Consider the following 56,054-nt stretch of genomic DNA (forward strand, 5'->3'; position numbering starts at 1 on the left):
CACTTCTGCCACTCATCACCGCCGGCAACGTTGCCCGTCGCCGGCAGCGGATGCGTACTTTACGGATTTCCCCGATGCCCCGCAAGGCCTTTTCGAGAAAAACCTCGAGGCCATAACAGAAGACCCGCTAAGGCTGGTGAAAGTTCGCCCACAGGGGGCTGCGGTGGCAGAGGTTGTGGATAAGCCGCCGTCCACCAGACAGCACAACGTCCGCACAGGGCGGGCGCTGGCATTGAGGGAGTAGGGAGAGCCAAGGAGCAACTGACTTGTAATCAGTTGCTCTACGTCAGCGCACGGTCACCCGGGCAACGCGCTTCTTGCCGGCCTGGATGACGTAGCTCTTGCCGCTGTCGAGCATATGGTCGCGCTCGACCACTTCGCCATCCACCTTGACCCGCCCGTTACCGAGCATGTCCTTGGCCTGGGCACTGTTGTTGGCCAGCCCCGACCGGTTGAGCACCGCGGCGATGGGCGCCCGGGCACTGCCCGCGAAGTCGACCTCGACCTCGGGCAGGTCTTCCGGCAGCTCACCCTCGGCCAGCAGGTTGCCGGCGGACCGGTGGGCACTGGCCGCGGCTTCTTCGCCGTGATAGCGACCGATCAGTTCGCGGGCGAGGAGCATCTTGATGTCGCGGGGGTTGGCCCCCTTCTCCACATCGCGCTTGAGCGCCTCGATCTCCTCGTTGGGCTTGAGCGAGAGCAGCTCGAAGTAGCGCCACATCAGGCTGTCGGGCATGGAGACCAACTTGTTGAACATGGCGCCCGGCGCCTCGTCGACGCCCACATAGTTGCCCAGCGACTTGGACATCTTCTGCACGCCATCGAGACCTTCCAGCAGCGGCATGGTGATCACCACCTGGGGCTCCATGTCGAAGTGCTTCTGGATCTCTCGGCCCATCAGCAGGTTGAACTTCTGGTCGGTGCCGCCGAGCTCCACGTCCGCCTTCAGTGCCACGGAGTCGTAGCCCTGCACCAGGGGGTAGAGGAACTCGTGGATGGAGATGGACTGTCCGGACTGGTAGCGCTTCTCGAAGTCGTCGCGCTCGAGCATGCGCGCCACGGTGCTCTGGCCTGCCAGCTCGATCATGTCGGCCGCGCTCATGGCGGAGAACCACTCGGCGTTGAAACGCACCTCGGTCTTCTCGGGGTCGAGAATCTTGAACACCTGCTCCTTGTAGGTCTCGGCATTGACCCTGACCTCCTCCGCGGTGAGCGGCTTGCGCGTCACGTTCTTGCCGGAGGGGTCACCGATACGGCCGGTGAAGTCACCGATCAGGAAGATCACCTCATGGCCGAGCTCCTGGAACTGGCGCATCTTGGTCAACAGCACGCTGTGGCCCAGGTGCAGATCGGGGGCCGTCGGGTCGAAGCCCGCCTTGATGCGCAGCTTGCGCCCGGACTCGAGCTTCTTGACCAGCTCCTCCTCCAGCAGAATTTCCTGGGTGCCTCGTTTCAGAAGCGCCAGCGCGCTCGCCACCTCGGTCATCATCTCCCACTCCACGGAATCACGGTTGATCACCCCTGCGCACAGGGCCCATCGAATGGGGCAGAATGGTAGCATGACTCGGTGGCGTGCGGTTACGCCGCATCGACTCGGGAGAAATGCATGTCACTGTTCATCGGCCTGATGTCCGGCACCAGCCTCGACGGTATCGACGCCGCCCTGGTGGAGATAGCGGAAAACGACGCCGAGGGTCGCCCGCGCCTGGTGGCGACCCACGCCGAGCCGATGCCCGAACCGCTACGCCAACGGCTCTGGCAGCTGTGCCATGCCGACCGGGTGAGCTTCGCCGAGCTGGCCGCCACCGAGGAGGCCTTCTGCCGCCTCCAGGCCGGCACCATCGAGGCACTCCTGGCCACCAGTAACACGCCGCGCGCGGCGATCACCGCCGTGGGCAGCCATGGCCAGACCATCGAACATGCCCCCGGAGGCCATGGCGACGGCCCCGCCTACACCCTGCAACTCGACAACCCCAGCCTGCTCGCCGAACTCACCGGCTGCCCGGTGGTGGCCGACTTCCGCCGCCGCGACCTCGCCGCCGGCGGCCAGGCCGCCCCCCTCGCCCCGGCCTTCCACGAGGCGCTGCTGCGTGCCCCGGGCCAGTGGCGACTGGTGCTGAACCTGGGCGGTTTCGCCAACCTGACGCTGCTGCCACCAACGGAGGACCAGCGCGAGCCGCTCGGTTTCGACACCGGCCCGGCCAATGCCCTGCTGGATGCCTGGCATGCCCGCCACCGCGGCGGCCGCTTCGACGAGGGAGGGGAGTGGGCAGCCTCGGGCCGAGTCGATGACGCCCTGCTGGAACGCTTGCTGGCGGAGCCGTTCTTCCACCAGCCGCCGCCACGCAGCACGGGGCGCGAGCTGTTCCACCTCGACTGGCTGGAACGACAACTGACGGGGGAGGAGGCACCGGAAGATGTGCAGGCAACACTCGCCGAGCTGACCGCCACCAGCGTCGCCCTCGGCATCGGGATGGCGCAGGAGCGGCTGGCGGCCCCCACCGCCGCGGCCCTGATCCCCTGCGGCGGTGGGGCCCACAATCCGGATCTGCTGGCCCGCCTGGGCCGCCACCTGCCCGAGACGCCGCTGGTGGCAAGCGCCGACTGGGGCTGGCCTGCCGACTGGCTGGAGGCCGGCGCCTTCGCCTGGCTCGCCTGGCGAAGGCTCCAGGGGCTGTCCGGCAACCTGCCCTCGGTCACCGGAGCCTCGGGCCGCCGGATACTCGGCGGCGTCTACGCCCCCTGACTTCAGCAGAACGCTCTAGAAATCGTCCTCGCTGCGCAGCGACAGGTTCGACGCCGCCTCCCTGGACCGGGAAAGCCCTTCGCTGTTCTGGTCGGCGTACTTGATCATCATGCGCAGATCGTTGGCGGAGTCGGCGTGCACCAGCGCCACCTCCTCGGTGATCTTGCCCGCCCTGAAGAGGTCATAGAGCGCCTGGTCGAAGGTCTGCATGCCCAGATCCCGTGAACGCGCCATGGCATTCTTGATCTCGGTCACCGCCCCCTTGCGCACCAGGTCGCCGACAAGCGGCGACTTGAGCAGAATCTCGATGGCCGGGCAACGACCACCGTCCATTGTCGGCAACAGCTGCTGCGCCACGATGGCTTGCAGGTTGAGCGACAGGTCGAGCCAGATCTGCTCGTGCCGCTCGTGGGGGAAGAAGTGGATGATGCGATCCAGCGCCTGGTTGGCATTGTTGGCGTGCAGGGTGGCCAGGCAGAGGTGGCCGGTCTCGGCGAAGGTCAGCGCATGCTCCATGGTCTCCCGGGTGCGCACCTCGCCGATCAGGATCACGTCGGGCGCCTGGCGCAGGGTGTTCTTCAGGGCCACCTCGAAGGAGTCGGTATCGATGCCCACCTCCCGCTGGTTGATGATCGCCTTCTTGTGCGGGTGAACGTACTCGATGGGGTCCTCGACGCTGATGATGTGGCCGCCGATGGTCTCGTTGCGCTGCTGGATCATCGACGCCAGGGTGGTCGACTTGCCGGTGCCGGTACCCCCGACCACGAACACCAGGCCGCGCTTGATGTTGGCCAGCTCGCCCAGCACCGGGGGCAGCGACAGCTCCTCCAGGTGGGGAATCTCGAAGGCGATGCGGCGGATCACCATCGCCAGCTGGTTGCGCTGCTGGAAGGCGCTGACGCGGAAGCGCCCACGCCCCGTGAGACTGAGCGCGAAATTGGCCTCCCGTTCGGTCTGGAAGCGCTCGCGCAGCCCCTCGGGCACCGAGGCATTGACCAGTTCATTGACCTGCTCGGCGCTGAGCACCTGGTCGCCCAGCGGCGTGAGCTGGCCTGCCATCTTCAGGGTCGGTGGGGCATTCACCGAGATCAGCAGATCCGACGCCTCCTGTTGCACCATGATGTCCAGCAGCTGGTGAAGCCACTCTGTTGCCGTCATGTCCCTGCTCCTTGTCGTTGTGTCTTCCTCAGCTCGCCAGCACGCTCTTGGCCTTGGCCTGGGCCTCGTCACGAGCCACCACGTTGTCGGCCACCAGCCTGGACAGCGAGGCGTCCAGGGTCTGCATGCCCAGGTTGCCACCGGTCTGGATCGCCGAGTAGATCTGCGCCACCTTGTCCTCGCGAATCAGGTTGCGCACCGCCGCCGTGGCGATGAGTATCTCGTGGGCCGCCACCCGACCGCCCCCCTGGCGCTTGACCAGGGCCTGCGAAACCACCGCCTGCAGCGACTCGGAGAGCATCGAGCGCACCATGGACTTCTCGTCGCCGGGGAAGACGTCGATGATGCGGTCGATGGTCTTGGCCGCCGAGGTGGTGTGCAGGGTGCCGAACACCAGGTGCCCGGTCTCGGCCGCGGTCAATGCCAGGCGAATGGTCTCCAGGTCACGCATCTCGCCGACCAGGATGATGTCCGGGTCCTCGCGCAGGGCGCTGCGCAGGGCCGGGGCAAAGCCATGGGTATCACGGTGCACCTCACGCTGGTTGACCAGGCAGCGCTTGCTGCGATGGACGAATTCCACCGGGTCCTCGATGGTGAGGATATGCTCGTAGCGGTTGTCGTTGATGTAGTCGATCATCGCCGCGAGGGTCGTGCTCTTGCCCGAGCCGGTGGGACCGGTCACCAGCACCAGGCCACGGGGCAACATGGCCAGCCGGCGAAAGACGTCCCCCATTCCAAGGTCATCCAGGGTCAACACTTCCGAGGGAATGGTGCGAAACACCGCCCCGGCCCCGCGCGCCTGGTTGAAGACGTTGACACGGAAGCGCGAGACCCCCGGGACCTCGAAGGAGAAGTCGGTCTCGAAGAACTCCTCGTAGTCGCGACGCTGGCGATCCGCCATGATGTCGTAGATCAGCTTGCGGACCTCCCGATCCTCCATGGCCGGCACATTGAGCCGGCGGATGTCGCCATCGACGCGTATCATCGGCGGCAGGCCTGCCGACAGATGGAGGTCCGAAGCGTTCTGCTTTGCCGAGAACGCCAGCAATTCGGTAATATCCATGCGTTTCCCCTGCTCCCGGGATAAGGTTCCCTTCAGTTATGACCAGTATGATAGACCTTTCGTGATGAAGGCTTTGGTACTTTCCGAGTCGCTGGCCGCTGCCCGCGCCCGCCTGGCCGAGGCCCTGCAGGCCGCCGGGCGCCCCGCCACGGATGCCCGCCTGCTCGCCGTCAGCAAGACCAGGCCGGCGGCGATGATCCGCGAGGCCTGGCATCTCGGCCAGCGCGACTTCGGCGAGAATTATGTCCAGGAAGCCCTCGACAAGCAGGCCGAGCTGGCGGACCTCGACGACATCGTCTGGCATTTCATCGGGCCGTTGCAATCCAACAAGACGCGAGCCGTGGCCGAGCACTTCGCCTGGGTACACAGCCTAGACCGGGAGAAGATCGCCCGGCGTCTGAACGATCAACGCCCCGAGGGCCTCGGGCCGCTGAACGTCTGCCTGCAGGTCAACATCAGCGATGAGCCCAGCAAGTCCGGCGTCATGCTCGCCGAGCTGCCGGCCCTGGCCGGGGCGGTGCTGGCGATGCCGGCCCTGCGCCTGCGCGGGCTGATGGCGATTCCCGCGCCGGCCGAGAGCCGCGAGGCCCAGCGCGAGCCCTTCGCCCGGTTGCGCGAGGCCCTGGCAGCGTTGCAGGAACGCTTTCCGGACGCGCCGCTGGACACCCTGTCGATGGGCATGACCGCCGACCTGGAGGCCGCCGTAGAGGAAGGCGCCACCCTGGTCCGGCTGGGCACCGCCATCTTCGGCGAACGGGCAGCATCACAGTAGCGACAACACGCGTGCCGGTACCGCAAGCCGGCCGAACATTCGTCGACCGACACAGGACAGATCGCATGGCCAGCAGAGTCACCTTCATCGGCGCCGGCAACATGGCCAGCGCCATCATCGGCGGCATGATCGACAACGGCTTCTCGCCCGCCGCCATCACCGCCACCTCGCCCAGCGACGAGATGCTCGCCCCGGTACGCAGCCGACTGGGCATCCACACCGCGACCGACAACGCCGCCGCGACCGACCAGGCCGACGTGGTGGTGCTGGCGGTGAAGCCACAGGTGATGCGCGACGTCTGCGCGGGACTGCGTGACGTGGTCCAGCGCCGCCGTCCGCTGATCATCTCGGTGGCCGCCGGCCTGCCCGCCGAGACGCTCGAGCACTGGCTGGGCGGCGACCTGGCGGTGGTACGCTGCATGCCCAACACGCCTTCGCTGGTCGGCGCCGGCGCCGCCGGCCTCTTCGCCAATGCCAACGTCAGCGATGCGCAGCGCCAGCTCGCCACCGAGATGCTGGAGGCGGTGGGCCTGGTCGAGTGGGTCGAGCAGGAAGCCCTGCTCGATGCCGTAACCGCGGTTTCCGGCAGTGGCCCCGCCTACTTCTTCCTGATGTTCGAGGCGATGGAGGAAGCCGGCGTAGCCCTCGGCCTGCCCGCCGAGACCGCCCGCCGGCTGGCGATACAGACGGCCCTGGGCGCGGCGAAGATGGCCCAGCAGAGCGACAAGCTTCCCGCCGAGCTCAAGCGCAACGTGATGTCCCCCGGCGGCACCACCGAGCGTGCCATCGAGCACCTGGAGAGCGCCGGCCTGCGCCGGACCCTGGGGGAAGCGCTCGAGGCCTGCGCCGCCCGAGCCCGCGAAATGGCCGACGAGCTCGGCAAGCGCTGACCCGGCAAGCTTTCACGAACAAGGAGGAGCCCTGATGGGCAGTCAACTGGGAAGTGCCGGCCTGCTGCTGGTCAACACCCTCATCAATATCTACCTGTTCCTGCTGATGCTGCGCTTCCTGCTGCAGGCATCACGGGCCGACTACTACAATCCCATCAGCCAGTCGGTGGTGAAGATCACCCAGCCGGTGGTGCGTCCCTTCCAGGGCTTCCTCGGGCCGGTGATGAACCGCTTCGACCTGGCCACCCTCGCGGCCGGCTTCGTGATCAAGGCGGTGAGCATCGTGGTCATCCTGCAGGTGGCCGGCTTCGGCATGGCGCCGCTGCTCGGCGTGGCCATCGGGTCGGTCGCGGCGCTGGCCAACGCCATCCTGAAGATCTATTTCTTCGCGCTGATCGTGATGATCATCCTCAGCTGGGTCGCCCCCAATGCCAGCCACCCCGGCGCGCTCCTGGTGATGCAACTGGTGGAGCCGATCATGGCGCCGTTGCGCCGCGTGATCCCGCCGCTGGGCATGATCGACATCTCGCCCATCGTGGCCTTCATCGCCATCAGCATCATCGATGGTATCGTGGTGGGCTCGCTGACCCGTGCGGCCGGCATCTCCGGCGCCCTGGTCGGCCTCTGAGCCAGGTCCCCATGACAACAGGCACCACGCAACGACTGGACACCGAACGACTGATGCCCGAGCTTCCGCGTGACTCGGTCGGCCTGGTGACGCCGCAGACGGCGCACTTCGACGACCCCCTGGCCCTGGCCTGCGGCAAGACGCTGCCGGCCTACGACCTCGTCTATGAAACCTACGGCACGCTCAACGCCGCGCGCTCCAATGCGGTGCTGGTCTGCCACGCCCTCTCCGGTCACCACCATGCCGCGGGCTTCCACGCCCCCGACGAACGCAAGCCGGGCTGGTGGGACGCCCATATCGGCCCCGGCAAGTCCATCGACACCGAGCGCTTCTTCGTGGTCTCGTTGAACAACCTGGGCGGCTGCCACGGCAGCACCGGCCCGAACAGCGAGAACCCGGAGACCGGCCGCCAGTGGGGACCGGACTTCCCGATGATGATGGTGGGTGACTGGGTCCACAGCCAGGCGCGGCTGGCCGACCGGCTCGGCATCGAGCGCTTCGCCGCGGTGATCGGCGGCAGCCTCGGTGGCATGCAGGTGGTCCAGTGGACCCTCTCCTATCCCGAGCGGGTGGCCAATGCAGCGGTGATCGCCGCCACGCCGAAGCTGTCGGCCCAGAACATCGCCTTCAACGAGGTCGCTCGCCAGGCGATCCGCTCCGACCCCGACTATCACGACGGCTGGTATGCCGAGCAGGGCAAGGTGCCCCGACGCGGCCTCAAGCTCGCCCGCATGGTGGGACACATCACCTACCTGTCGGAAGACGCCATGGGCAGCAAGTTCGGCCGCGACCTGCGCACCGACGACCTCAACTTCGGCTACGACGTCGAGTTCCAGGTGGAGTCCTACCTGCGCTACCAGGGGGACACCTTCTCCACCTCCTTCGACGCCAACACCTACCTGCTGATGACCAAGGCGCTGGACTACTTCGACCCGGCCGCGGCCCATGGTGGCGACCTGGCCCGGGCCCTGGCGCCGGCGGCCTGCCCCTTTCTGGTGGTCAGCTTCACCACCGACTGGCGCTTCCCGCCGTCACGCTCGCGGGAGCTGGTCAACGCCCTGATCCGCGCCGGCAAGGCGGTCAGCTACGCCAACATCGACTCCCCCCACGGTCACGACGCCTTCCTGATGCCCGAGCCCCGCTACCAGGCGGTGTTCTCCGCCTTCATGGCCCGCGTGGCCCGGGACCTCGGCCTGGAGGACCACCCATGATGCGTGCCGACTTCAAGCTGATCCATGACTGGGTGCCCGCGGGGGCCCACATCCTCGATCTGGCCTGCGGCGACGGTACCCTGCTGGCGGCCCTGGCCCGGGACAAGAACGTCACCGGCTACGGCCTGGAGATCGACCCGGAGGGCATCACCGCCTGCATCGCCCGGGGCGTCAACGTCATCGAGCAGAACCTCGACGAAGGGCTGGCCAACTTCGAGGACGACGCCTGCGACCTGGTGATCATGACCCAGGCGCTGCAGGCCCTGCGCCGCCCCGACCGCATGCTCGACGAGATGCTGCGGGTAGCGGAAGAGTGCATCATCACCTTCCCCAACTTCGCCTACTGGCGCCACCGGGCCTATCTCGGCCTCAAGGGCTACATGCCGGTCTCGAAGTCGCTGCCCCACGCCTGGTACGACACCCCCAACATCCACCTGTCGACCTTCAACGACTTTGAACAACTCTGCCGCGACAAGGGTCTGATCATCGTCGACCGGGCGGTGGGCATCGGCGACCATGAGGGCCACTGGACCTCACGCTGGTGGCCCAACCTGTTCGGCGAGATCGCCATCTTCCGCGTCACCCGCCGGAGTGATTGACTCGAACAGAGAAAGAACGCAAACCGAAGCGCAAGACCAGGGGCACACCATGATCCAGCGATTCCTGACCGGCCTGGCCCTGGGGTGGCTACTGCTGCTTGCCCTGCCGCTGCAGGCCCAGCAGTTCGAACAGATCGGCGACTACCAGATCCACTACAGTGCGGTGAACACCAGCTTCCTGCCCCGGGAGGTGGCCGAGGAACACCGCATCCAGCGCAACCAGGTGATGGCACTGCTCAATGTCAGCGTGCTCGAGGAGCGGGAGGACGGCACGACCCGGGTCGTGCCGGCCACCGTCAACGGCCGGGTCAGCGAGCTGGGCAGCAGCGACGGCGAGCCGCTCGCCTTCCGTACCCTGCGCAGCGGCGACAGCGTGTCGCAGATCGCGGTCTTCCGCATCCACGAGGACGCCCCCATGCGCTTCGACCTCGAGGTGCGTTACGACCGCAACAGCGAGCCCGCGGAAGTCAGCTTCATTCAACGATTCTACATAGACAGGTAACCCTTCGGATGCATGGTCGTCTGCCGGAGAGCCCGGCCCCCCTGACGCAGGCCCTGGACGCTTGCCGCCGCCGGGACCCCGAGGGGTTTCACCGGCTTCGGCAAATCGTCGCTCCCCCGATGCTGGCCACCGCCGACCACTTCCTGGAGGCCCCCCGACAGGCCGAGGATGTCGTGCACGACGCCCTCCTGCTGGCCTGGCTCAATGCCGGGCGCTTCGCTGCCGATGAGGACCACCCCGGCTCCTGGCTCTTCACCATCCTCGGCAGCCGGCTGCACAATCAGCTCGAGGCCTTGACCACCGCCACACCCTCGGCCACGCGGAGGATCCCCGCCAGGCTCCAGGGGCAGGCACTCTGGACGCTATCCCGCGACCTGGAGCCGAGGCCACCCAGTCCGTCGCTGAGCGATCGCCTGGGCGACTCCCTGTCGGCTCGGCTGGCGGCCCCGCAGTTGCCGAGGACCCCCACCGGTGAACTGGTGCACCCGCCGCTCTACGATGCCAGGCTTCGCCGGAAGATGCTGACCTCCCGCCTCGCCTACCAGGCCAAGGAGGGCTTCAAGCGCCGCCTGGGCCGGCCCCTGGAAGACTGGCTGTTCCGGCGCTGGCTGGCTCAGCGATCCGGCAGCCATTGGCTGGAAGCCCAGGGGTTGCCGCGGCGCAGTATCGAACACGCCCTGGGCGATCGCCTGGACCTCGAGGTGAACCCCGGGCGACTGGTCCGCAGCCTGAGCTATCCGGATGCCTTTCCCAACCGCGCGGAGCGGCGCAAGGCATCGACCCTGTTCCTGTGGTCCGGAGACTGGGACCTGCCCCGCCATGACCTGGTCGACAGCAGTCGTACCCGCTTCATCCGGGATCTCTGGACCCATCGACTCGACCCGAGCTGCAGCGAGACCTGCCGGCAGCTGGAACGGCAGCTGGAACAGGGCCGCCCGCTGCGCTCCCACCACAAGGGGATGCTGCTCGACAGCCGTGAGCGCATCCTCGAGTACCTGCGGCTCTACCTGCTGTACATGGAGAACATGGCCTGTTTCGGCTTCGACAAGCACGAGGGAAAGGACAGGCTGGGGGTGACCATCGACCGCCACGGCAGGCTCATCAAGACCAACAAGGGCCTGCATCGGCTGGCGATGGCGCAGGTCCTGGGCCTGGCCGTGGTCACGGTCCGGGTCCGCAGCGTTCATCGTCAATGGTGGGAACGGCACGCCGGTGACGCCAGGGGGCGTGACGCCCTGGAGCGCGTGGCACAGGCCCTGGCGGATTGCGCCCCGGCCTGAACGGATGACATCAACGAGCGATGCGTGGCAACCTCGAGGGAGATCCCCGACTCAGTCGAGGGCAACATCCACCCGGCGCTCGAGCAACACCGGCAGCCGCCGGCCCAGGCGGATCGCCACCGGCACGCCTTCGCGGCGCATGACCTCGCAGCGGTGGGCCAGCACCTCCACCCCACGCCCGGCCACGTCACGCAGCGTCGCCGCATAGGCCGGATCCAGATGAGCCGCCGGGGCCACGTCGGGGATGCCCTCGTGGGCCACGCAGAACAGCAGCACGGCACGCTGGCCCCGAGCGGCGAGCTCGGCCAGCACCTCGAGGTGTTTCCTGCCCCGTTCGCTCACCGCATCGGGGAAATAGCCGTGGCCATCGGTTTCCTTCAGCGTCACCTGCTTGACCTCGACGAAGGCCGAGCCCCGCGCCGGATCATCGAGACGGAAGTCCAGCCGGGCGGCCTTCTCACCGGCCCCGTGCGCCACCTTCACCTCGCGCCTGAGGGCCGAGTAGCCGGCGAGCGCCGGCACCCGCCCCTCGCGCAGCGCCTCCTCGACGATGCGGTTGGCCCGGCCGGTCTGCACCGAGGCCAGCGCCCACGAGTCGTCGGACTGGGGCAGCGCGATCAGCTCCCAGGTCCAGGCCAGCTTGCGCGCCGGGTTGTCGCTGGGCGAGAGCCAGACCCGGCAGCCCGGTACGTTCACCGCCCGCATCGAGCCGGTATTGGGGCAGTGCGCCACCACCTCGCGGCCATCGTCGAGGCGCACGTCGGCGAGAAAGCGCTTGTAGCGGCGCAGCAGGGTACCGGGCACCAGGGCGGGATAGTCCATGCCGTCTAGCCCCTTGCCAGGAAGCGTTCGAGCCGGCTCACCGCCTCCTCCAGGCGCGCGATGCCGGTGGTGAAGGCGATGCGCACGTGATGCTCGCCGCCCGAGAGGGCGAAGTCGATGCCCGGGGTGATGGCGACGTTCTCCTCCTCGAGCAGCCGCTGGCAGAAGGCCTGGCTGTCGTCGCTATAGCGCGAGATGTCGAGCCACAGGTAGAAGGCCCCCTGGGGCGGCAGCGACGGCGCCAGCCCCAGCCGGGCGAGCCCGGCCAGCAGGGCATCGCGGCGGCGCCCCAGCTCGACGCGCCGCGCCTCGAGGATCCCGCGGCACTCGGGGGTGAAGGCGGCCAGGGCCGCATGCTGGGCCGGCGTGGGCGCGGCCAGGAAGACGTTCTGGGCCAGCCGGGTCAGTGGCTCCACCGCGGCCTGGGGCGCCAGCAGCCACCCCAGGCGCCAGCCGGTCATGCCGAAGTACTTGGAGAAGCTGTTGACCACGAAGGCATCCGGCGTCAGAGAAGCCACCGATAGCGACGGCAGATCGAAACAGAGGCCTTGGTAGATCTCGTCCACCAGCAGATGTCCCTCGCGCGCCGCCACCGTGGCGGCCACCCCGGCCAGTTGCTCGGCATCGAGCATATGGCCGGTGGGGTTGGAGGGGCTGGCGAGCATCGCCAGCCGGGTATCGTCGCGCCAGTGACGGGCGACCAGCTCCGCGTCGAGCTGCCAGCCGCTTTCGTCGCCCACCGGCACGGCATCCACCTCGGCCCCGGCCAGGGCCATGAAGTGGCGGTTGCAGGGATAGTTGGGGTCGGCCATCAGCACCCGGTCGCCGGGGCCGACCAGCAGCTGGCTGGCCAGCAGCAGCGCCCCCGACGCCCCCGGGGTGACCAGGATCCGCGCCGGGTCGACCTCGGCGCCGAAGTGCTCGGCGTAGTGGCCGGCGATGGCCTCGCGCAGCGCCGGCAGCCCCGCCGCCGGCGTATAGCGGGTGTGCCCCGCGGCCAGGGCCTCACCACCGGCGGCGACCACCGGTTCGGGGGTGGGGAAGTCAGGCTCGCCCACCTCCAGGTGGATCACATCGTGCCCGGCCGCCTCCCGGGCCTGGGCGGTCTCCAGCAGGCTCATGACCCGGAAGGGGGCGACCCGCGCGACACGCGAATTCCATGGCATGACTGGCTCCTGTACGGATGATCGACTGGACGGGCATTCTTTCGCCTCCGCGCGGTCCAACGGGAATATTGTACCGACTTTCGTGGAACCCGCGCAGGTCGTGCGGCCCGGGGAGTTGCAAAGCCTGCGTTTTTCCGCTAAACAAGCATCCTTTTGGCGTGAGATACCTTGCACCATGGCGGGTATTGATCAGCAGTCACTACAGTAACGAGGCAATCCCATGCCAGTAGCAGAAAAGAAGACGGAAGCGCCGAAGAAATTCACCCCGTACGAGCCGGCGGCGGGTGAAGAGTACATGAACGAACAGCAGCTGGAGCACTTCCGACAGATCCTGCTGGGCTGGAAACAGGAGCTGATGGAAGAGGTGGACCGCACCGTGCGCCACCTGCAGGAAGAGGCCAACAACTACGCCGACCCTGCCGACCGCGCCACCCAGGAGGAGGGGTTCAGCCTGGAGCTGCGCACCCGGGACCGTGAGCGCAAGCTGCTCAAGAAGATCAACGAGACCCTCGAGAAGATCGACGAGGACGACTACGGCTTCTGCGAGGCCTGTGGCGTGGAGATCGGAATCCGCCGCCTCGAGGCGCGCCCCACCGCCACCCTGTGTGTCGACTGCAAGACGCTGGCCGAGCTCAAGGAAAAGCAGCTGGGGGGCTGATCCGGCCATGCCGATCGCCTTGCAACAGCAACGTCGCGACGGGCACCCAGGGGTGCCCGTTTGCATGTCCGAGCGTCACCGGAGGTGGTGCCCATGAGCCGCTACCGCGGCCGCTTCGCCCCGACCCCCTCGGGGCCGCTGCACTTCGGCTCGCTGGTGGCGGCACTGGCGAGCTTTCTCGACGCCCGACGGGCCGGCGGGCAGTGGCTGCTGCGCATCGAGAACATCGACCCGCCGCGTTGCCCGCCGGGCGCGGCCGAGACCATCCTGCACCAGCTCGAGGCCTTCGGCCTGCACTGGGACGGCCCGGTCCACTGGCAGCATGAGCGCGACGCGGCCTATCAGGCGGCGCTGGACACCCTGGTCGACCGGGGCCTGGCCTACCCCTGCAGCTGTTCGCGCAAGCAGTGGCGCGACCATGCCCTCTACCCCGGCTGGTGCCGCGACGGCCCGCGTGAGCCCGGCGGGCCGGTGGCCTGGCGGCTACGCAGCGACCTCGGCCTGCGCCCGATCGCCTGGCAGGACCGGCTGTTCGACGAGCAGCGCTTCGACCCGGCCGCGCTCGGCGATGTGGTGCTCAAGCGCAAGGACGGCCTCTGGGCCTACCAGCTCGCCGTGGCGGTGGACGACGCCGACCAGGGCATCACCGATGTGGTCCGGGGGTTCGACCTGCTCGACAACACTCCCTGGCAGCGCCAGCTGCAGCACGCCCTGGGCCTGCCCCACCCCCGCTATCTGCATCTGCCGCTGATCATGGGCGACGATGGCCAGAAGCTCTCCAAGCAGAACCTGGCCCCGCCACTGCCGCGGGAAGACGACGCGGTTCGCCCGCTGCTGCACCGGGCCCTGACGGCGCTGGACCAGCGACCGCCCGCGGAGCTCGCCACGGCCCCGGTGGCCGACCAGCTCGCCCGGGCCATCAGCGCCTGGGACGCCGGCCGGATCCACCCCCACCCCGAGCGCTCGGCCACCGGGGCCCGCCACTGAGAGGAGAGCCCCATGTATGTCTATCGCCTCATGCTCTTCCTGGTCTTCGGCGGCTACCTGCTCTCGCCACTGCTGATGAGCGGCTGGGCCAGCCCCGGCGTGGCCTGGTACCGTCCCTTCCTCATCTGGGGGGTGCTGATCGCCCTGACGCTGTGGCTGGAGCAGAAGAGGAAGCTCGATGAACGCTAGATGGTTACTGGCGCCCCTGGGCGACGAGGAGCGCCGATGAGCGCCAGCCTGGTCAGCGTACTGGCGCTGGGGACCGGCTACCTGCTGCTGCTGTTCCTCTGTGCCCTGGCGGTGGAGCGCGGCTGGATACCTGCGCGCATCGCTCGCCACCCGGCGGTCTACACCCTGGCGCTGGGGGTCTATGCCAGCGCCTGGGCGATCTACGGCAGTCTGGAGCTGGCCAGCAACGCCGGCTTCGGCTACCTGGCCTACTACCTCGGGGTGGCCGGCGCCTTCCTGCTCGCCCCGGTGCTGCTGGTGCCGATCCAGCGGCTGAGCCGCACCTACCAGCTCTCCTCGCTCGCCGACCTCTTCGCCTTCCGCTTCCGTTCGCGCTGGGTCGGTACCCTGGTCACCCTGGTCAGCCTGCTGGCGGTGATGCCGCTGCTCGCGCTGCAGGTGCAGACCATGGGCGACGCCATCTTCCTGATGACCGGGGCCGCCTCGCCGTCGCTACTGGCGCTGGCCTTCTGCGTGCTGATCGCGCTGTTCACCATCCTCTTCGGGGCCCGCCACACCCGGCTGCACGCCCGCCACGACACCCTGCTCGTGACCATTGCCCTGGAATCGGCGGTCAAGCTCGGCGCCATGCTGGCGCTGGGCGCCTTTGCCCTGTTCGCCGTCTTCGACGGCCCCGCCGACCTCCAGGTCTGGCTCGACGGCCCCGGTCGTGCGGCCCAGGCCGGGGTCGAGCACCTCGACCCGGCCCAGTGGCGCACCCTGCTGCTGCTGTTCTTCGCCGCAGCCTTCCTGATGCCGCACATGTTCCATATCACCTTCGCCGAGACCCTCTCCCGGCGCACCCTGCTCCAGGCCTCCTGGACACTGCCGCTGTTCCTGCTGCTGATGGCACTGCCGGTGCCGCTGATCCTGTGGGCCGCCCAGCGGGTCGGGGCAGAGGCCACGGGGAGCGGGGCGGCCTACCTGGCCTTCGCACTCTCGGAGTCCTGGTGGGTCGGGGCCCTGGCCTTCATCGCCGGCCTGGCGGCGGCCAGTGGCACCATGATCATCATCTCCCTGGCGCTGTCGGGGATGATCCTCAACCACCTGGTGCTGGTGGCCCATCCACCGATCGACCAGCCCGACCTCTACCACTGGCTGCGCTGGCTGCGTCGGGCACTGATCGGCGCGGTGATCCTCGGCGGTTGGCTCTTCTATCGCACCGTGGGGGTGAATCACGACCTCACCACCCTGGGCCTGGCCGCCTTCATCGGCATGGCCCAGTGCCTGCCGGGCATGCTGGCGCTGCTCTACTGGCCGGGCGCCAACCGCAAGGGCATGGTGTCGGGCCTCGCCGCCGGCACCCTGATCTGGCTGGCCGGCCTGTGGCCGCCGCTGCTCACCGACCTGCCGGCCCTGGTGGTGCTGCCCCCGGGACTCGAGATGCTCGCCGGCGAGCCGGAGTGGTACATCGTGACCCTGGTGTCGCTTGCCACCAACATCCTCATCCTGATCCTGGTCTCGCTGGCCACCCGCACCTCCCCGGGGGAGCGGGCCGCCGCCGAGGCCTGCTCGGTGGACGCGGTGATCCGCCCCAAGCGCCTGCCGCTGGAGGCCGCCAACGGCGAGGAGTTCAAGCACCACCTGGCCCGGGCGCTGGGTGACGACGTCGCCTCGCGCGAGGTCGACCGCGCCCTGGCCGCCCTGCACCTCTCGCCGCTGGAGAGTCGCCCCTACGCGCTGCGTCGCCTGCGCGACCGCATCCAGGCCAACCTGTCCGGCCTGATGGGTCCGTCGGTGGCCCAGGACATCGTCGACCGCTACCTGCCCTACCGTCAGGACGGTGGCGACGCCACCGAGGACATCCACTTCGTCGAGAGTCGCCTGGAGGCCTACCGCACCCGCCTGACCGGCCTGGCCCGGGAGCTCGACGGCCTGCGCCGCTACCACCGCCGCACCCTGACCCGTCTGCCCGTGGGGCTCTGCGCCTTCGGCGACGACGGTGAGCTGCTGATGTGGAACGACGCCCTCTCCGCCCTCACCGGCATCCCCGGCGAGAGCGTGGTCGGCGCGCGGCGCGACAGCCTGCCGGCCCCCTGGGGCGAACTGCTCGGCCGCATCCTCGCCGAGCCCCACAGCCACCTCTACAAGCAGCCGGTGGAACTCGAGGGCGGGCTGCGCTACCTGACCCTGCACAAGGCCGAGCTGCACGAGGACCGGCACGAGCCCGGTGGCAAGGTGATCCTGATCGAGGACCACAGCGAGATGAAGTGGCTGGAGGACGAGCTGGTGCATGCCGCCAGGCTGGCCTCGATCGGCCAGCTGGCCGCCGGGGTGGCCCACGAGATCGGCAACCCCATCACCGGCATCTCCTCGCTGGCCCAGAACCTGCGCTACGACACCGATGACCCCCGGCTGCTCGAGACCGCCGGGCAGATCCAGCAGCTCACCGACCGGGTCTCGCGTATCGTCTCCTCGCTGGTCGGCTTCGCCCATGGCGGCCGCCATGTGGCGGGACAGGCCTTCGCCCCGGTGTCGATGGCCGCCGTCACCGACGAGGCGCTGCACTTGATCCACCTGGCCCGCTCGGGGGAGGATGTGGACTACCACAACCTCTGCCCCCCCGACCTGGAGGTCCAGGGTGACGCCCAGCGGCTGCTGCAGGTGATGATCAACCTGCTCGGCAACGCACGCGACGCCAGCGAGCCGGGCGGCCGGGTGGTCGTCGATGCCGCCCCGGAAGGGGAGTGGCTGCTGGTCACCGTGACCGACGAGGGACACGGCATCGACGAGCGCGTCCGCGACCACCTGTTCGAGCCGTTCACCACCACCAAGCCACCCGGTGAAGGTACGGGGCTCGGCCTGCCACTGGTCTACAGCATCATCGCCGAGCATCGCGGGCAGATCGATATCGACTCCCCGCCGCCCGGGCAGCCACGCGGCACCCGCATCAGCCTTTGGCTGCCCCTCAACCGACAGGATGGTGAAAGCCCCGATGAGCCGGATTCTGATCGTTGAAGACGAAGCCATCATCCGCACCGCCCTCCGGCGGCTGCTGGAGCGCCACGACTACCGGGTCAGCGAGGCCGGCTCGGTGGCCGAGGCCCTCGAGCTCGACCCCCAGTGCTTCGACCTGGTGATCAGTGACCTGCGCCTGCCCGGCGAGCCCGGCACCGAGCTGATCAGTCGTGCCGCGCCCATTCCGGTGCTGATCATGACCAGCTACGCCAGCATGCGCTCGGCGGTGGAGGCCCTGAAGCTCGGCGCGGTGGACTATGTGGCCAAGCCCTTCGACCACGACGAGCTGCTCGAGACCGTGGCAAGGGCGCTGCACCAGCAGGCCACCCGAAGCGCCGAGCCCCCCGACATCACCGAACCGGACGGTCATGCCCAGCAGATGATCGGCAACTGCGCCGCCATGCAGGTGGTCTACACTCGCATCCGCAAGACCGCACCCGCCGACGTCACGGTGCTGATCCAGGGCGAGTCGGGCACCGGCAAGGAGCTGGTGGCCCGCGCCATCCATCAGCAGAGCAGGCGCGCTACGGCACCGCTGATCTGCGTGAACTGCGCGGCGATTCCCGAGACGCTGATCGAGTCCGAGCTGTTCGGCCACGAGAAGGGCGCCTTCACCGGCGCCAGCGCCGCCCGCACCGGCCTGGTGGAGGCCGCCGACGGCGGCACCCTGTTCCTCGACGAGATCGGCGAACTGCCGCTGGATGCCCAGGCACGCCTGCTACGCGTGCTGCAGGAGGGCGAGATCCGCAAGATCGGCTCGGTGGAAACCCGCCACGTCGACGTGCGCCTGATCGCCGCCACCCACCGTGACCTGCGTGCCCTGTCGCGCACCGGTGAATTCCGCCTCGACCTCTACTACCGCCTCAACGTGATGCAGATCGACCTGCCGCCACTGCGCGAGCGCGACGACGACATCCTCGAGATCGCCGACATCCTGCTCGACAAGGCCTGCCACCGCCACGATCGCGAGGGGCTGCGGCTCTCCCGGGCCGCCCGGCGGACCATCCACGACTACCCCTGGCCCGGCAACGTGCGCGAACTGGAGAACGCCCTGGAGCGTGGCGTCATCCTCGCCGAGGGCCACCTGATCCACCCCGATGACCTGGGGCTGTCGGCGCCCCCGCGGCCGGTGGTCGCCGTTCCCCCCAGCAGCGGCGCCGATGCGCCGGGCGATGCCGAGGAGGACCTCTCGCTGGAGGACTACTTCCAGCATTTCGTGCTCGAACACCAGGACCAGATGAGCGAGACCGAGCTCGCCCAGAAGCTCGGCATCAGCCGCAAGTGTCTGTGGGAACGTCGCCAGCGACTCGGCATCCCGCGCAAGAAGAGCCCCAAGCGCAGCACCGGATGAGCCGGGCACGGCCCTCCCCCATGCCCTGCCCCGACGCCTTAGACCAAGGTTCTAGTGCCCGCGGCCGACACCGCGGGCGCTTTTTTCCGCCTCGCGACCCGTTTCTGCACCACTTGTTACCTTCCCACCCAGGAAGCGCCCCATGAAGGGGCCAATCCGGTAACACTCCCGCCACCCATCGATGCCGCCGACTGGCATGCCATCAGTAAGCTAATGATTTTAAATGGGTAAAAATGACATGGCATGCGGTCTGCTACTCTATAGGGCAAGAAAAACAAATCCGGATGTCACCCACTGCCAACAACAACAACAGGGCAGAGACGCGGTGACGGGCCTGACCCGCCAACAAGAACAACACCCTCGGGCCAGAGACGCTGCAGACGCGACGACCAACAACAAGCACAACTGTGGACTCGCGCGAGCCCTTCGGGCCAACAAGAACAACGAGCTCGAAGCACCGGAGCCATCAGGACGCGACGCACCAGCCTACGGCCGCCAACAAGAACAAGGGCCGTCAAGGTGCACTCCCGGCAACAACAGCAACAAGTCGGGGGGAGGCATATCTCCATGCCGTCGTGGTTGGATTATTGTTTTGAATACGAGGTGGTCGCCCTCAGGAGCGTCAACAAGGACAACAACACTGCTTGCCTGAAATTCTCCTTGGTGACTGTGGTGCGTATTCAAGGCGATGCGCCATCACGAAAAAGAACCAGCAGCACGGATGCTGCCATTTTGCTTGACGGGGGAGGCCAGATGGCCTCCCCTTTCTGCTTTCTCCGCGCCACCCTCCCGCGCCATCCGTGACCCCTGGTCCGCACGATGCTTTGCAAGGTGTCGGGGGTCGGCTACACTCAACGCTTTTCGTCCCCCCCGCGAGTCGATATCGCCGCATGTTCAAAGGATTTACCCGCTTTCTGCAGAGCCCTGGCGAGCACCTGAAATCGCTGCTCGGCCCTCAGGATGCGCCCGGCGGCAGCACCGGGCTACGCATCATTCCCCGCCAGGAGCACCCGGTATCGCGCCAGCACTTCAGCGATGCGGCGCTCAAGGTCCTCTATCGCCTCCACAACGCCGGCTTCGAGGCCTACCTGGTGGGCGGCTGCATCCGCGATTCGCTGCTCGGACGCATGCCCAAGGACTTCGATGTGGCGACCGACGCCACCCCGGAGCAGGTCAAGGACCTGTTTCGCAACTCGCGGATCATCGGCCGACGCTTCCGCATCGTGCACGTGCGTTTCGGGCGCGAGGTGATCGAGGTCACCACCTTCCGCGGCAAGCCGGGAGACGATCACGGCGACCACATCGCCCAGCAGTCCGACGAAGGCCTGCTGCTGCGCGACAATGTCTGGGGCAACATCCAGGAAGACGCCCTGCGCCGCGACTTCACCGTCAACGCCCTCTACTACAGCATCGCCGACTTCTCGATCCATGACTTCGCCGACGGCGTGCGCGACATCGAGGCACGCACCCTGCGCCTGATCGGCGACCCGGCCACCCGCTACCGCGAGGACCCGGTGCGCATGCTGCGTGCAGTGCGCTTCGCCGCCAAGCTCGAGTTCCGGCTGGACCCGGCCACCGAGGCGCCGATCCGCGAACACGCCGAGCTGCTGCTGCAGATTCCGCCTGCCCGGCTGTTCGACGAGATACTCAAGCTGTTCATGGCCGGCCATGGCGTCGACACCTTCCAGCTGCTGCGCCACTACGGCCTGTTCGCCATGCTCTTCCCCGAGGCCGACGAGGCCATGGCCGAGCTGCCCTGGGCCGAGCGGCTGGTCGAGCTGGCACTGGAGAGCACCGACCGCCGTATCGCCGAGGAACGCCCGGTCACGCCGGCCTTCCTGTTCGCCGCCCTGCTCTGGGGGCCGGTCCAGCTCCGCCAGGCGGCCCTGGAAGCCGACGACATGCCGCCGATCCCGGCACTGCAGGCCGCCTCCCAGCAGGTGGTGTCGCACCAGCTCCAGCATATCTCGATCCCCAAGCGCTTCAGCCTGCCGATGCGCGACATCTGGGATCTGCAACAGCGCCTGCCGCTGCGCCGCGGCCGCCGCGTCTACCAGACCCGCGAACACCCCCGCTTCCGTGCCGCCTACGACCTGCTGCTGCTGCGCGAGGCCGCCGGCGAGCTCGAACCGGACCTCGGCGACTGGTGGACCGCCTTCCAGCAGGCCGACGAGCACGAGCAGCGCCGCCTGCTGGGCAAGGTCGGGGCCGACCCCGCCGGCAGCGGCGTGCCCCGCAAGCGCCGCCGGCGGCGGCGCAAGCCCCGGGGGCCCTCGGGCGAGACATGAGCGACCATCACGCCTGGATCGGCCTGGGCAGCAACCTGGGCGACCCACGCCGTCAGGTCGAGCGCGCCCTGGAAGCCCTCGACCGGCTACCGCTGACCCGGCGGGCCGCCACCTCGCGGCTCTATGCCAGTCGCCCGCTCGGCCCCCAGGACCAACCCGATTTCATCAATGCCGTGGCACTCCTCGAGACCCGCCTGTCGCCCCTGGCCCTGCTCGACCAGCTGCAGGCACTGGAACAGCGCCACCGCCGGGTCCGCCAGCGCCGCTGGGGGCCCCGCACCCTGGACCTCGATCTGTTACTCTTCGATGATCGGCGCCTGGCGCTGCCGCGCCTGACGGTGCCCCACCCCGAGATGACGCACCGCGCCTTCGTGATGGTGCCGCTGGCAGAGCTGGCCCCCTCGCTGCGACTGCCCGATGGACGACGGGTCAGCGAGCTGGCCCGGGCGCTGGACGACGGCAACCTGCGCCCGGTGTTACCCACCACCTGACACCACCTCCCAGGTGTTACCTATCGACACCTCGAGGCGGATCGGGTAACAATCACGGGTTACATACGCGACCGGTCCCGAGCAGGCCACTCCGACGACAACATGAGAGCACGCCATGAAAACCGTCTCCCTGAGCACGCTGCAGGCCTTCAAGCGCGTCGGTGAGCCCATCAGCTGCCTGACCGCCTATGATGCCTCCTTCGCCCGCGCCGCCGGCGAGGCCGGTATCGAGGTCCTGCTGGTGGGCGACTCCCTGGGCATGGTCCTGCAGGGACATGCCAGTACCCTGCCGGTGACCCTCGCCGATATCTGCTACCACACCCGTTGTGTGGTGCGCGGCAAGGGAGCGAGCCTGCTGATGGTCGACCTGCCGTTCATGAGCAACTCGACCCCCGAGCGCCTGCTGCAGGATGCCGGCGAGCTGATGCGCGCCGGTGCCGAACTGGTCAAGGTCGAGGGCGAGGCCTGGATGGCCGACGGCATCCGCGAGCTGACCCGCCGCGGCGTGCCGGTCTGCGCCCATCTGGGGCTGACGCCCCAGTCGGTCTACCAGCTCGGCGGCTACAAGGTGCAGGGCCGGGAGACCGAGCACGCCGCCCGCATCCTCGAGGATGCCCGCACCCTGGTGGAGGCCGGTGCCTCGGCGATCCTGCTGGAGTGCGTGCCGGCGAGCCTCGGGCGCGCGGTGAGCGAGGCCCTCGAGGTGCCGGTCATCGGCATCGGCGCCGGCCCCGACACCGACGGCCAGATCCTGGTGATGCACGACGTGCTGGGCGTGACCCACGGCCGTACCCCGCGCTTCGTCAAGAACTTCATGGCGGAGGCCGACGACATCCCGGGCGCCCTCCGTCGCTACCACGAGGACGTCAAGGCCCGGCGCTTCCCGGCCGAGGAACACTGCTTCTAGGAGCCTGCTGTGATGCGTACCCTGCGTGAGATTGCCGCCCTGCGCGAGACCCTCGACGACTGCCGTCGACGTGGCCAGCGCATCGCCCTGGTGCCCACCATGGGCAACCTGCACGCCGGCCACCTGGCACTGGTCGAGAGCGCCCGCCGCCACGCCGACGTGGTGGTGGCGACCATCTTCGTCAATCCGATGCAGTTCGGTCCGAACGAAGACCTGGCCGCCTACCCCCGGACCCTCGCCGAGGACCAGCAGAAGCTCGAGGGCGCCGGCTGTGACCTGCTGTTCGCCCCGGCGACCGCCAGCGTCTACCCCCGCGGGCACGAGGCCCAGACCCGGGTCAGCGTGCCCGGGGTCAGCCAGGGCCTGTGCGGTGGCTCGCGACCGGGGCACTTCGACGGCGTCGCCACCATCGTCAGCATGCTCTTCAACCTGGTACAGCCCCAGGTGGCCTGCTTCGGCGAGAAGGACTACCAGCAGCTGGCGGTGATCCGCCAGCTGGTGGCCGACCTGCACTTCCCCGTCGAGATCGTCGGCGTGCCCATCGTGCGCGCCGATGACGGCCTGGCGCTGTCGTCGCGCAATGGCTATCTCGACCCCAGCCAGCGCGCCACCGCCCCGCGGCTCTACCAGACCCTGGGCGAGCTGCGCCAGGCGCTGGAGGCGGGGGCGCCGGTCGACACCACCCTGGAAACGGGCCTGGCCCGGCTGCGCGAAGCCGGCTTTGCCCCCGACTACCTGGAACTTCGCGCACCCGACCTGGGCCCGGTCACCATGGCGACCCGCGAGGCCGTGCTGCTCGCCGCCGCCCGACTCGGCCCGACCCGACTGATCGACAACCTGACCCTGACCCTGCCGCGCTGAGTCCGCGGCACTGGCAAGAGAGGATCCCCTGCCCATGCTGACCATCATGCTCAAGGCCAAGCTGCACATGGCCCGTGTCACCCACGCCGTCCTCAACTACGAGGGTTCCTGTGCCATCGACGGCGACCTGCTGGACATGTCCGGCATCCGCGAGAACGAACAGGTCCAGATCTACAATGTCGAGAACGGGCAGCGCTTCACCACCTATGCGATCCGTGCCGAGGAGGGCTCCAGGGTCATCTCGGTGAACGGCGCCGCGGCCCACCTCGCCGGCGTCGGCGACCGGGTGATCATCTGCAGCTATGCCCACTACAGCGAGGCCGAGCTGGATGCCCACCAGCCGGCCCTCGTCTATCTGCAGCAAGGCAATGCCGTCAGCCATACCAGCAATGCCATCCCCGTCCAGCTGGCCTGAGCCCGGTGGCGGCACCCGCCGGTGCCGCCACCGCCACGCCTCCTGCACGGCACGGCACGTCCCCGCTATACTGAGTGATCCAGACCGACTGAGCGCTTCAGCCGATTTGGGCATTGCCGCAGCGCACAAGCGTCCCCTATGCTGAGGGGACAACCGCCCCCGACAGACCTCAGGAGTAACTCCTTATGCAAGAAGTGGTGATCGTTGCCGCACGCCGCACCGCCGTCGGTACCTTCGGTGGCTCCCTGGCCGGCATTCCCGCCAGTGACCTCGGAGCCCTGGTGATCAAGGACATCATCGCCAGCACCGGCGTCGCCGCCGACCAGGTCGATGAAGTGCTGCTCGGCCAGGTGCTGACCGCCGGCGTCGGCCAGAACCCTGCTCGACAGGCCGCCATCAAGGCCGGCCTGCCCGATGCCGTACCCGCCATGACCATCAACAAGGTCTGCGGCTCGGGCCTCAAGGCCCTGCACCTGGCCACCCAGGCGATCCGCTGTGGTGACGCCGAACTGATCATCGCCGGTGGCCAGGAGAACATGTCCGCCTCGCCGCACGTGCTGCCCAACTCCCGCAACGGCCAGCGCATGGGCGACTGGAAGGCCATCGACTCCATGGTCCACGACGGCCTGTGGGACGCCTTCAACAACTTCCACATGGGCATCACCGCCGAGAACCTGGCGGAGAAGTACGGCATCACCCGCGAGGAGATGGACGAGTTCGCCGCCGCCTCCCAGCAGAAGGCCGCCGCCGCCATCGAGGGCGGCAAGTTCCAGAGCCAGATCGTCCCGGTGGAGATTCCCCAGCGCAAGGGCGACCCCATCGTCTTCGATACCGATGAAGGCCCGCGCGGCGGTACCACGGCCGAGAAGCTCGCCGGCATGCGCCCTGCCTTCAAGAAGGACGGCACCATCACCGCCGGCAACGCCTCCTCCATCAACGACGGCGCCGCCGTGGTGATGCTCTGCTCCGCCGAGAAGGCCAAGGCGCTGGGCCTCGAGCCGCTGGCCCGCATCGCCGCCTACTCCAACGCCGGCGTCGACCCGGCGATCATGGGCATCGGCCCGGCCCCGGCCACCCGTCGCTGCCTGGAGAAGGCCGGCTGGAGCCTGGACGACCTGGACCTGGTCGAGGCCAACGAGGCCTTCGCCGCCCAGGCCCTCTCCGTCAACAAGGAGCTCGGCTGGGACACTGACAAGATCAACGTCAACGGCGGCGCCATCGCGCTCGGCCACCCCATCGGCGCCTCCGGCTGCCGCATCCTGGTGACCCTGGTGCACGAGATGATCGCCCGCGATGCCAAGAAGGGCCTGGCGACCCTGTGCATCGGCGGTGGACAGGGCGTCGCGCTGGCGATCGAACGGTAAGCACGCACCACAACACGAGCGGCCCCTGGGACAGGTCGAAGCGGAGGTCCGATGCCATGGATGGCATCGGTAGCGCCCAGGGAAGGGTTCACAGCGCCTCCGCGTAGGCCTGTCGCCGGGAAAGCCGCGCCACCCCAAACGCGAACCGCCCCCGCAGCCAGGCTGCGGGGGCGGTTTTTCTTACGGCTTAACGCTCAAGGCTTACGGCTCACAGCTGGGGCTCGGCGGCCTCCTCGGCCTCGAACGCCGCCTTCTCTTCCGGGGTGATCTCCTTGATGGTGAGCTTCACCCGGTTGCGGTTGTCGATGTCGAGCACCTTGACCACGATCTCGTCGCCCTCGTTGAGGAAGTCACGCACGTCGTTGACCCGCTCGGGCACGATCTGGGAGATGTGCACCAGGCCGTCGGTCCCCGGCATGATGTTGACGAAGGCGCCGAAGTCGGCGATGCGCACCACCTTGCCGCGGTAGAGCTTGCCGATCTCCGCCTCGGCGGTGATCGCCAGCACGGTGTCGATGGCCTTCTTGGCCGCCGTCTTGTCCTCGGCGTAGATGCGCACGGTGCCGTCGTCATCCAGGTCGATGGAGGCGCCGGTGTCCTCGCAGATCTTGCGGATGGTGGCACCGCCCTTGCCGATGACGTCGCGGATCTTCTCCGGGTCGATCTTGATGGTGGCCATGGAGGGCGCGTTCTCGGACACCTCGGCACGGCTCTGGGCGATCACCGCGTTCATCTGCTCGAGGATATGCAGGCGAGCCTCGTTGGCCTGCTGCAGGGCGACCTCCATGATCTCCTCGTTGATGCCCTCGATCTTGATGTCCATCTGCAGGGCGGTCACACCGGCGGCGGAGCCGGCCACCTTGAAGTCCATGTCGCCGAGGTGATCCTCGTCGCCGAGGATGTCGGTGAGCACCGCGAAGCCGTCGGCATCCTTGACCAGGCCCATGGCGATGCCGGCCACCGGCGCCTTCATCGGCACGCCGGCGTCCATCAGGGCCAGCGAGGAGCCGCACACCGAGGCCATGGAGCTCGAGCCGTTGGACTCGGTGATCTCGGAGACCACGCGAATGGTGTAGGGGAACTCGGCGTCATCGGGCAGCATCGCCTGCACGCCACGGCGCGCCAGGCGACCGTGACCGATCTCGCGACGCTTCGGCCCGCCCATGAAGCCGGCCTCGCCCACGCTGTACGGGGGGAAGTTGTAGTGCAGCAGGAAGCGGTCCTTGCGCTCGCCCTCCAGCGACTCGATCAACTGGGCGTCGCGCAGGGTGCCCAGGGTGGCGATGACGATCGCCTGGGTCTCGCCGCGAGTGAAGATCGCCGAGCCGTGGGTCTTGGGCAGCGTCCCCACCTCGATGGAAAGCGGCCGAACGGTCCTGAGGTCGCGGCCATCGATGCGCGGCTCGCCCTTGACCACCCGGGAGCGCACCACGCGCTTCTCCAGGCCGGCGAAGGCGCCCTTGACGTCATCGGCGTCGAACTTGCCCTCCTCCTCGCCGGCGAGCTGCTCGACCGCCTCGGCCTTGAGCTCGGCGAGCGCGTCCTGGCGGGCCATCTTGTCGGTGATGCGATAGGCCTCGCCCACCCGGGCCTCGTAGGCCTGGGCCACGGCGTCCTTGAGGGCGGTGTTCTCCGCCGGCGGCTGCCAGTCCCACTTCGGCTTGCCGGCCTCGGCGGCCAGCTCGTTGATGGCCTTGATCGCCACCTGCATCTCCTGGTGGCCGTAGAGCACGGCCCCCAGCATCTCGTCCTCGAGCAGCTCCTTGGCCTCGGACTCGACCATCAGCACGGCCTTCTCGGTGCCGGCGACGACCATGTCGAGCTCGGAGCTGGCCAGCTCCTCCACGGTGGGATTGAGGAAGTAGCCCTTCTCCTCGTCGAAGCCCACCCGCGCCGCGCCGATCGGACCGCTGAAGGGCACGCCGGAGATGGCCAGGGCCGCGGAGGTGCCGAGCAGGGCGGCGATGTCCGGGTCATGGTTGCGGTCGGTGGAGAGCACGGTGCAGATCACCTGCACCTCGTTCATGAAGCCCTTGGGGAACAGCGGGCGGATCGGGCGATCGATCAACCGCGAGGTGAGGGTCTCCTTCTCGGTGGGACGCCCCTCGCGCTTGAAGAAGCCGCCGGGGATCTTGCCCACCGCGTAGGTCTTCTCCTGGTAGAACACCGCCAGCGGAAAGAAGTCCTGTCCTGGCTTGAGCTCTTTCTTGGCGACAACGGTGCACAGCACCACGGTGTCGTCCATGGTGACCATCACGGCACCGGTAGCCTGGCGGGCGATGCGCCCGGTTTCCAGGGTGACGGTGCTGCGACCGTACTGAAACGTTTTCTTGACCGGATTCACGGCGACTCTTCCTTCAACTTTTCGATGTTTGGGTCGTTTCGACTCGGCGACCATTTTAGGGGTTGACGCGCGCGAGGGCCACCAGGTAGCGATATTTCCGCCATAGCATTACCGGGGCTGATCCGGCGACAGGCCTTCGGGGAGGCGCTGTGAATACCTCCCTGTACGCTACCTCGGCCCTGCTGCGCTCTCGCATCCTGCTCCGCTTGCAGGTCCGGTGCTGGCCATCCATGGCCAGCCCGTTCGGGGGAATCCTCCTCACCCCTGGTCCTCGGACCTCCCCTCCGACCTGTCCCCGGCGCCCCTCGTGCGGCAGCCTCACAGACGCAAAACGGGCAGCCCGAAGGCTGCCCGTTTTTACGTCTAGCGTAAGGAAAGGAGAAATTCGCGTTACGAGCGATGGGAGGCTGGTCGCCGCCGGCGGCCAGCTTTATACCAAAACACCGAGCGCAATAGCGAAATGCCCTTTCTTTAGCGACGCAGGCCCAGACGCTGGATCAGCGCCTGATAGCGCCCGAAGTCCTTGCGCTTCAGGTAGTCCAGCAGCTTGCGGCGCTGGTTGACCATGCGAATCAGGCCACGACGGGAGTGGTGATCCTGCTTGTTGGTCTTGAAGTGGTCCTGCAGGCCATCGATGTTGGCGCTCAGCAGGGCTACCTGCACTTCGGGGGAACCGGTATCGTTGTCGCCACGGCCGAATTCGTTGACGATCTCGGCCTTCTGTTCAGCGGTCAGTGCCATCTGTCTCTCCAGTAAGCAATATGCCTGAATGATGTAGGTGTGAGACCACGCATATTTGCAGTCTCGAGCGTCTTTCCCTTCAATCGGCTGCCGTGCTCAGCAGCCGTTTCGGCGCCACCTCCTGTGGCCCCGTCACCGTGCCGAGCCCCAGAAAGGCCTCGTCACGGTAGAGTCTTGCCGTCTCGCCTGCCGCCAAGGCCCCGGTGTCGACCCGGGCCGACTGGCCATGGGCCAGGCGCCCGGCGGCATCGGCATCCAGCACCAGGGGCGGCAGATGCGCCACCAGCACGTCGACGGGCAGCAGCACCGCCTCGCGCTCGGCCTGGCCGGGCAGCGCCTCCAGCGTCTCGAGTCCCAGCATCCCGTCACTGGTGAAGGGGCCGGTCTCCAGGCGGCGCAAGGCACTGATATGGCCGCCGCATCCCAGCGCCCGGCCGATGTCCTCGGCCAGGGTGCGGATATAGGTGCCCTTGCTCACGCGCACTTCCAGCTCGAAGGCGTCGCCTTCGACGGCGAGAAGGCGCGCATCATACACCGTCACGCGCCGCACTGCACGTTCGACCGTCCTGCCCTCCCGGGCCAGCTCGTAGAGCTTGCGCCCCTGATGCTTGAGCGCCGAATACATCGGCGGCACCTGCTCGATCTCGCCGCGGAACTGCTCGAGCACGCCCTCGACATCGACCCGGGTCAGGGGCGGCACCTCGTGGCGCTCGACCACCGCCCCCTCGGCGTCACCGGTGTCGGTGATCACGCCCAGCTCCACCCGGGTGCAGTAGACCTTGTCGGCCGCCAGCAGGTGGGCGGAGAACTTGGTCGCCTCGCCGAAGCAGACCGGCAACAGGCCGGTGGCCATGGGATCCAGGGTGCCGGTGTGGCCGGCCTTCTGCGCCTGGAACAGGCGCCGTGCCCGCTGCAGGGCGTGGTTGCTCGACAACCCCTGGGGCTTGTCGAGCAGCAGCACCCCGTTCACCGGCAGGCCGCGACGCCGACGCGCCATCAGTCTCGCCCGCTCTCGCCGCCGGGCGCATCGCCAGCGTCACTGGCCGGGGCGTCGTCGTCGGTCTCGTCGCCCTGGCGGGCCTTGTCGCTGGCCACGGCCTCCTCGATCAGCGACGACAGCCGCTGGCCACGCACCACGCTCTCGTCGTAGTGGAAGCGCAGCTCCGGCACATGGCGCAGCTTGATGCGCCGGGCGATCTGCCCGCGCAGGAAACCGGCGGCCTGGCGCAGCACCTTGAGGTTCTCCTTGATGCGCTCCGGCGTGTCCTCGCCCAGCAGGGTCACATGGACGTCGGCATAGCCCAGGTCACGGCTGACCTCGACGCCACTCACCGTGACCATGCCCAGACGCGGGTCCTTGACCTCGCGCTGGATGAGCACCGCCAGCTCCTTCTGGAGCTGGTCGGCCACCCGGTCGGTCCGCTTGAACTCGCGCATGATCGCTCCTCGGCCCTCAGAGGGTCCGCTCGACCTTGACCTGATCGAACACCTCGATCTTGTCGCCGACCTGGACGTCGTTGTAGTTCTTCACGCCGATGCCGCACTCCATGCCGTTGCGCACTTCCGGAACGTCGTCCTTGAAGCGGCGCAGCGACTCGAGCTCGCCCTCGTAGATGACCACGTTGTCGCGCAGCACGCGGATCTTCTTGTGGCGGAAGACGCTGCCCTCGACCACCATGCAGCCGGCCACGGCGCCGATCTTCGGCGCACGGAAGACGTCGCGGACCTCGGCCACGCCGACGATCTCCTCCTTCCACTCCGGCGCGAGCATGCCGCTCATGGCCTGCTTGACCTCGTCGATCAGCTGGTAGATGACGCTGTAGTAGCGCAGGTCCAGGCCTTCGCGCTCGATGATCTCGCGGGCCGCGGCGTCGGCACGCACGTTGAAGCCGACCACGATGGCGTCACTGGCCAGCGCCAGGTTGGCGTCGGTGCCGGTGATGCCACCCACGCCCGAGGAGACTACCGCCACCTGGACCTCGTCGGTGGAGAGCTCCTCCAGCGCCCCTTTGATGGCCTCCAGCGAGCCCTGGACATCGGCCTTGAGCACGATGTTGACCTTGGCCACCTCGTCCTGGCCCATCTGGCTGAACATGTTCTCCAGCTTGGCCTTCTGCTGGCGCGCCAGGCGCACCTCGCGGTACTTGCCCTGACGGAAGTTGGCGACCTCGCGGGCCTTCTTCTCGTCGGCCAGCACCATGAAGTCGTCGCCGGCATCCGGGGTCCCGTCGAGGCCCTGGATCTCCACCGGCATCGCCGGGCCCACGGCGTCGACCTGCTGGCCGAGCTCGTTGGTCAGGGCGCGCACGCGGCCGTAGTGCAGGCCGGCGAGTACGATGTCGCCCTTGCGCAGGGTGCCGTTCTGGACCAGCACGGTGGCCACCGGGCCACGCCCCTTGTCCAGGCGGGACTCGACCACCACGCCCTTGCCGGGCGCTTCCGGCACGGCCTTGAGCTCGAGCACCTCGGAAACCAGCAGCACGGCCTCGAGCAGGGCATCGATGCCTTCGCCGGTCTTGGCGGAGACGTGGACGAACTGGGTGTCACCGCCCCACTCCTCGGAGATGACGCCGTGCTGGGACAGCTCGTTCTTGACCCGATCCGGATCGGCGCCGGGCTTGTCGATCTTGTTGACCGCCACCACCAGCGGGACCTCGGCGGCCTTCGAGTGCTCGATGGCCTCGATGGTCTGGGGCATCACGCCGTCGTCGGCGGCCACCACCAGGATGACCACGTCGGTGGCCTTGGCACCCCGGGCGCGCATGGCGGTGAACGCCGCGTGGCCGGGGGTGTCCAGGAAGGTCACGCCGCCATGCTCGTCGGCCACGTGATAGGCGCCGATGTGCTGGGTGATGCCGCCGGCCTCGCCGGTGGCCACCTTGGCCTTGCGGATATGGTCGAGCAGCGAGGTCTTGCCATGGTCGACGTGGCCCATCACCGTGACCACCGGCGAGCGGGTGATCTCCTCGCCCTCGTAGGAGATGCCCTCGAGGACCTCGGTCTCCAGGGCATCGTCCTTGACCAGCTTGGGCTTGTGCCCCATCTCCTCGACCACGATGGCCGCGGTGTCCTGATCGATGGTCTGGTTGATGGTCACCGCCGCACCCATGGTGAACATGGCCTTGATGACCTCGTTCGCCTTGATCGACATCTTGTCGGCCAGGTCGGCGACGCTGATCGACTCGGGAATCGACACCTCACGCACGATGGGCTGGGTCGGCTTCTGGAAGCCGTGCTTGCCACCGCCCTGACTGCCGCCACGGCGGGTACCGCGACGCTCGGCGCGCTTGACCTTCTTGCCGCCCCGGCGACGCTCCTCGCGATCGCCCCGGTCGTCGTCGTCGCGGCCACTGCGGCCCTTCTTGGCGGCCGCCTTCTTGGGCGGCGCCGTGCGGCGGTCGCTGCGGCCCTCCTTGGGGGGGGCCGGCGGCTCGTTGGTGGCCTCCTGCGGCACTTCCAGTTCGGGCACCGGGATCTCGGGCACCTCGGGCACCTCGGCCGCCTTCGCTGCCTCGGCCTTGGACGCCTCCTCGCGTGCCGCCTCCTCGGCGGCACGCGCCTGGTCGGCCGCGGCCTCGCGGGCCTCCTGCTCGGCCCTGGCCTGCTGGGAGTCGGCCATGTCGCCGACCAGCTGGCGCGGGCCGGACTCTTCGGCCGGCTCGGGCGCAGGCGCCTCTTCCTCGGCACGCTTGACGTAGGTACGCTTCTTGCGTACCTGCACCTCGATGGTCTTGCCCCGCTCACCGGTCTTGATGCGGCTCTTGGTCTTGCGGGTCAGGGTGATGCGATTCCTGGCCCCGGCGCCGCCGCCGTGGCTCTTGGTGAGGAAGTCGAGCAGTTGGCGCTTGTCCTCCTCGGACACGGCATCGCCCTCGGACTGGTGCTCGAGCCCGGCTTCTTTCATCTGTTCCAGCAGGCGGGGCACGTCGCGCCCCACCTTCGCTGCAAAATCCTTAACGGTCATCTCCGACATTACGACCCTCCTCAGCCCGTGACCTAATACTGTTCGCTATCGAATGATTACTGGCTCGAATGATTCGACGACGAGCGATTCGCTCTCGATCTATTCGTTCTCGGCTATTCGCTTTCGAACCATGGCGCACGGGCGGTCATGATCAGTGCCGCGGCGCGCTCCTCGTCCATCTCCTCGATATCCATCAGATCATCGACGGACTGCTCGGCAAGATCCTCCATGGTGACGATCCCGCGACTGGCCAGGATGAAGGCCAGGTGGCGCTCCATGCCGTCCATCCCCAACAGGTCGTCGGCCGGCTGGGCACCGTCGAGCTCCTCCTCGGAAGCGATGGCCAGGTTCAGCAACTCGTCCTTGGCACGAGCGCGCAGCTCCTCGATAAGCTCCTCGTCGAGCTCCTCGATCTCGAGCATCTCCTCCACCGGCACGTAGGCGACTTCCTCGATCGAGGTGAAGCCCTCCTCGACCAGCAGGCGCGCGACCTCCTCGTCGATGTCCAGGTGCTGGATGAAGTGTTCGACCAGGCTGTCGATCTCCTGGTCACGCTTGGCCTCGGCCTCGTCCTCGGTCATGACGTTGAGACGCCAGCCGGTGAGTTCGGAAGCCAGGCGTACGTTCTGGCCACTGCGGCCGATGGCCTGGGCCAGGTTGTCCTCGGCGACGGCCACGTCCATGGCGTGGGCGTCCTCGTCGACGAGGATCGAGGCGACATCCGCCGGCGCCATGGCGTTGATCACCAGTTGGGCGGGGTTGTCGTCCCACAGCACGATGTCCACACGCTCGTTCTGCAGCTCCGAGGACACCGCCTGGACGCGGGAACCCCGCATGCCGACGCAGGCGCCCACCGGGTCGATGCGCCGATCGTTGGTCTTGACCGCGATCTTGGCCCGGGAGCCGGGATCGCGGGCCGCACCCTTGATTTCGATGAGCTGCTCGGCGATCTCCGGCACCTCGATCCGGAACAGCTCGATGATCAGTTCCGGGCAGGTGCGCGACAGGATCAGCTGGGCGCCGCGCGCCTCGGGATCGACCTTGGTCAGCAGCGCGCGGACCCGCTCGTTCATGCGGTAGCGCTCGCCGGGAATCATCTCGCTGCGCGGCAGAAAGGCCTCGGCGTTGTCGCCGAGATCGATGATCAGGCCGTCGCGGGTGGTCTTCTTGACGATGCCGGCGACCAGCTCGCCTTCGCGCTCGGCGTAGAGGCGCACCACCTCGGCGCGCTCGGCCTCGCGCACCTTCTGCACGATGACCTGCTTGGCGGTCTGGGCGGCGATGCGGCCGAAGGCGGCGTTCTCGATCTGCTCCTCGACCACGTCACCCAGCCCCAGGGGCGGGTCGCGACGCTCGGCGAAGGAGAGCTTGATCTGGGCGTCGGGTCCGTCGAAGTCGTCGTCCTCGACCACCTCCCAGCGGCGGAAGGTCTCGTAGTCGCCGGTGCGGCGATCGATATGCACCCGCACGCTGGCTTCCTCGCCCTCGAAACGCTTGCGTGACGCACTGGCCAGGGCCGCTTCGACGGCCTCGAAGATCACCTCGCGGGGAACGCCCTTCTCGTTGGAGATCGCATCAACGACCGTCAGAATTTCTTTACTCATGCCTATGCCTCGCCAGAAAACCTGTCCTTGAGCACCGTGCTCGTTCGCCACCCTCGGCGGCCGGGATCACTCCTCGAACCGGGGCACGATGTGCGCCTGATCGATGCTGTCGATGGGAAAGCAGTACTCCTCGCCGTCGAGCTGCAGCAGCACCTCGTCGTTCTCGATGCCGGCCAGCAGTCCCTGGAACTTGCGACGGCCCTCGTAGGGAACACGCAGCTTGAGCTTGACCTCGTGCCCCCGGTAGCGCTCGAACTGGTCGAGGGTATAGAGTGGCCGGTCCATGCCGGGCGAGGAGACCTCCAGACGGTATTCACCGCGAATCGGGTCCTCGACATCGAGTACGGCACTGACCTGGCGGCTGATATCGGCGCAATCCTCCACGCTCACCCCGTCCTGGTGATCGATATAGATCACCAGGCGCGAGTGCTTACCCTGGGACAGGTAGTCGATGCCCCACAGTTCGAACCCCATGGCCGTGACCACCGGCTCGATCAGCGCATGCAGCGCAGCATCCTTGATTGCCACGGAAAAAGCTCCTACAGCCGTTGCATCAGGCACCTGGCCGGGAGTGAACAGGAAGTCAGGTGGCTGATTGGCGTTGCCCGGAACAGCGCCCTCGACGCCATGCGTCGCCGGGGAAGCTGCTAACAAAAAGCCCCTTCACAGGAAGGGGCTTTCACAAGAAACCTGTAATACCACTTCGGCTAGGCGGCAGCCCCATGTTTCCGGTTCAACCTCCGGAAGGCGCCTGCCTGGAAGATGGTAGCGGGGACCGGATTTGAACCGATGACCTTCGGGTTATGAGCCCGACGAGCTACCAGACTGCTCCACCCCGCATCAATCTAGGTCGGTGATTGTATGCCTGACTTGCACTTTCGTCAAGGCATCAAAGCCACCACTACTGCCAATCCTGCGCCTGATGATCCGACGACCCTGCGCACTCGGCGTCACGACTCGTGGCATATCAGGTGGTGCCGAAGGCGGGACTTGAACCCGCACGACCGTAAGGTCACTACCCCCTCAAGATAGCGTGTCTACCAATTCCACCACTTCGGCATCGGGGAGGCCGGAATTGCGACGGACAACGGAGCCGATGGCTCAGTCGCCGTTTTCCTCCAGCACTGGCGCGGTATTATCCACATCATTCGGCTCGTCGTCAAGGGTCGGAACGCCTTGCTGCCGTTCGATCAGCTCGGAGTCGGGAATCCCGGCCTCCGGCGCCTGGCTCGCCTGGGTGGCGTACCAGGCCAGCGTCAGGGACGTGGCGAAGAAGCCGGCCGCCAGCACGGCAGTGAACTTCGACAGGAAGCCGCCGCTGCCGCGGGAGCCGAACACCGTCTGTGAGGCGCCGCCGCCGAAGGCGGCACCGGCTTCGGCGCCCTTGCCCTGCTGCAGCAGGATCAGGACGACCAGGGCGATGGCGATCGCCACATGGATCATGAGAATGGCAACTTGCATGGATTCAACCTGCTGACTGACAAATGGCTAGAAAATCGTCGACCTTGAGCGAGGCACCGCCCACCAGGCCGCCGTCGATGTCCGGCTGAGCAAGCAGCTCGGCCGCGTTGTTCGCGTTCATGCTACCGCCGTAGAGCAGCCGCATCCCGTGGGCCAGGGCGCCGGCATAGCGCTCCAGGCGATCGCGGATGGCCGCATGCACCGCCTGGGCCTGCTGCGGCGTGGCGGTGCGCCCGGTGCCGATGGCCCATACCGGCTCGTAGGCGATCACCAGCTTTTCGCGCTCTTCCGGAGACAGGGCGTCGAACACGGCCTCGAGCTGGCCCAGCACCACCGCTTCGGTGCGCTCGGCCTCGCGCTCCTCCAGGGTCTCACCGAGGCAGAGCAACGGCACCAGCCCCGCGGCCAGGGCCGCGCGGACCCGCGCCAGCACGGCGGCATCGTCCTCGTGGAAGAGCGAACGGCGCTCGGAGTGCCCCACCAGCACGTAACGGACCCCCAGCTCGGCGAGCATGCCGCCGCTGACCTCGCCGGTGAAGGCACCGGACGGCTGATCGCTCAGCGTCTGGGCGCCGACGGCCACCGGCGTCTCGTCCAGCACGCCGACAGCGGCGCCGAGATACGGGAAAGGCACCATCAGCGCCACCTCGACGCCCTCCGGCGGCCTGGTCCGGGAAAACGCCTGGCCGAAGGTCTCGACCAGTGCCAGGGAGCCGTTCATCTTCCAGTTGCCGGCGATCAGCGGGGTACGCATGGGATGTCCTCTTTCAAGGTGGTGCGAAATGGTATAGGAGCGGCCCTGTCAAGACAACCGCGAAGCCATCGGGGCCAGGGCTATCGCAGCTAGCGGTATCACTCGGGGCCGATCCGTCGACAAGCCTGCGAGGAGGCGCTGTGAATACCTCCCTGTACGCTACCGACGCCCTGCTGCGCTCTCGCGTCCCGCTCCGCTTGCAGGTCCGGTGCTGGCCCTCCATGGCCAGCCCGTTCGGAGCAGTGCTCCTCACCCCTGGCGTAGGACCTCCTCTTCGGCTTGTCCCCGGCGCTCCTCGTCAGACTCAACTGCGATAGCCCGGCTAGCGTCAGGACAGCAGCCGCTCGACCTCGCCGGCCAGGTGGCGGGCCAGGCCCTGGACGTCCAGGTGGGCACGCCCCTCGACCATGACCCGGATCAGCGGCTCGGTGCCGGAGGGACGCAGCAGCACTCGCCCCTGGTCACCCAGCTCCGCCTCCACGGCGGCCACGGCCTCCTGCAGTGCCGGCGTGTCCATCAGTGCCTTGGCATCGCTGCCCGGCGTCAGGCGCACATTGACCAGCACCTGGGGCGCCTTTTCCAGCCCGGCCAGCAGGCGGTTCAGCGGCTGGCCTTCCCGCACCATGATCGCCAGCACCTGGAGCGCCGAGACGATGCCATCGCCGGTGGTCTGCACATGGCCGCAGACGATGTGCCCGGAGGACTCGCCGCCGAGCTGCCAGCCATTGGCGGCCAGGCGCTCCATTACATACCGATCGCCGACCCTGGCGCGCTCGAAGGGGATGTCCATCTCCTCGAGAGCCGCCGCGAGGCCGAAGTTGGACATCAGGGTGCCGACCACGCCGCCCCTCAGCTCGCCACGGGCGTGGCGATCCCGGGCGATCAGGTAGAGGATGTCGTCGCCGTCGATCTCGCGGCCGTCGGCATCGACCATCAGCACCCGGTCCCCGTCGCCGTCCAGGGCCACGCCCAGGTCCGCCCCCTGCTGGATCACCGCCGCGCGCAGTGCCGCCGGATGGGTGGAGCCCACCTCGTGGTTGATGTTGAGGCCGTCCGGCTGAGCCCCGATCAGGCTGACCTCGGCGCCGAGCTCGCGGAACACGCTGGGGGCGATGTGGTAGGTGGCGCCGTGGGCGCAGTCGACCACCATGCGCAGGCCATGCAGGCTGACCCGGTCGGGAATGGTCGACTTGCAGAACTCGATGTAGCGGCCGGCGGCGTCATCGACGCGCATCGCCTTGCCCAGGCGGTCGGCGGCGACGGTGGTCAACGGCATCTCGAGCATGGCCTCGATGCGTGCCTCGACCTCATCGGCCAGCTTGACCCCCTCGGCGGAGAAGAACTTGATGCCGTTGTCGGCGAAAGGGTTGTGGGACGCCGAGATGACGATGCCCGCATCGGCGCGGAAGGTCCGGGTCAGGTAGGCGATACCCGGCGTGGGCATGGGGCCGAGCAGCACCACATCGACACCGGCGGCGGAGAGCCCGGCCTCGAGGGCCGATTCGAACATGTAGCCGGAGATCCGTGTGTCCTTGCCGATCAAGACACGGGCGCGGCCATGCTCGCGGGCCAGCACGCGCCCGGTGGCCCAGCCCAGCTTCAGCATGAAGTCGGCGGTGATGGGCGCCTCGCCCACCGTGCCACGAATGCCATCGGTGCCAAAATAGCGTCTAGTCATGCTCGCAACCTTCCTTGAGTACGGCCCAGGTCATGTTTGCCGCGTCCACGGTGGGCCCCACATCGTGGACGCGCAGGATTCGCGCCCCACGCTCGACGGCCAGCGCCGTCAGTGCCAGCCCACCGGGCAGGCGCTCCTCCACCGGTCGCGCGAGCACCTTGCCGATCATGCTCTTGCGCGACATGCCCACCAGCAGCGGCAGACCGAGGTGCGTCAGGCGCTCCATGCGGTTGAGCAGGCGCAGATTGTGCTCGACGGTCTTGCCGAAACCGAAGCCCGGGTCCAGCAGCAGGCGCTCGCGGCGCAGGCCGGCGGCCTCGCAGGCGGCCACCCGGCTCTCGAGGAAATCGGCCACCGCCTCCTCCACCGGCACATCATAGCGGGGCGCCTGCTGCATGTCGCGGGGCTCGCCCTGGCGATGCATCAGGCAGACCGGCAGGCCGCTGCCGGCCGCCGCTTCCAGCGCCCCCTGGTGCTCCAGGGCGCGCACATCGTTGATCAGGCCGGCACCGAGGGACGCCACCTCGCGCATCACCGCCGGGCTGCTGGTGTCCACCGACACCAGGGCATCGAGCTCGCGCACCAGCGCCTCGACCACCGGCGCCACCCGCTCCAGCTCCTGCTGCGGGCTGATCGGGTCGGCACCGGGGCGAGTCGACTCCCCCCCCACGTCGACGATTGCCGCCCCTTCGGCCAGCATCCGCTCGGCATGGCGCAGGGCGTCATCCAGCGCCAGGTGGCGCCCGCCGTCGGAGAAGGAGTCGGGGGTAACGTTGAGGATCCCCATCACCCGGGGAAAGGAGAGGTCGAGCCGGTGCCGACCGCACTGCAGGGAAATAGCGGGGGAGTCGTCCATCATGGTGTCGGAATCGAAGCCTGAGTCGAAAAGCGGAGAACCAGAATGGCGAAGGCGCCCCGCGGGGCGCCTGCCAGTCGAAGGGAGAGCCTCAGGTGCCGGCCGGCCCGCCCAGGGGGTCGGAAGGCCGCCGTCGGGGGCCGTCATCGCCCTCCTCGTCTCCGTCGTCGCCCTGCCCCGGCGTCTCCGGCGCCGCCTCGGCCCCGGGCCCACCGGCCGAGGGGGCACCGCTGCCCGGGTCGTCCCAGCCCTCGGGGGGACGCGGCTCGCGCCCTTCCATGATGTCCTTGAGCTGGGTGGCGTCGATGGTCTCGTACATCATCAGCGCCTCGGCCATGGCATCGAGCTTGTCGCGATTGTCCTCGAGGATCTGCTTGGCCTGGGCATAGCAGTCGTCGATGATCTTGCGCACCTCCTTGTCGAGCCTGGTGGTGGTCTCGCCGGACTTGAGCTTGCCGCCCGGACCAGGGCCACCGAGGAACTGGTGGGACTCGTCCTCGTCGTACATGATCGGGCCCATCTCCTCGGAGAGCCCCCACTTGGCGACCATGTTGTGGGCCAGCTCGGTGGCACGCTTGATATCGTTGGACGCGCCCGTCGTCACCCCATTGGGGCCGAGCGTCATCTCCTCGGCGATACGACCACCGAACAGCGAGCAGATCTGGCTGATGATCTGCTGGCGGGAGAGGCTGTAGCGGTCCTCCTCCGGCAGGAACATGGTCACGCCGAGCGCCCGGCCACGCGGGATGATGGTGACCTTGTAGACCGGGTCGTGCTCCGGCATCACCAGACCGATGATGGCGTGGCCCGACTCGTGGTAGGCGGTGTTGAGCTTCTCCTTCTCGGTCATGACCATGGAGCGGCGCTCGGCGCCCATCATGATCTTGTCCTTGGCCATGTCGAGTTCTTCCATGCCCACCAGGCGCTTGTTGCGCCGCGCGGCGAACAGGGCGGCCTCGTTGACCAGGTTGGCCAGGTCGGCACCGGAGAAGCCCGGGGTGCCGCGGGCGATCAGCGACGGCTTGACGTCGTCGGCCAACGGCACCTTGCGCAGGTGCACGTTGAGGATGTGTTCGCGCCCGCGGATGTCGGGCAGCGGCACCACCACCTGGCGATCGAAGCGGCCCGGGCGCAGCAGCGCCGGGTCGAGCACGTCGGGGCGGTTGGTGGCGGCGATGACGATGATGCCCTCGTTGGCCTCGAAGCCGTCCATCTCGACCAGCAGCTGGTTGAGGGTCTGCTCGCGCTCGTCGTTGCCGCCGCCCATGCCGGCGCCACGGGAACGGCCCACGGCATCGATCTCGTCGATGAAGATGATGCAGGGGGCCTGCTTCTTGGCCTGCTCGAACATGTCGCGTACGCGGGAGGCACCCACGCCGACGAACATCTCGACGAAGTCGGAGCCGGAGATCGAGAAGAACGGCACCTTGGCCTCGCCGGCGATGGACTTGGCCAGCAGGGTCTTGCCGGTCCCCGGCGGGCCGACCATCAGCACGCCGCGCGGGATGGTGCCGCCCAGGCGCTGGAACTTGGTCGGGTCACGCAGGAAGTCGACCAGTTCCTCGACCTCCTCCTTGGCCTCGTCACAGCCGGCCACGTCGGAGAAGGTGGTCTTGATCTGGTCCTGGGAGAGCAGCTTGGCCTTGGACTTGCCGAAGCTCATCGGGCCGCCCTTGCCCCCGGCGCCGCCCTGCATCTGGCGCATGAAGAACATGAAGATGCCGAGGATCAGCAGGATCGGGAAGCTGGCGATCAGCAGGCGCGTCCACAGGCTCTGCTGTTCGGGCTCCTTGCCGACCACGGTGACGTTGTTGGCCAGCAGGTCGTCCATCAACTTGGGATCCTCCGCCGCCGGGCGGATGGTCTGGAACTGGGAGCCGTCCGTGCGTTCACCGGTGATCTTGTAGCCATCGATGGTCACGCTGCGGACCTGTTGGTTCTGCACCTGCTGGACGAACTGCGAGTAGTTCGTCGTCTGCGGTGCGGTGTCGACGCTGAAGTTGTTGAACACCGTCAGCAGCACTGCCGCGATGACCAACCACAGGATCAGGTTCTTCGCCATGTCGTTCAAGGGACCACCCTCAATTGCAAAAATCGGTCAGCCGGAATGCGCCTGGCATCTTGGACACTACATGAACGGGCCGTGTTCAGCCCGTGGCGGGCGAATCGGCCCACGCAGTCTGCTTCATGCTCTACTGTGACACAGTCGAGACGCCATGTCCGGCAATGGCGCCAGTAGTCCCTGCCTATCGAGGCGCTACGTATGTCTCTGGGCGGTCGAGGCACTGCCTCAACCACGAAAATTCTCTGCCAGCAGGTAGACTTCACGGGAACGCGCCCGCGAGGCCTCCGGCTTGCGCGTCACCACCCGCCCGAAGCTGCCGCGCAGCTCCTTGAGGTAGGCGTCGAACCCCTCGCCCTGGAACACCTTGGCCAGGAAGCGGCCGCCGGGCGACAGGGTCCGGCGCGCCAGGTCCAGCGCCAGCTCCACCAGGTACATCGCCTGTGGCTGGTCGATCGCCGCCATACCACTCATATTGGGGGCCATGTCGGACATCACAAGGTCCACCGGGCGATCCCCCAGGGCCGCGAGGATCGCCTCGAGCACCGGCTCCTCGGTGAAGTCGCCCTGGATGAACGCGACACCGGCCAGGGCATCCATCTCGAGAATGTCGGAGGCGATCACCACGCCCTTCGGCCCGACCCGCTCCGCCGCCACCTGGCTCCAGCCACCGGGGGCGGCGCCCAGGTCGATCACCGTCATGCCGGGGCGCAGCAGCCGGTCCTTCTCGTCGAGCTCCATCAGCTTGTAGCTCGCCCGGGAACGATAGCCGTCCTGCCAGCTGCGTTGCACGTAGCGGTCGTCGAAATGCTCCTTCAGCCAGCCGGCGCTGCTCTTGCTGGCGCCATGCTTTCTGGCGCCCTGGCCGGCGCCCTTGCGGGAAGAGGGAGAACTTGCCACGGCGTCACCTGTGATGAAACGGGAATGACAGACAGGCGGTCGAGCGGATTCCGGAAAGACCCGGGAGATGCGACGGGGTCCTGACCTGCGGTCCCGGGACGGCATCGGCGCGAGTCCGCGCTTTCGCCGCGCGGCGATTCACCGTACCATGTGCGCAGCGCGCAACCGGGAAGACGCACGATACCATGAGCTTGTCACAGGCACAAAAGAAAGCATTTCGCAGCATCGGCCACCACCTGAACCCGGTGGTCACGGTCTCCGAGAACGGCATCTCGGAGGGGGTGCTGGGCGAACTCGACCGGGCACTCAGCGACCACGAGCTGGTCAAGGTCAAGCTGGCCCTGCCGGAGCGCGACGACCGCGCCGCCATGCTGGAGGAGCTCGTCACCGCCAGCGGTGCCGAGCGGGTGCAGACCATCGGCAAGATGGCGCTGCTCTACCGCCGGAACCCCCAGGCCAACCCCAAGCTCTCCAACGTCAAGCGCTTCGAGGACCATCACGGGCGGCACTAGGCGCTGACGCGCCAGCGGCGAGCCTCGGGCTCCGGGCCGCGAGCATCAGGATGACGAAGAGCAAAGAACCCGCGACATTGTCGCGGGTTCTTTTATGCCCGTAGCTCGTAGCTCAGAGGTGCTCGACCCCGGAGATCTCGTACTCGACATCGCCGCCGGGGGTCCTGACCGCCACCACGTCGCCCTCCTCCTTGCCGATCAGGGCGCGGGCGATGGGCGAGGTGACCGAGATGCGGCCGGACCTGATGTCGGCCTCGTCCTCGCCGACGATGCGGTAGGTCACCTCCTCGTCGGTATCGAGGTTGAGCAACTCGACGGTGACGCCGAAGATCACCTTGCCGGTGCGCGGCAGCTTGGTGACGTCGATCACCTGGGCATTGGAGAGCTTGCCCTCGATCTCCTGGATGCGCCCCTCGATGAAGCCCTGCTGCTCCCGGGCGGCATGGTATTCGGCGTTCTCCTTGAGATCGCCGTGCTCGCGGGCCTCGGCGATGGAGGCGATCACCCTGGGCCGCGCCTCGCTCTTGAGCTCCTCGAGCTCCTTGCGCAGGCGCGCCTCACCGGCAACGGTCATCGGGACCTTGTTCATTGTGCAGCTCCTGCATGCAGTTCCTGAAGCCGACGCACCGTGATCTCGTTACCGTATTCGAGCGCCATGCAAACGGCACTGGCCCCCGCCAGGGTGGTGGCGTAGGGAACCTTGCGGGCGAGCGCGGTACGACGGATCACCGAGGAGTCACTGATCGCCTGACGGCCCTCGGTGGTATTGACGATATAGGCAATCTCGTCGTTCTTGAGCAGATCGACGATATGCGGGCGACCTTCGAACACCTTGTTCACGACCTCGACGTCGAGCCCGGCGGCCTCGAGGGCGGCGGCGGTGCCACGGGTCGCGCACAGTGTGAAACCCAATGCTAGCAGAGAACGGGCCACCTCGATAACACCCGCCTTGTCGGGCTCGCGCACCGAGAGGAAGGCCTTGCGGTCGCCCTCGATGGGGGGAATCGCCTCGCCGGCCCCCAGCTGCGCCTTGTAGAAGGCCTCGGCGAAGGTGTCGCCGCTGCCCATCACCTCGCCGGTGGACTTCATCTCCGGCGACAGGATCGGGTCGACGCCGGGGAACTTGTTGAACGGGAAGACCGCCTCCTTGACGCTGTAGAAGTGCGGCACGATCTCGGCCTCGAAGCCCTGTTCGGCCAGGGTCTTGCCGGCCATGCAGCGGGCGGCGACCTGGGCCAGCGAGGTGCCGATGCACTTGGAGACGAAGGGCACGGTGCGCGAGGCGCGCGGGTTGACCTCGATGACGTAGATCTCGCCGTCCTGCCAGGCCAGCTGCACGTTCATCAGGCCCTTGACGCCGAGCTCCACCGCCATGCGCTTGACCTGGTCGCGCATTTTGTCCTGGACATCGGCGGGCAGCGAATAGGGCGGCAGCGCGCAGGCGGAATCGCCGGAGTGCACGCCCGCCTGCTCGATGTGCTGCATGATGCCGCCGATCACCACCTGCTGGCCGTCGGAGACCGCGTCGATGTCGATCTCGATGGCCGCGTTGAGGAAGTGGTCGAGCAGCACCGGCGAATCGTTGGAGACCTTGACCGCATGGGTCATGTAGTTCTCGAGCTCGGAGGCGTCGTAGACGATCTCCATGGCGCGGCCGCCGAGCACATAGCTCGGCCGCACCACCAGCGGATAACCGATCGCCTCGGCCTTGGCGAAGGCCTCCTCGAAGCTGCGTGCGGTGGCATTGGGCGGCTGCCTGAGGCCCAGCTTGTCGATCATCTGCTGGAAGCGCTCGCGGTCCTCGGCGCGGTCGATGGCGTCGGGGGTGGTGCCGATGATCGGCACGCCGGCGGCCTCGAGCTCGCGGGCGAGCTTGAGCGGGGTCTGGCCGCCGAACTGCACGATCACCCCGACCGGCCGCTCCTTGTCGGCGACCTCCAGCACGTCCTCCAGGGTCACCGGCTCGAAGTAGAGGCGGTCGCTGGTGTCGTAGTCGGTGGAGACGGTCTCCGGGTTGCAGTTGACCATGATGGTCTCGAAGCCGTCGTCGTGCATGGCGAAGGCGGCATGCACGCAGCAGTAGTCGAACTCGATGCCCTGGCCGATGCGGTTCGGCCCCCCGCCCAGCACCATGATCTTCTGGCGGTCGGAGACCTCGGCCTCGCACTCCTCCTCGTAGGTGGAGTACATGTAGGCGGTATCCGAGGCGAACTCGGCGGCACAGGTATCGACCCGCTTGTAGACCGGGCGGATGCCGGCCTTCTGGCGGGTCTTGCGGAACTCCTTCTCGGCGACCCCCAGCAGGCTGGCCAGGCGGGCATCACTGAAGCCCTTGCGCTTCAGCGCGAACAGCTCCCGGGCCGAGAAGTCGGAGAGCGAGCGCTTCGCCACGGCCTGTTCGGTCTTGACCAGGTCCTCGAGCTGGACCAGGTACCAGGGGTCGATGCGGGTCAGCGCGAAGACCTCGTCCACGCCCAGGCCGGCGCGCATGGCATCGGCCACGTAGAAGATGCGCTCGGCGCCGGCGGCCTGCAGCTCGCCCTTGATATGCGCCATGGCATCGGCGGTGAACTCGGTGACGATGGGGTCGAGGCCGTCGTTACCGGTCTCCAGGCCGCGCAGCGCCTTCTGCAGCGACTCCTGGAAGGTGCGGCCGATGGCCATCACCTCGCCCACCGACTTCATCTGGGTGGTCAGGCGGTCGTTGGCCTGGGGGAACTTCTCGAAGGTGAAGCGCGGGATCTTGGTGACCACATAGTCGATCGCCGGCTCGAACGACGCCGGGGTGCGGCCGCCGGTGATGTCGTTCGAGAGCTCGTCCAGGGTGTAGCCCACCGCCAGCTTGGCGGCGATCTTGGCGATCGGGAAGCCGGTGGCCTTGGAAGCCAGGGCCGAGGAGCGCGACACCCGCGGGTTCATCTCGATGACCACCATGCGCCCGGTCTCCGGATCCATCCCGAACTGTACGTTCGAGCCGCCGGTCTCGACGCCGATCTCGCGCAGCACCGCCAGGGAGGCGTCGCGCATGATCTGGTATTCCTTGTCGGTCAGCGTCTGGGCCGGGGCCACGGTGATGGAATCGCCGGTGTGCACGCCCATGGGGTCGAAGTTCTCGATGGAGCAGACGATGATGCAGTTGTCGTTGCGGTCGCGAACGACCTCCATCTCGTACTCCTTCCAGCCCAGCAGCGACTCGTCGATCAACAGCTCATGGTTGTTCGACAGCTCGAAGCCGCGGGTGCAGATCTCCTCGAACTCCTCCTTGTTGTAGGCCACGCCGCCGCCGGAACCGCCCATGGTATAGGAGGGGCGGATGATCGCCGGGAAGCCGAGCTCGGCCTGGATCTCCCAGGCCTCCGCCATGGAGTGGGCGACCTTGGCCCGGGGGCACTCCAGGCCGATACGCTTCATCGCCTGGTCGAAGAGGTCGCGGTCCTCGGCCTTGTTGATGGCATCGGCATTGGCGCCGATCATCTCCACGCCGTACTTCTCGAGCACGCCGTGCTCGTCGAGGTCGAGGGCACAGTTGAGCGCCGTCTGGCCACCCATGGTGGGCAGGATGGCGTCGGGACGCTCGGCCTCGATGATCTTCGCCACCGCCTGCCAGGTGATCGGCTCGATATAGGTGGCGTCGGCCATCACCGGGTCGGTCATGATGGTGGCCGGGTTGGAGTTGACCAGGATGACCCGGAAGCCCTCCTCGCGCAGCGCCTTGCAGGCCTGGGCGCCGGAGTAGTCGAATTCGCACGCCTGGCCGATGACGATCGGGCCGGCGCCGATGATCAGGATGCTCTGGATGTCGGTACGCTTGGGCATGGTGCTTCCCGCAAATAAGGGTGACGAATGACGACGATTCTCTGGCTCAGGCCTGGCGACGGGCCTTCATCATCTCGATAAAGCGGTCGAACAGCGGTGCCACGTCACGCGGTCCCGGGCTCGCCTCGGGATGACCCTGGAAGCTGAAGGCCGGGCGGTCGGTGCGTTCGATGCCCTGCAGCGACCCGTCGAACAGCGAACGGTGCGTGGCGCGCACATTGGCCGGCAGGGTCGCCTCGTCGGCGGCAAAGCCGTGGTTCTGGCTGGTGATCATCACCTGGCCGCTGTCGAGGTCCTGCACCGGGTGATTGGCGCCGTGGTGGCCGAACTTCATCTTCACCGTCTTCGCCCCGCTGGCCAGCGCCAGCAGCTGGTGGCCCAGGCAGATGCCGAACACCGGCAGCTCGGTCTCGAGGATCTCGCCGATCGCCTTGATGGCGTAGTCGCAGGGCTCGGGGTCACCCGGGCCGTTGGCCAGGAAGACGCCGTCGGGGTTCATGGCCATCACCTCGGAGGCCGGCGTCTGGGCCGGCACCACGGTGAGACGGCAACCGCGGGAGGCGAGCATGCGCAGGATGTTGCGCTTCACGCCGTAGTCATAGGCCACCACATGGTAGGGCCGCTCTCCCAAGCCGGTGTCGGCGTAGCCCTCGCCCAGCGTCCACTCGCCCTCGCTCCACTCGTAGGGCGTCTGGCAGGAGACCACCTTGGCCAGGTCCATGCCCTTGAGGCCGGGGAAGGCGCGGGCGGCCTCCAGGGCGCGCTCGACGGCGCCGTCGCCGGAGGCTACGGGCCCGGCGAGGATGGCGCCGTTCTGGGCGCCCTTGTCGCGCAGGATGCGGGTCAGGCGGCGGGTGTCGATATCGGCGATGCCCAGCACGTTCTGGCCCTTGAGATAGTCGGAGAGCGACTGCTCGGAGCGGAAGCTGCTGGCCAGCAATGGCAGGTCGCGGATCACCAGGCCGGCGGCGGCGATGGCGCCGGACTCCACGTCCTCGCGGTTGATGCCGGTGTTGCCGATATGCGGGTAGGTGAGGGTGACGATCTGTCGGGTATAGGAAGGATCGGTCAGGATTTCCTGATAGCCGGTCATGGCCGTATTGAACACCACCTCACCGCTGGTTTGTCCATCGGCACCGATGGCCGTGCCGTGGAATACACTGCCATCTTCCAGGGCCAGTATCGCGGGTCTGTTCAACGCAACGTCCTCCCATGCTCGTCAAGGAATACTGCTCGCCGGGGCGCGGCCGTAAAAAAGCGGGACGAAACCCGATGAAGACCGGTTTCATCCCGCTTGTTGTCATTCGCTCGGAATGCAGGGCCGAAGCAACAAGCGCTCACGGGGCTTTCACCCGATACGCCCGGCCAAAATTTTGGAGATGTTACAGGAAATGGTCCTTGGCGGCTACCCCCGCCCGCTCACTGCCAGAACCAGCGCCCATGATCGGGGCTCCCCTTCGCTTTCCCGACGCCGGCGACCCGTTCGCCAAAAACGGCGTCGAGGTGGCCCCTATGGGGTCAGACCCCGGCCAAGTCAGGAAGCCTGTCGTGGGGCACGTTTCCAGCCGAACCGACACCGCCGGGGTCTGACCCCATAGGGAGCGGAAGCGCCGGAGCCCTACCGCCCACCTTCCGCCAACACATTGATATTCAAAAGGTGTTCCCGGCCCCCTCTCGGGGCCAGCACCGAGCGATACCGCTGGACGTCATAGCCCCAGCACGTCCTGCATAGCGTAGCGGCCGTTGCCCTGGCCGGCCACCCAACGCGCCGCGCGTACCGCCCCCTTGGCGAAGGTCATGCGACTCGACGCCTTGTGGGTGATCTCGATGCGCTCGCCCTCGGTGGCGAACATCACCGTATGCTCGCCGACGATATCGCCCGCCCTGACGGTCGCGAAGCCGATCTCGCGGTCCGAGCGCGGGCCGCACTGGCCGACCCGCTCGAACACACCGTGCTCCTTGAGGGTGCGGCCCAGGCTCTCGGCGACCACCTCGCCCATCTTCAGGGCGGTGCCGGAGGGGGCATCGACCTTGTGGCGGTGGTGCGCCTCGATCACCTCGATATCGTAGCCCTCGTCGCCCAGCGCCTTCGCCGCCGTTTCCAGCAGTTTCAGCGTGAGGTTCACCCCCACGCTCATATTGGGCGCGAACACCATCGGCAGCTTGTCGCGGTAGCCGTCGAGCTCGGCGAGCTCGTCGTCGGACAGCCCGGTGGTGCCGATGACGATGCGCTTGCCGTGCGCGGCACAGAACGCCAGGTTGGCGAGCGTCACCCGCGGGGCGGTGAAGTCGATCAGCACGTCGAAGTCGTCGACGATGGCCTCCAGCGAATCCACCGCGCTCACCCCCAGCCTGCCGACGCCCGCCAGCTCGCCGATATCGGCGCCGGCGAGCGAGCTGCCCGGCTCGACGATGCCGCCGGCCAGGGTGGCCCCGGCATCCTGCTGCACGGCGTTGACCAGGGTGCGGCCCATGCGGCCGGCGACACCGACGATGGCGATACGGGTCATGCGGACTCCTGCGATCTCGAAGACATGAAGATGGGGCAGTATACCAGAGCCGCCCCTCCCCGAGGGCGACGATGCGCTTGGGCAGCTGCGGAGGAATCGCCCACACTGGGCGTATCGATGCGAGGGTCACCGCCATGCACTCGCCCCCCGACCTCCTGCCGCAGGACCACCCGCTGCTGGCACTGCTTCAGCGGCACGAACGCGTGCTGCTGACCGGCGCCCCGGGCAGCGGCAAGACCACCCTGGCCCGGGCCGCGGCCGCCAGCCTGGCCGACGATGGCCTGGCCTGCCACTGCCTGAGCGCCGACCCGGGGCTGCCCGGCGTCGGCCCGCCCGGCGCCGTCTGCCTGGGAGCCTGGCGTGGCGACGCCTGGCAGATCGAGGCGGTGGCGGCGCTCGCCACCCTGGACTCGGCGCGCTTTCGCCTGCCGCTGGCCGAGGCGGTACGCCGCCTGGCCGACCTCGTGCCGGACGGCCCGCTCCTGCTGGATGCCCCCGGCGTGGTGCGCGGCGCCGCCGGGGCCGAACTGCTACCGGCACTGGCCGCGGCCGGACGGGTGACCGCCCTCGTCATGCTGGCCGCCGACGCCAACCCCGGGCCCCTGAGCCATGAGTGCCGCGCCCTGGGCCTCGAACGGCTGCCGCTGCCCCCGGACCCGCGGGCCCGCCACCCGGGGCGGCAGCTGCGCACCCGGCGCCGCACGGACGCCTGGGACGCCTACCTGGCCGACGCCACCGAGCAGACGCTCGACCTTGCACACCTGGCGGTGGTCGGCACGCCGCCGCCACGCTCCGCCCCCGCCGCCTGGCGCGGCCGGCAGGTCGGGCTGCTCGACGCCCGGGGCCACACCCAGGCCCTGGGCGAGGTACTCGCACTGGACGGAGCGAGCCTGCGACTGCGGGCACCACCGCTGACCGAACCGACCGCCACCCTGGTGATTCGCGATGCCCAGCGACGCGGCGACGGGCAACTGGGCACCGCCCGCCCCCACCGCGCGCCGGCCAGGCGCACCGCCGAGCCGACCGAAATGCCCGTCCCCCTGGCGGCCAGGCCGGGGGCACGCCCCCAGGTCCGGCTCACCACCCTGACCGCGACCCTGGTCAATGGCGTCTTCGGCGACCCCCTGCTGCACCTGCGCCTGAGGCACCAGAAGCGCAGCCTGCTGTTCGACCTGGGCGACCCGGGCCGCCTGCCGGCGCGCCTCGCCCACCAGGTGACCGACGTCTTCATCAGCCACGCCCACTTCGACCATATCGGCGGCTTCCCCTGGCTGCTGCGTTCGCGGATCGGCGACTTTCCCGCCTGCCGGCTCTACGGCCCGCCGGGCCTGGCCGACCATCTGGCCGGGCAGATCCGCGGCGTGCTCTGGGACCGGGTGGGCGACAAGGCGCCCCGTTTCGAGGTCACCGAGCTGCACGGCGAACGGCTCGAGCGCTACCGCCTCACCGCCGGCGAGACGCAGCCGACGGCCCTGCCGCCACGACGGGCGGCCGACGGCGTGCTGCACGAGGAGCTCGGCTTTCGCGTGCGCGCGGCGACGCTGGATCACGGCACCCCAGTGCTCGCCTTCGCCTTCGAGCCCGACCTTCAGGTGAAGGTGCGCAAGGAGCGACTGGAGGCCCTCGGCTGGCCGCCGGGCCCCTGGCTGGGCGAGCTCAAGCACCATGTGCTGGCCGGCGAGGGTGCCGCCCGGCTCACCCTGCCGAACGGCGAGCGCTGGCAGGCGGCACGACTGGCGGAGGTTCTGCTGCTCACCGAGCCCGGCCAGCGGCTGGTCTACGCCACCGACCTGGGCGATACCGCGGAGAACCGCCGGCGACTGATCGCCCTGGCCCGGGGGGCCCAGGTGCTGTTCTGCGAGGCCCCCTTCCTGGCACACGAGGCCGACCAGGCGCGACTCACCGGCCACCTCACCGCCCGCGCCTGCGGCGAGATCGCCGCCGCGGCCGGCGTCGACCAGCTGGTCCCCTTCCACTTCTCGCGCCGTCATGCGGGCAACGCCCGGGCGATTCCCGACGAGATCCGCAGCCGCTTCGCTCGCCTGCTGCCCGCGGCCGATGACGGGGAGGAGTGAGCGACCCACGCCGCCCGACGGCTCACCCCCCCGGCGTCGGCGGGCGGCCGTTGCGCAACAGCAGGGCAATGGCCGTCAACACCAGCAGGCTGCCCGGCAGCCAGACCCAGCCGATCCGCTCCGGCGACTCGATGAACAGCAGCAGCATGGAGACGAAGGGCACCAGGTAGCCGTAGGCGGTGACCGCCCCCGGGGTCAGCACCGCGGTGGCCCGCTGCATCAGCCAGAAGGTCAGGGCACTGGAGAAGAGCCCCAGGTAGACCAGCAGCAGGAGGTCGTGCCGGCTCATCGCGGCGAGCCGCCCCACGGGCTCGATCGCCAGGCCCAGCAGGCCGATCAGCCCCCCGCCCAGGCCCAGGCTCCAGAAGGTGCGCACCGCCGCCGACTCGGCCAGGCGCCCGCTGGCCAGCCCCCACTTGCTGAGCACCGGGTAGAGCGCCGAGGAGACGCAGCCGAGGAAGAACACCGCCTCGCCGCTGCCGAGGCTGAACCCTTCCGGCTCACCGAGCGACTCGGCGAAGGCCAGCCCCAGCGCCCCCGCCGCGCCCAGGGCCAGGATCGCCGGCAGCCGCCAGGCCAGGCGCTCGACCCCGAACCCCAGCCCCAGCAGGAAGGCCAGCAGCGGCACGGTGACATAGAGGGTGGCCATGGAGAGCGCCGTGGCATGGTGCGCCGCCCAGAACATGGCGCCGAAGAAGCCCGCCAGGCAGAGCCCCATCAGGCCGTAGAGCGGCAGCGCCCGCCAGCCGGGGAGAAAGGCCGGGGAGCGGCGCGCCAGCCACCAGAGCCCGGCACAGGCGATGGCGAAGCGCAGGGCGGTGAGCGACAGCGGCGGCAGCTCGCTCATCAGCCCCACGGCGGGAAACGACAGCCCCACCAGCACCGCCCACAGCAGCATGCCCAGGTGGGCAACGCGGGTCGGTGACGCGGTGGTGGTCAATTTTCCCAGACGATGACCAGTCCCTCGTCGCCCGCCATGCGCTCGAGGTGGCTCGCCACCACGCCCTCCAGGCGGTCCAGGCCCTCCTCGTCCAGGGCCTCGATGGCCACCACCAGCTTGTCCGCATCGGCCTGCATCAGGCAGGTGCCGTCCTCGAAGGCCACCCGACCCTCGCCCTCCTTCTGCTCCACCTCCAGCTTGTGCGCCCAGTGCTTGCACAGGCGGTTGATCAGCTTCGCCCCGGACTCGGTGGCGATCTCCGCACGCGAAATCGGCATGGCCCTCTCCCTTGTCTGTCGCTGGAAGGCCCAGCCTATGACGAGCCGGGCGCTCGGCGCCAGCCCCGCCCGCCCAGGCCAGCCTCACGGCTAGACGATGCTCAGGCGCTCCTTGCCGGCCATGCGCTCCAGATGACTGGCCACCACGCCCTGCAGGCGCGCCAGCTGTTCGGCGTCGCTGGCCTCGAGACGCACCTCGAGGCGCTCCTCCGTGGCCTGCATGTGGCACACGCCGCCATCGAACACCACCCGCCCCTGGTCGGCATCGACCTCGAGCCGGTGCGCCCAGTGCTTGCAAAGCCGCCGGATCAGGCGCGGCCCGGAAACCGTCTCGACGACGGCTCTGGACTCGATCATACTAGCCAGTCTCCGCGAATGGGAATCATGTACCAAGACCAGCGAAGCTCGATCCCGCCCAGGCAGGGAACACGGCGTTCGCCATGACGCCCCGCTGCACGATCGAGCCCCACGACAGCCCTCAACGAGTGACGAAGCCCCGAACATGCACAAGCCGCTGCTGAACGCCGCCTTTAGCACCGCCATCGCCCTCGCCGGCACGACCGCCCAGGCCGAGGAGATCACCATTACCGACATCGCCGGCCGCCAGGTCACCCTCGACGCCCCCGTGGAGCGCATGATCCTCGGCGAGGGGCGCCAGATCTATCTGCTCGGCGCGCTGCAGCCCGAGGATCCCTTCGCCGGCGTGGTGGGCTGGCGGGAGGATTTCTCCCAGGCCGATCCGGACAACTACGCCGTCTACGCCGAGCGCTTCCCAGAGCTGGAGGAGATCCCCACCTTCGGCGGCTTCAAGGACGGCACCTTCGACGTGGAACAGGCCGCCGCGCTGGGGCCGGACGTGGTGCTGATGAACCTCGAGGCCAGGACGGCTACCGAGGACGCCGGCTACGACGACAAGCTCGCCGAGCTGGGCATCCCCATCGTCTATGTGGACTTCCGCGAGGACCCGCTCGAGCACACTCTGCCTTCCATGCGCCTGATGGGCCGGTTGCTGGGTGAGGAGGAGGACGCCGAGGCCTTTATCGCCTTCGCCGAGGCCCAGATGGCTCGCGTCACGGAGGTCATCGCCGAAGCGAATCCCGAGCGCCCCCGGGTCTTTGTCGACCGCGCCGGCGGCTATTCCGAGGATTGCTGCATGAGCTTCGGTCCCGGCAACTTCGGCGAGTACGTGGAGCTGGCTGGCGGCAGCAACATCGCCGACGGCATCATCCCCAACACCTTTGGCTCGCTGAACCCGGAGCAGATCCTCGCCGCCGACCCCGAGCAAGTGGTGGTCACCGGCGGCAACTGGGATGCCTACGTGCCCGGCGGCGATTGGGTCGGCGTGGGCCCCGGGGCCGATCTGGAAGCCGCGCGGGCCAAGCTCGAGGCACTCACCGAGCGCACCGCCATGACCGGCATCGCGGCCGTCGAGAGCGGCGACTTCCACGCCATCTGGCACCAGTTCTACAACAGTCCCTACTACTTCGTGGCCGTGCAGCAGTTGGCCAAGTGGTTCCACCCGGAGCTGTTCGCCGACCTCGACCCCGAGGCCACGATGACGGAACTCCACGAGCGGTTCCTGCCCGTGGACCCGGAGCCGGGCTACTGGATCTCCCTCCATGACCACTGAAGCGACCTCACCTACCGACGTTTCCCAGGGCCGCGGCTTCTACCACGCCCTGGTGTGGCGACGCCAGCTGATCCTCGGCGCCCTGGTGTTGGCGCTGTTCCTCAGCCTGTGTGTCGACCTCGCCCTGGGACCCGCTCGCTTCGGCCTGGGCGAGGTGATCGCCGCCCTCTTCACCCCGGATGCCGTCAGCCAGCAGGCGCGGGTGATCCTCTGGGAGATTCGCATGCCGGTGGCGCTGATGGCCCTGGCGGTCGGCGCCAGCCTGTCGGTCGCCGGCGCCCAGATGCAGACCATCCTCAGCAACCCGCTGGCCAGCCCCTTCACCCTCGGCATCTCCGCCGGGGCGAGTTTCGGCGCGGCCCTGGCGCTGGCCTTCGGCGTGGCGCTGATCCCCGCCGCCATCGAGTACGTGGTGCCGATCAACGCCTTCATCATGGCCATGCTGACCGCCTTTGCCATCCATGCGCTGAGCCTGAAGCGTGGGGTGACGATCGAGACCATCGTGCTGCTGGGCATCGCCATGGTGTTTATCTTCAACTCGCTGATGGCGCTGATCCAGTTCTTCGCCAGCCAGCAGGCCGTGGCCGCGGTGGTGTTCTGGACCATGGGCAGCCTGACCAAGGCGACCTGGCCCAAGCTGTGGGTTGCCCTGGGTGTCCTGGCGGCGGTGCTGCCGCTGCTGGCGCGCCATGGCTGGGCGCTCACCGCCATGCGCCTGGGCGATGCCAAGGCCGAGAGCATGGGCGTGAGGCCACGCGCCTTGCGCCTCGAGGTGCTGGTACTGGTGTCGCTGCTGGCGGCCATCGCCGTGGCCTTCGTCGGTACCATCGGCTTCATCGGCCTGGTCGGGCCGCATATCGCGCGCCTGCTGCTGGGCGAGGATCAGCGCTTCTTCCTGCCGGGCGCGGCACTCTGCGGTGCCCTGATCCTCTCCATCGGCTCGGTGCTGTCGAAGATCATCATCCCCGGCACCATCATCCCCATCGGGATCATCACCTCCCTGGTGGGCATTCCCTTCTTCCTGTTCCTCGTCCTCAGCCACAAGAAGGCCTCATGGTAACCCTGCAACTCGACCACCTGTCGGCCGGCTACGGCCGCCGCCAGATCCTGGCGGAAATCACCACCCCGCCCCTCGAGGGCGGCCAGGTCGTCGCCCTGCTCGGCCCCAATGCCGCGGGCAAGTCCACGCTCTTCCGGCGCATTCTCGGCCTGCTCAAGGGTGAGGGAGAGGTGCGGATCACCGGCACCCGCGCCGAGCGCCCCGTGGCCTACATGCCCCAGGACACCGGCGCCAAGGCGGTGCTGACGGTCTACGAATCGGTGTTGCTGGCGCGGATGCAGGGGCGCGGACTGAAGGTCCAGGCCGAGGACCTGGCGCAGGTCGACCGCGCCCTGGAGGAGTTGGGGATCGCGGCACTGGGCGAGCGCGATATCGGCGACCTCAGTGGCGGCCAGCGTCAACTGGTGAGCGCGGCCCAGGCCCTGGTGCAAGAACCCGAGATCCTGATGCTCGACGAGCCCACCTCGGCCCTCGACCTCAACCGCCAGATCGCTCTGCTGACGGTGCTGCGGCGCTTGGCCCGGGAGCGCAAGATGCTGATCCTGGTGGCGCTGCACGACCTGGGCCATGCCCTGCGCTTCACCGATCAGGCCATGGTGCTCGAACAGGGTCGCCTGATCGCCTGCGGGCCGACAGCGCGGGTCGTCACCCCCGAGCTCCTGCGCCGGGTCTACCGGGTGGAGGCCCGCATCGAGCCCTGCTCGAAGGGCCGCCCCCAGCTTATTGTCGAGCAGGCCGTCTAAGGCCCCGCCCCTCCAGTGCCGCCAGCCCCGCCCCGGCCAGCACCAGGGGCAGGGCCAGCAGGAAGCCAGAGGAGGGCGGCAGCCCGAAGATCGCCAGATCGGCCAGCACCGGCCAGATCAAGGCCAGGTATTCGAAGGGCGCCAGCCGCGAGGCCTCCGCATAGCGCAGTGCCAGGGTCATGCAGATATGCGCCGCCCCACCGAACAGCCCCGAGAGCACCAGCAGCCCCAGCTCCGGCCCCGTGAGCGCGGCCCAGCCCAGGGGCAGGGTGGCCAGCCCCGCCAATGCCGAGACCAGAATGAAGTAGAAGGCGATCGCCCCCGCCGTCTCCGTACGCGAGATGCGCCTCACCGTCAGCAGCGCCCCCGCCGATAGCAGCGCCGCGAGCACCCCCAGGGCGTACCCCATCACCGGCGCACCACCGGCACCGAGCCTGGGCAGCACCAGCACGGCCACGCCGACCAGCGCCAGCAACAGCGCCCCGGCACGATAGGGCGTGAACCGCTCCCCCAGCAAGATGACGCCACCCAGCGCCATCAATACCGGGGTCAGCTGCGCCAACAGCGTCGCCTCGGCCACCGGTAACAAGGCCACCGCCGCGAAGGAGGCGAACATCGCCGCCGCCCCGAGACCCGAGCGCAGCAGGTGCCCCGCCGGGCGACGGGTGGCCAGCCCGGCGGGAAACTCCCGCCGCCATGCCAGGAACACCACAATGGGCAGCAGCGCGAAGGCCGAACGAAAGAACACGGTCTGCCCCAGCGGGGACACCGTGCTGGTCGC

Annotated in this window: 52 protein-coding genes and 2 tRNA genes (1 of these 54 running past the window's edge); 26 read left to right on the top strand and 28 right to left on the bottom strand. The window is 68.2% G+C overall.

Annotated elements, in window-relative coordinates:
• The coding region (locus CR157_RS22875) for a hypothetical protein (RefSeq protein ID WP_219999983.1) at positions 1–244 on the top strand (244 nt) is incomplete at its 5' end.
• A gap of 42 nt (positions 245–286) precedes the next feature.
• On the opposite strand, the gene tyrS is transcribed toward CR157_RS22875, so the two are convergent.
• A complete protein-coding gene (tyrS, locus tag CR157_RS20610) occupies positions 287–1,486 on the bottom strand; it encodes a tyrosine--tRNA ligase (RefSeq protein ID WP_110285483.1) in 1,200 nt (399 codons plus the stop codon).
• Between the two features lie 120 nt (positions 1,487–1,606).
• Between tyrS and CR157_RS20615 the strand changes: the two genes are divergently transcribed.
• Positions 1,607–2,746: an anhydro-N-acetylmuramic acid kinase gene (locus CR157_RS20615; protein ID WP_110285402.1), complete on the top strand. Its 1,140-nt coding sequence runs from the start codon at positions 1,607–1,609 to the stop codon at positions 2,744–2,746.
• A 15-nt stretch (positions 2,747–2,761) separates the two neighbouring features.
• Here CR157_RS20615 and CR157_RS20620 read toward each other — a convergent pair whose 3' ends face one another.
• Both CR157_RS20620 and CR157_RS20625 read right to left on the bottom strand, forming a co-directional pair.
• Entirely contained in the window at positions 2,762–3,904 is a 1,143-nt protein-coding gene (locus CR157_RS20620; RefSeq protein ID WP_110285403.1) for a PilT/PilU family type 4a pilus ATPase, read from the bottom strand.
• A 28-nt stretch (positions 3,905–3,932) separates the two neighbouring features.
• Positions 3,933–4,967 (bottom strand): type IV pilus twitching motility protein PilT, encoded by a 1,035-nt coding sequence (locus CR157_RS20625; protein WP_110285404.1) that lies wholly within the window; start codon positions 4,965–4,967, stop codon positions 3,933–3,935.
• Between the two features lie 64 nt (positions 4,968–5,031).
• Here CR157_RS20625 and CR157_RS20630 point away from each other — a divergent pair, with 64 nt between their 5' ends.
• The 7 genes from CR157_RS20630 (at position 5,032) to CR157_RS20660 (ending at position 10,849) form a co-directional block, all read left to right on the top strand.
• Complete coding sequence (locus CR157_RS20630; protein ID WP_110285405.1) at positions 5,032–5,739, top strand: YggS family pyridoxal phosphate-dependent enzyme; 708 nt, start codon at positions 5,032–5,034, stop codon at positions 5,737–5,739.
• A 65-nt stretch (positions 5,740–5,804) separates the two neighbouring features.
• Positions 5,805–6,629 carry a pyrroline-5-carboxylate reductase gene (gene proC / locus CR157_RS20635; protein WP_110285406.1) on the top strand — a complete coding sequence of 275 codons (825 nt, stop codon included), beginning with the start codon at positions 5,805–5,807 and terminating at the stop codon, positions 6,627–6,629.
• Positions 6,630–6,663: 34 nt separating this feature from the next.
• The gene (locus CR157_RS20640) at positions 6,664–7,257 is read left to right on the top strand and encodes a YggT family protein (RefSeq protein ID WP_110285407.1); all 594 of its coding nucleotides are present in this window, start codon (positions 6,664–6,666) and stop codon (positions 7,255–7,257) included.
• 53 nt (positions 7,258–7,310) lie between these two features.
• Positions 7,311–8,468: a homoserine O-succinyltransferase MetX gene (gene metX / locus CR157_RS20645; RefSeq protein ID WP_110285408.1), complete on the top strand. Its 1,158-nt coding sequence runs from the start codon at positions 7,311–7,313 to the stop codon at positions 8,466–8,468.
• Positions 8,468–9,067, top strand: a complete 600-nt coding sequence (gene metW / locus CR157_RS20650; protein WP_110285484.1) for a methionine biosynthesis protein MetW — start codon at positions 8,468–8,470, stop codon at positions 9,065–9,067. Before metX ends, metW begins: the two co-directional genes overlap by 1 nt.
• Before the next feature lie 49 nt (positions 9,068–9,116).
• Complete coding sequence (locus tag CR157_RS20655; protein WP_110285409.1) at positions 9,117–9,569, top strand: DUF4426 domain-containing protein; 453 nt, start codon at positions 9,117–9,119, stop codon at positions 9,567–9,569.
• Positions 9,570–9,577: 8 nt separating this feature from the next.
• Positions 9,578–10,849: an RNA polymerase sigma factor gene (locus CR157_RS20660; RefSeq protein WP_110285410.1), complete on the top strand. Its 1,272-nt coding sequence runs from the start codon at positions 9,578–9,580 to the stop codon at positions 10,847–10,849.
• A 51-nt stretch (positions 10,850–10,900) separates the two neighbouring features.
• Here the strand turns inward: CR157_RS20660 and sfsA are convergent, their stop codons facing one another.
• Together sfsA and CR157_RS20670 are read right to left on the bottom strand one after the other, a co-directional pair.
• The gene (sfsA, locus tag CR157_RS20665) at positions 10,901–11,671 is read right to left on the bottom strand and encodes a DNA/RNA nuclease SfsA (RefSeq protein WP_110285411.1); all 771 of its coding nucleotides are present in this window, start codon (positions 11,669–11,671) and stop codon (positions 10,901–10,903) included.
• A gap of 5 nt (positions 11,672–11,676) precedes the next feature.
• Positions 11,677–12,837, bottom strand: a complete 1,161-nt coding sequence (locus tag CR157_RS20670) for a pyridoxal phosphate-dependent aminotransferase (protein ID WP_110285412.1) — start codon at positions 12,835–12,837, stop codon at positions 11,677–11,679.
• A gap of 220 nt (positions 12,838–13,057) precedes the next feature.
• Between CR157_RS20670 and dksA the strand changes: the two genes are divergently transcribed.
• The 12 genes from dksA to CR157_RS20720 all read left to right on the top strand — a co-directional run bounded on the left by dksA (position 13,058) and on the right by CR157_RS20720 (position 25,345).
• Positions 13,058–13,495, top strand: coding sequence for an RNA polymerase-binding protein DksA (gene dksA, locus CR157_RS20675; RefSeq protein ID WP_102629279.1), 438 nt, complete (start codon positions 13,058–13,060; stop codon positions 13,493–13,495).
• A gap of 93 nt (positions 13,496–13,588) precedes the next feature.
• A complete protein-coding gene (gene gluQRS / locus CR157_RS20680; RefSeq protein WP_110285413.1) occupies positions 13,589–14,482 on the top strand; it encodes a tRNA glutamyl-Q(34) synthetase GluQRS in 894 nt (297 codons plus the stop codon).
• A gap of 12 nt (positions 14,483–14,494) precedes the next feature.
• Complete coding sequence (locus CR157_RS22715) at positions 14,495–14,671, top strand: hypothetical protein (RefSeq protein ID WP_181422133.1); 177 nt, start codon at positions 14,495–14,497, stop codon at positions 14,669–14,671.
• 36 nt (positions 14,672–14,707) lie between these two features.
• The gene (locus tag CR157_RS20685; protein WP_110285414.1) at positions 14,708–17,668 is read left to right on the top strand and encodes an ATP-binding protein; all 2,961 of its coding nucleotides are present in this window, start codon (positions 14,708–14,710) and stop codon (positions 17,666–17,668) included.
• The gene (locus CR157_RS20690) at positions 17,646–19,019 is read left to right on the top strand and encodes a sigma-54-dependent transcriptional regulator (protein WP_110285415.1); all 1,374 of its coding nucleotides are present in this window, start codon (positions 17,646–17,648) and stop codon (positions 19,017–19,019) included. Before CR157_RS20685 ends, CR157_RS20690 begins: the two co-directional genes overlap by 23 nt.
• Before the next feature lie 567 nt (positions 19,020–19,586).
• The gene (locus CR157_RS22420; protein ID WP_146218741.1) at positions 19,587–19,823 is read left to right on the top strand and encodes a hypothetical protein; all 237 of its coding nucleotides are present in this window, start codon (positions 19,587–19,589) and stop codon (positions 19,821–19,823) included.
• Between the two features lie 86 nt (positions 19,824–19,909).
• The gene (gene pcnB / locus CR157_RS20695) at positions 19,910–21,307 is read left to right on the top strand and encodes a polynucleotide adenylyltransferase PcnB (protein ID WP_110285416.1); all 1,398 of its coding nucleotides are present in this window, start codon (positions 19,910–19,912) and stop codon (positions 21,305–21,307) included.
• Positions 21,304–21,798: a 2-amino-4-hydroxy-6-hydroxymethyldihydropteridine diphosphokinase gene (gene folK, locus CR157_RS20700; protein ID WP_110285417.1), complete on the top strand. Its 495-nt coding sequence runs from the start codon at positions 21,304–21,306 to the stop codon at positions 21,796–21,798. Before pcnB ends, folK begins: the two co-directional genes overlap by 4 nt.
• Before the next feature lie 115 nt (positions 21,799–21,913).
• Entirely contained in the window at positions 21,914–22,705 is a 792-nt protein-coding gene (panB, locus tag CR157_RS20705; RefSeq protein ID WP_110285418.1) for a 3-methyl-2-oxobutanoate hydroxymethyltransferase, read from the top strand.
• A 12-nt stretch (positions 22,706–22,717) separates the two neighbouring features.
• A complete protein-coding gene (panC, locus tag CR157_RS20710; protein WP_110285419.1) occupies positions 22,718–23,566 on the top strand; it encodes a pantoate--beta-alanine ligase in 849 nt (282 codons plus the stop codon).
• A 34-nt stretch (positions 23,567–23,600) separates the two neighbouring features.
• Complete coding sequence (gene panD / locus CR157_RS20715; protein ID WP_110285420.1) at positions 23,601–23,981, top strand: aspartate 1-decarboxylase; 381 nt, start codon at positions 23,601–23,603, stop codon at positions 23,979–23,981.
• Between the two features lie 185 nt (positions 23,982–24,166).
• A complete protein-coding gene (locus CR157_RS20720; protein WP_110285421.1) occupies positions 24,167–25,345 on the top strand; it encodes an acetyl-CoA C-acetyltransferase in 1,179 nt (392 codons plus the stop codon).
• A 208-nt stretch (positions 25,346–25,553) separates the two neighbouring features.
• Here the strand turns inward: CR157_RS20720 and pnp are convergent, their stop codons facing one another.
• The 15 genes from pnp to rlmE form a co-directional block, all read right to left on the bottom strand.
• Positions 25,554–27,689, bottom strand: coding sequence for a polyribonucleotide nucleotidyltransferase (pnp, locus tag CR157_RS20725; protein ID WP_146218742.1), 2,136 nt, complete (start codon positions 27,687–27,689; stop codon positions 25,554–25,556).
• 471 nt (positions 27,690–28,160) lie between these two features.
• Positions 28,161–28,430, bottom strand: a complete 270-nt coding sequence (gene rpsO, locus CR157_RS20730) for a 30S ribosomal protein S15 (RefSeq protein ID WP_110285423.1) — start codon at positions 28,428–28,430, stop codon at positions 28,161–28,163.
• Positions 28,431–28,509: 79 nt separating this feature from the next.
• Entirely contained in the window at positions 28,510–29,427 is a 918-nt protein-coding gene (truB, locus tag CR157_RS20735) for a tRNA pseudouridine(55) synthase TruB (RefSeq protein ID WP_110285424.1), read from the bottom strand.
• Complete coding sequence (gene rbfA / locus CR157_RS20740) at positions 29,427–29,867, bottom strand: 30S ribosome-binding factor RbfA (RefSeq protein WP_110285425.1); 441 nt, start codon at positions 29,865–29,867, stop codon at positions 29,427–29,429. The genes truB and rbfA overlap by 1 nt, the downstream gene beginning before the upstream one ends.
• Positions 29,868–29,883: 16 nt before the next feature.
• Entirely contained in the window at positions 29,884–32,403 is a 2,520-nt protein-coding gene (infB, locus tag CR157_RS20745; protein ID WP_110285426.1) for a translation initiation factor IF-2, read from the bottom strand.
• A 104-nt stretch (positions 32,404–32,507) separates the two neighbouring features.
• Complete coding sequence (gene nusA, locus CR157_RS20750) at positions 32,508–33,998, bottom strand: transcription termination factor NusA (protein ID WP_110285427.1); 1,491 nt, start codon at positions 33,996–33,998, stop codon at positions 32,508–32,510.
• A 66-nt stretch (positions 33,999–34,064) separates the two neighbouring features.
• Positions 34,065–34,526 carry a ribosome maturation factor RimP gene (gene rimP / locus CR157_RS20755; RefSeq protein ID WP_110285428.1) on the bottom strand — a complete coding sequence of 154 codons (462 nt, stop codon included), beginning with the start codon at positions 34,524–34,526 and terminating at the stop codon, positions 34,065–34,067.
• Between the two features lie 235 nt (positions 34,527–34,761).
• A tRNA-Met gene (locus tag CR157_RS20760) sits at positions 34,762–34,838 on the bottom strand.
• Positions 34,839–34,970: 132 nt separating this feature from the next.
• A tRNA-Leu gene (locus CR157_RS20765) sits at positions 34,971–35,057 on the bottom strand.
• Positions 35,058–35,099: 42 nt separating this feature from the next.
• Entirely contained in the window at positions 35,100–35,459 is a 360-nt protein-coding gene (secG, locus tag CR157_RS20770) for a preprotein translocase subunit SecG (RefSeq protein WP_110285429.1), read from the bottom strand.
• A gap of 4 nt (positions 35,460–35,463) precedes the next feature.
• Entirely contained in the window at positions 35,464–36,213 is a 750-nt protein-coding gene (gene tpiA, locus CR157_RS20775; protein WP_110285430.1) for a triose-phosphate isomerase, read from the bottom strand.
• Between the two features lie 328 nt (positions 36,214–36,541).
• Positions 36,542–37,891, bottom strand: a complete 1,350-nt coding sequence (gene glmM / locus CR157_RS20780) for a phosphoglucosamine mutase (RefSeq protein ID WP_110285431.1) — start codon at positions 37,889–37,891, stop codon at positions 36,542–36,544.
• Positions 37,884–38,750, bottom strand: coding sequence for a dihydropteroate synthase (gene folP / locus CR157_RS20785; RefSeq protein WP_258364247.1), 867 nt, complete (start codon positions 38,748–38,750; stop codon positions 37,884–37,886). Before folP ends, glmM begins: the two co-directional genes overlap by 8 nt.
• A gap of 88 nt (positions 38,751–38,838) precedes the next feature.
• Positions 38,839–40,818 (bottom strand): ATP-dependent zinc metalloprotease FtsH, encoded by a 1,980-nt coding sequence (gene ftsH, locus CR157_RS20790; RefSeq protein WP_110285432.1) that lies wholly within the window; start codon positions 40,816–40,818, stop codon positions 38,839–38,841.
• 219 nt (positions 40,819–41,037) lie between these two features.
• Entirely contained in the window at positions 41,038–41,709 is a 672-nt protein-coding gene (gene rlmE / locus CR157_RS20795) for a 23S rRNA (uridine(2552)-2'-O)-methyltransferase RlmE (protein ID WP_258364248.1), read from the bottom strand.
• Between the two features lie 185 nt (positions 41,710–41,894).
• On the opposite strand from rlmE, the gene yhbY reads away from it, so the two are divergent.
• Entirely contained in the window at positions 41,895–42,221 is a 327-nt protein-coding gene (gene yhbY, locus CR157_RS20800; RefSeq protein WP_110285434.1) for a ribosome assembly RNA-binding protein YhbY, read from the top strand.
• Between the two features lie 112 nt (positions 42,222–42,333).
• Here the strand turns inward: yhbY and greA are convergent, their stop codons facing one another.
• From greA to dapB, 4 genes are all read right to left on the bottom strand, one after another.
• Positions 42,334–42,810, bottom strand: a complete 477-nt coding sequence (gene greA, locus CR157_RS20805) for a transcription elongation factor GreA (RefSeq protein ID WP_110285435.1) — start codon at positions 42,808–42,810, stop codon at positions 42,334–42,336.
• Positions 42,807–46,037 (bottom strand): carbamoyl-phosphate synthase large subunit, encoded by a 3,231-nt coding sequence (carB, locus tag CR157_RS20810; protein ID WP_110285436.1) that lies wholly within the window; start codon positions 46,035–46,037, stop codon positions 42,807–42,809. The genes greA and carB overlap by 4 nt, the downstream gene beginning before the upstream one ends.
• 46 nt (positions 46,038–46,083) lie before the next feature.
• On the bottom strand, positions 46,084–47,235 hold the full coding sequence (gene carA / locus CR157_RS20815) for a glutamine-hydrolyzing carbamoyl-phosphate synthase small subunit (RefSeq protein WP_110285437.1): 1,152 nt from the start codon (positions 47,233–47,235) through the stop codon (positions 46,084–46,086).
• A 508-nt stretch (positions 47,236–47,743) separates the two neighbouring features.
• Positions 47,744–48,547, bottom strand: coding sequence for a 4-hydroxy-tetrahydrodipicolinate reductase (dapB, locus tag CR157_RS20820; protein WP_110285438.1), 804 nt, complete (start codon positions 48,545–48,547; stop codon positions 47,744–47,746).
• A gap of 134 nt (positions 48,548–48,681) precedes the next feature.
• On the opposite strand from dapB, the gene CR157_RS20825 reads away from it, so the two are divergent.
• Complete coding sequence (locus CR157_RS20825; protein ID WP_181422134.1) at positions 48,682–50,622, top strand: Clp1/GlmU family protein; 1,941 nt, start codon at positions 48,682–48,684, stop codon at positions 50,620–50,622.
• Between the two features lie 22 nt (positions 50,623–50,644).
• Here CR157_RS20825 and CR157_RS20830 read toward each other — a convergent pair whose 3' ends face one another.
• The 3 genes from CR157_RS20830 to CR157_RS20840 all read right to left on the bottom strand — a co-directional run bounded on the left by CR157_RS20830 (position 50,645) and on the right by CR157_RS20840 (position 52,197).
• Positions 50,645–51,562, bottom strand: a complete 918-nt coding sequence (locus tag CR157_RS20830) for an EamA family transporter (protein WP_258364249.1) — start codon at positions 51,560–51,562, stop codon at positions 50,645–50,647.
• Entirely contained in the window at positions 51,559–51,840 is a 282-nt protein-coding gene (locus tag CR157_RS20835) for a DUF2218 domain-containing protein (protein WP_110285440.1), read from the bottom strand. The genes CR157_RS20830 and CR157_RS20835 overlap by 4 nt, the downstream gene beginning before the upstream one ends.
• 90 nt (positions 51,841–51,930) lie before the next feature.
• The gene (locus CR157_RS20840) at positions 51,931–52,197 is read right to left on the bottom strand and encodes a DUF2218 domain-containing protein (RefSeq protein WP_110285441.1); all 267 of its coding nucleotides are present in this window, start codon (positions 52,195–52,197) and stop codon (positions 51,931–51,933) included.
• 145 nt (positions 52,198–52,342) lie between these two features.
• On the opposite strand from CR157_RS20840, the gene CR157_RS20845 reads away from it, so the two are divergent.
• The 3 genes from CR157_RS20845 to CR157_RS20855 are packed head-to-tail and all read left to right on the top strand — an operon-like array spanning position 52,343 to position 55,273.
• Positions 52,343–53,470: an ABC transporter substrate-binding protein gene (locus CR157_RS20845; RefSeq protein WP_110285442.1), complete on the top strand. Its 1,128-nt coding sequence runs from the start codon at positions 52,343–52,345 to the stop codon at positions 53,468–53,470.
• Positions 53,460–54,530: a FecCD family ABC transporter permease gene (locus tag CR157_RS20850; protein WP_110285443.1), complete on the top strand. Its 1,071-nt coding sequence runs from the start codon at positions 53,460–53,462 to the stop codon at positions 54,528–54,530. The genes CR157_RS20845 and CR157_RS20850 overlap by 11 nt, the downstream gene beginning before the upstream one ends.
• Positions 54,524–55,273, top strand: a complete 750-nt coding sequence (locus CR157_RS20855) for an ABC transporter ATP-binding protein (RefSeq protein WP_110285444.1) — start codon at positions 54,524–54,526, stop codon at positions 55,271–55,273. The genes CR157_RS20850 and CR157_RS20855 overlap by 7 nt, the downstream gene beginning before the upstream one ends.
• Here the strand turns inward: CR157_RS20855 and CR157_RS20860 are convergent.
• Positions 55,251–56,054: the 3' portion of a DMT family transporter gene (locus CR157_RS20860; protein ID WP_110285487.1), read on the bottom strand. The gene runs 90 nt beyond the window's last position; only the last 804 of its 894 coding nucleotides appear in the window; its start codon lies beyond the right edge, outside the window; its stop codon occupies positions 55,251–55,253. The two genes, CR157_RS20855 and CR157_RS20860, sit on opposite strands and share 23 nt — an antisense overlap.

The sequence above is a fragment of the Halomonas sp. LBP4 genome, from assembly GCF_003202205.1.
Classification (GTDB): Bacteria; Pseudomonadota; Gammaproteobacteria; order Pseudomonadales; family Halomonadaceae; genus Halomonas; species Halomonas flagellata.

What these genes read in the sequence shown, in the direction of transcription:
- tyrS (WP_110285483.1), bottom strand. Translation starts at nt 1,486, where the DNA reads ATGACCGAGGTGGCGAGCGCGCTGGCGCTTCTGAAACGAGGCACCCAG.
- CR157_RS20615 (WP_110285402.1), top strand. Translation starts at nt 1,607, where the DNA reads ATGTCACTGTTCATCGGCCTGATGTCCGGCACCAGCCTCGACGGTATC.
- CR157_RS20620 (WP_110285403.1), bottom strand. Translation starts at nt 3,904, where the DNA reads ATGACGGCAACAGAGTGGCTTCACCAGCTGCTGGACATCATGGTGCAA.
- CR157_RS20625 (WP_110285404.1), bottom strand. Translation starts at nt 4,967, where the DNA reads ATGGATATTACCGAATTGCTGGCGTTCTCGGCAAAGCAGAACGCTTCG.
- CR157_RS20630 (WP_110285405.1), top strand. Translation starts at nt 5,032, where the DNA reads ATGAAGGCTTTGGTACTTTCCGAGTCGCTGGCCGCTGCCCGCGCCCGC.
- proC (WP_110285406.1), top strand. Translation starts at nt 5,805, where the DNA reads ATGGCCAGCAGAGTCACCTTCATCGGCGCCGGCAACATGGCCAGCGCC.
- CR157_RS20640 (WP_110285407.1), top strand. Translation starts at nt 6,664, where the DNA reads ATGGGCAGTCAACTGGGAAGTGCCGGCCTGCTGCTGGTCAACACCCTC.
- metX (WP_110285408.1), top strand. Translation starts at nt 7,311, where the DNA reads ATGCCCGAGCTTCCGCGTGACTCGGTCGGCCTGGTGACGCCGCAGACG.
- metW (WP_110285484.1), top strand. Translation starts at nt 8,468, where the DNA reads ATGCGTGCCGACTTCAAGCTGATCCATGACTGGGTGCCCGCGGGGGCC.
- CR157_RS20655 (WP_110285409.1), top strand. Translation starts at nt 9,117, where the DNA reads ATGATCCAGCGATTCCTGACCGGCCTGGCCCTGGGGTGGCTACTGCTG.
- CR157_RS20660 (WP_110285410.1), top strand. Translation starts at nt 9,578, where the DNA reads ATGCATGGTCGTCTGCCGGAGAGCCCGGCCCCCCTGACGCAGGCCCTG.
- sfsA (WP_110285411.1), bottom strand. Translation starts at nt 11,671, where the DNA reads ATGGACTATCCCGCCCTGGTGCCCGGTACCCTGCTGCGCCGCTACAAG.
- CR157_RS20670 (WP_110285412.1), bottom strand. Translation starts at nt 12,837, where the DNA reads ATGCCATGGAATTCGCGTGTCGCGCGGGTCGCCCCCTTCCGGGTCATG.
- dksA (WP_102629279.1), top strand. Translation starts at nt 13,058, where the DNA reads ATGCCAGTAGCAGAAAAGAAGACGGAAGCGCCGAAGAAATTCACCCCG.
- gluQRS (WP_110285413.1), top strand. Translation starts at nt 13,589, where the DNA reads ATGAGCCGCTACCGCGGCCGCTTCGCCCCGACCCCCTCGGGGCCGCTG.
- CR157_RS22715 (WP_181422133.1), top strand. Translation starts at nt 14,495, where the DNA reads ATGTATGTCTATCGCCTCATGCTCTTCCTGGTCTTCGGCGGCTACCTG.
- CR157_RS20685 (WP_110285414.1), top strand. Translation starts at nt 14,708, where the DNA reads ATGAGCGCCAGCCTGGTCAGCGTACTGGCGCTGGGGACCGGCTACCTG.
- CR157_RS20690 (WP_110285415.1), top strand. Translation starts at nt 17,646, where the DNA reads ATGAGCCGGATTCTGATCGTTGAAGACGAAGCCATCATCCGCACCGCC.
- CR157_RS22420 (WP_146218741.1), top strand. Translation starts at nt 19,587, where the DNA reads ATGCCGTCGTGGTTGGATTATTGTTTTGAATACGAGGTGGTCGCCCTC.
- pcnB (WP_110285416.1), top strand. Translation starts at nt 19,910, where the DNA reads ATGTTCAAAGGATTTACCCGCTTTCTGCAGAGCCCTGGCGAGCACCTG.
- folK (WP_110285417.1), top strand. Translation starts at nt 21,304, where the DNA reads ATGAGCGACCATCACGCCTGGATCGGCCTGGGCAGCAACCTGGGCGAC.
- panB (WP_110285418.1), top strand. Translation starts at nt 21,914, where the DNA reads ATGAAAACCGTCTCCCTGAGCACGCTGCAGGCCTTCAAGCGCGTCGGT.
- panC (WP_110285419.1), top strand. Translation starts at nt 22,718, where the DNA reads ATGCGTACCCTGCGTGAGATTGCCGCCCTGCGCGAGACCCTCGACGAC.
- panD (WP_110285420.1), top strand. Translation starts at nt 23,601, where the DNA reads ATGCTGACCATCATGCTCAAGGCCAAGCTGCACATGGCCCGTGTCACC.
- CR157_RS20720 (WP_110285421.1), top strand. Translation starts at nt 24,167, where the DNA reads ATGCAAGAAGTGGTGATCGTTGCCGCACGCCGCACCGCCGTCGGTACC.
- rpsO (WP_110285423.1), bottom strand. Translation starts at nt 28,430, where the DNA reads ATGGCACTGACCGCTGAACAGAAGGCCGAGATCGTCAACGAATTCGGC.
- truB (WP_110285424.1), bottom strand. Translation starts at nt 29,427, where the DNA reads ATGGCGCGTCGGCGTCGCGGCCTGCCGGTGAACGGGGTGCTGCTGCTC.
- rbfA (WP_110285425.1), bottom strand. Translation starts at nt 29,867, where the DNA reads ATGCGCGAGTTCAAGCGGACCGACCGGGTGGCCGACCAGCTCCAGAAG.
- infB (WP_110285426.1), bottom strand. Translation starts at nt 32,403, where the DNA reads ATGTCGGAGATGACCGTTAAGGATTTTGCAGCGAAGGTGGGGCGCGAC.
- nusA (WP_110285427.1), bottom strand. Translation starts at nt 33,998, where the DNA reads ATGAGTAAAGAAATTCTGACGGTCGTTGATGCGATCTCCAACGAGAAG.
- secG (WP_110285429.1), bottom strand. Translation starts at nt 35,459, where the DNA reads ATGCAAGTTGCCATTCTCATGATCCATGTGGCGATCGCCATCGCCCTG.
- tpiA (WP_110285430.1), bottom strand. Translation starts at nt 36,213, where the DNA reads ATGCGTACCCCGCTGATCGCCGGCAACTGGAAGATGAACGGCTCCCTG.
- glmM (WP_110285431.1), bottom strand. Translation starts at nt 37,891, where the DNA reads ATGACTAGACGCTATTTTGGCACCGATGGCATTCGTGGCACGGTGGGC.
- folP (WP_258364247.1), bottom strand. Translation starts at nt 38,750, where the DNA reads ATGATGGACGACTCCCCCGCTATTTCCCTGCAGTGCGGTCGGCACCGG.
- yhbY (WP_110285434.1), top strand. Translation starts at nt 41,895, where the DNA reads ATGAGCTTGTCACAGGCACAAAAGAAAGCATTTCGCAGCATCGGCCAC.
- greA (WP_110285435.1), bottom strand. Translation starts at nt 42,810, where the DNA reads ATGAACAAGGTCCCGATGACCGTTGCCGGTGAGGCGCGCCTGCGCAAG.
- carB (WP_110285436.1), bottom strand. Translation starts at nt 46,037, where the DNA reads ATGCCCAAGCGTACCGACATCCAGAGCATCCTGATCATCGGCGCCGGC.
- dapB (WP_110285438.1), bottom strand. Translation starts at nt 48,547, where the DNA reads ATGACCCGTATCGCCATCGTCGGTGTCGCCGGCCGCATGGGCCGCACC.
- CR157_RS20825 (WP_181422134.1), top strand. Translation starts at nt 48,682, where the DNA reads ATGCACTCGCCCCCCGACCTCCTGCCGCAGGACCACCCGCTGCTGGCA.
- CR157_RS20835 (WP_110285440.1), bottom strand. Translation starts at nt 51,840, where the DNA reads ATGCCGATTTCGCGTGCGGAGATCGCCACCGAGTCCGGGGCGAAGCTG.
- CR157_RS20840 (WP_110285441.1), bottom strand. Translation starts at nt 52,197, where the DNA reads ATGATCGAGTCCAGAGCCGTCGTCGAGACGGTTTCCGGGCCGCGCCTG.
- CR157_RS20845 (WP_110285442.1), top strand. Translation starts at nt 52,343, where the DNA reads ATGCACAAGCCGCTGCTGAACGCCGCCTTTAGCACCGCCATCGCCCTC.
- CR157_RS20850 (WP_110285443.1), top strand. Translation starts at nt 53,460, where the DNA reads ATGACCACTGAAGCGACCTCACCTACCGACGTTTCCCAGGGCCGCGGC.
- CR157_RS20855 (WP_110285444.1), top strand. Translation starts at nt 54,524, where the DNA reads ATGGTAACCCTGCAACTCGACCACCTGTCGGCCGGCTACGGCCGCCGC.